General features: G+C 39.5%; 46 protein-coding genes and 6 pseudogenes (2 of these 52 only partly in view). 25 read left to right on the top strand and 27 right to left on the bottom strand.

Going from position 1 to position 57,671, the window contains the following annotated elements:
• The 10 genes and pseudogenes from IPK31_07880 to IPK31_07925 all read left to right on the top strand — a co-directional run.
• Positions 1-285, top strand: the 3' portion of a protein-coding gene (locus tag IPK31_07880; protein ID MBK8087859.1) for an aspartate aminotransferase family protein. The gene continues 858 nt to the left of window position 1, outside the view; 285 of the gene's 1,143 nt are visible here — the last part of the coding sequence; the start codon falls outside the window, past its left edge; the stop codon is at positions 283-285.
• Between the two features lie 64 nt (positions 286-349).
• A complete protein-coding gene (locus tag IPK31_07885) occupies positions 350-1,306 on the top strand; it encodes an N-acetylornithine carbamoyltransferase (GenBank protein ID MBK8087860.1) in 957 nt (318 codons plus the stop codon).
• Positions 1,299-2,093 carry an acetylglutamate kinase gene (gene argB / locus IPK31_07890; GenBank protein ID MBK8087861.1) on the top strand — a complete coding sequence of 265 codons (795 nt, stop codon included), beginning with the start codon at positions 1,299-1,301 and terminating at the stop codon, positions 2,091-2,093. Before IPK31_07885 ends, argB begins: the two co-directional genes overlap by 8 nt.
• Positions 2,090-3,160, top strand: a complete 1,071-nt coding sequence (locus IPK31_07895; protein ID MBK8087862.1) for a M20 family metallo-hydrolase — start codon at positions 2,090-2,092, stop codon at positions 3,158-3,160. The genes argB and IPK31_07895 overlap by 4 nt, the downstream gene beginning before the upstream one ends.
• Positions 3,157-4,458: an argininosuccinate lyase gene (gene argH / locus IPK31_07900; GenBank protein MBK8087863.1), complete on the top strand. Its 1,302-nt coding sequence runs from the start codon at positions 3,157-3,159 to the stop codon at positions 4,456-4,458. Before IPK31_07895 ends, argH begins: the two co-directional genes overlap by 4 nt.
• 435 nt (positions 4,459-4,893) lie before the next feature.
• The gene (locus IPK31_07905) at positions 4,894-5,343 is read left to right on the top strand and encodes an isoprenylcysteine carboxylmethyltransferase family protein (GenBank protein ID MBK8087864.1); all 450 of its coding nucleotides are present in this window, start codon (positions 4,894-4,896) and stop codon (positions 5,341-5,343) included.
• A gap of 43 nt (positions 5,344-5,386) precedes the next feature.
• Positions 5,387-5,983, top strand: a complete 597-nt coding sequence (locus IPK31_07910) for a hypothetical protein (GenBank protein ID MBK8087865.1) — start codon at positions 5,387-5,389, stop codon at positions 5,981-5,983.
• Between the two features lie 229 nt (positions 5,984-6,212).
• The gene (locus IPK31_07915; protein ID MBK8087866.1) at positions 6,213-7,088 is read left to right on the top strand and encodes an electron transfer flavoprotein subunit beta/FixA family protein; all 876 of its coding nucleotides are present in this window, start codon (positions 6,213-6,215) and stop codon (positions 7,086-7,088) included.
• A 27-nt stretch (positions 7,089-7,115) separates the two neighbouring features.
• Positions 7,116-8,135 (top strand): electron transfer flavoprotein subunit alpha/FixB family protein, encoded by a 1,020-nt coding sequence (locus IPK31_07920; GenBank protein MBK8087867.1) that lies wholly within the window; start codon positions 7,116-7,118, stop codon positions 8,133-8,135.
• A gap of 24 nt (positions 8,136-8,159) precedes the next feature.
• A pseudogene (locus tag IPK31_07925) lies at positions 8,160-9,861 on the top strand (acyl-CoA dehydrogenase family protein).
• A gap of 149 nt (positions 9,862-10,010) precedes the next feature.
• Here the strand turns inward: IPK31_07925 and hypE are convergent.
• From hypE to hypA, 8 genes and pseudogenes are all read right to left on the bottom strand, one after another.
• A pseudogene (hypE, locus tag IPK31_07930) lies at positions 10,011-10,813 on the bottom strand (hydrogenase expression/formation protein HypE).
• 901 nt (positions 10,814-11,714) lie between these two features.
• The gene (gene hypD, locus IPK31_07935; protein ID MBK8087868.1) at positions 11,715-12,827 is read right to left on the bottom strand and encodes a hydrogenase formation protein HypD; all 1,113 of its coding nucleotides are present in this window, start codon (positions 12,825-12,827) and stop codon (positions 11,715-11,717) included.
• 1 nt (position 12,828) lies between these two features.
• Positions 12,829-13,146: a HypC/HybG/HupF family hydrogenase formation chaperone gene (locus IPK31_07940; GenBank protein ID MBK8087869.1), complete on the bottom strand. Its 318-nt coding sequence runs from the start codon at positions 13,144-13,146 to the stop codon at positions 12,829-12,831.
• A 16-nt stretch (positions 13,147-13,162) separates the two neighbouring features.
• Positions 13,163-13,339: a hypothetical protein gene (locus IPK31_07945; GenBank protein MBK8087870.1), complete on the bottom strand. Its 177-nt coding sequence runs from the start codon at positions 13,337-13,339 to the stop codon at positions 13,163-13,165.
• Positions 13,317-13,814, bottom strand: a complete 498-nt coding sequence (locus IPK31_07950) for a hypothetical protein (GenBank protein MBK8087871.1) — start codon at positions 13,812-13,814, stop codon at positions 13,317-13,319. The genes IPK31_07945 and IPK31_07950 overlap by 23 nt, the downstream gene beginning before the upstream one ends.
• Positions 13,815-13,972: 158 nt before the next feature.
• A complete protein-coding gene (gene hypF, locus IPK31_07955) occupies positions 13,973-15,478 on the bottom strand; it encodes a carbamoyltransferase HypF (GenBank protein ID MBK8087872.1) in 1,506 nt (501 codons plus the stop codon).
• Positions 15,479-15,529: 51 nt separating this feature from the next.
• Positions 15,530-16,022, bottom strand: a pseudogene (locus IPK31_07960) (hypothetical protein).
• Positions 16,023-16,056: 34 nt separating this feature from the next.
• Positions 16,057-16,398, bottom strand: a complete 342-nt coding sequence (gene hypA / locus IPK31_07965) for a hydrogenase maturation nickel metallochaperone HypA (protein MBK8087873.1) — start codon at positions 16,396-16,398, stop codon at positions 16,057-16,059.
• 245 nt (positions 16,399-16,643) lie between these two features.
• Here hypA and IPK31_07970 point away from each other — a divergent pair, with 245 nt between their 5' ends.
• Genes IPK31_07970 through IPK31_07985 form a run of 4 tightly spaced genes read left to right on the top strand, consistent with a single transcriptional unit; the run spans position 16,644 to position 20,783 of the window.
• Positions 16,644-17,771: a hydrogenase small subunit gene (locus IPK31_07970; GenBank protein ID MBK8087874.1), complete on the top strand. Its 1,128-nt coding sequence runs from the start codon at positions 16,644-16,646 to the stop codon at positions 17,769-17,771.
• A gap of 24 nt (positions 17,772-17,795) precedes the next feature.
• Positions 17,796-19,520, top strand: a complete 1,725-nt coding sequence (locus IPK31_07975) for a nickel-dependent hydrogenase large subunit (protein MBK8087875.1) — start codon at positions 17,796-17,798, stop codon at positions 19,518-19,520.
• Between the two features lie 16 nt (positions 19,521-19,536).
• Positions 19,537-20,295: a Ni/Fe-hydrogenase, b-type cytochrome subunit gene (gene cybH, locus IPK31_07980; GenBank protein MBK8087876.1), complete on the top strand. Its 759-nt coding sequence runs from the start codon at positions 19,537-19,539 to the stop codon at positions 20,293-20,295.
• Complete coding sequence (locus tag IPK31_07985) at positions 20,292-20,783, top strand: hydrogenase maturation protease (protein MBK8087877.1); 492 nt, start codon at positions 20,292-20,294, stop codon at positions 20,781-20,783. The genes cybH and IPK31_07985 overlap by 4 nt, the downstream gene beginning before the upstream one ends.
• Positions 20,784-20,866: 83 nt before the next feature.
• Here IPK31_07985 and IPK31_07990 read toward each other — a convergent pair whose 3' ends face one another.
• Together IPK31_07990 and IPK31_07995 are read right to left on the bottom strand one after the other, a co-directional pair.
• On the bottom strand, positions 20,867-21,157 hold the full coding sequence (locus IPK31_07990) for a hypothetical protein (protein ID MBK8087878.1): 291 nt from the start codon (positions 21,155-21,157) through the stop codon (positions 20,867-20,869).
• Between the two features lie 97 nt (positions 21,158-21,254).
• A pseudogene (locus IPK31_07995) lies at positions 21,255-21,574 on the bottom strand (GNAT family N-acetyltransferase).
• A 283-nt stretch (positions 21,575-21,857) separates the two neighbouring features.
• Between IPK31_07995 and IPK31_08000 the strand changes: the two are divergent.
• From IPK31_08000 to IPK31_08015, 4 genes are all read left to right on the top strand, one after another.
• A complete protein-coding gene (locus tag IPK31_08000) occupies positions 21,858-23,087 on the top strand; it encodes a beta-mannosidase (protein MBK8087879.1) in 1,230 nt (409 codons plus the stop codon).
• Positions 23,088-23,183: 96 nt separating this feature from the next.
• Positions 23,184-23,804 (top strand): hypothetical protein, encoded by a 621-nt coding sequence (locus tag IPK31_08005; protein ID MBK8087880.1) that lies wholly within the window; start codon positions 23,184-23,186, stop codon positions 23,802-23,804.
• A 140-nt stretch (positions 23,805-23,944) separates the two neighbouring features.
• A complete protein-coding gene (locus tag IPK31_08010) occupies positions 23,945-24,502 on the top strand; it encodes a LemA family protein (protein MBK8087881.1) in 558 nt (185 codons plus the stop codon).
• A gap of 10 nt (positions 24,503-24,512) precedes the next feature.
• Entirely contained in the window at positions 24,513-26,228 is a 1,716-nt protein-coding gene (locus IPK31_08015) for a DUF2207 domain-containing protein (GenBank protein ID MBK8087882.1), read from the top strand.
• A gap of 126 nt (positions 26,229-26,354) precedes the next feature.
• On the opposite strand, the gene IPK31_08020 is transcribed toward IPK31_08015, so the two are convergent.
• From IPK31_08020 to mqnC, 5 genes and pseudogenes are all read right to left on the bottom strand, one after another.
• Entirely contained in the window at positions 26,355-27,053 is a 699-nt protein-coding gene (locus tag IPK31_08020; protein ID MBK8087883.1) for a DUF4397 domain-containing protein, read from the bottom strand.
• A gap of 325 nt (positions 27,054-27,378) precedes the next feature.
• Positions 27,379-28,782: a sialate O-acetylesterase gene (locus tag IPK31_08025; GenBank protein MBK8087884.1), complete on the bottom strand. Its 1,404-nt coding sequence runs from the start codon at positions 28,780-28,782 to the stop codon at positions 27,379-27,381.
• A 171-nt stretch (positions 28,783-28,953) separates the two neighbouring features.
• Complete coding sequence (locus IPK31_08030) at positions 28,954-29,463, bottom strand: DUF2004 domain-containing protein (GenBank protein ID MBK8087885.1); 510 nt, start codon at positions 29,461-29,463, stop codon at positions 28,954-28,956.
• Positions 29,464-29,686: 223 nt separating this feature from the next.
• Positions 29,687-30,058, bottom strand: coding sequence for a hypothetical protein (locus IPK31_08035; GenBank protein ID MBK8087886.1), 372 nt, complete (start codon positions 30,056-30,058; stop codon positions 29,687-29,689).
• A gap of 96 nt (positions 30,059-30,154) precedes the next feature.
• Positions 30,155-31,280: pseudogene (gene mqnC, locus IPK31_08040) on the bottom strand (dehypoxanthine futalosine cyclase).
• A gap of 253 nt (positions 31,281-31,533) precedes the next feature.
• Here mqnC and IPK31_08045 point away from each other — a divergent pair.
• The 5 genes and pseudogenes from IPK31_08045 (at position 31,534) to IPK31_08065 (ending at position 36,154) form a co-directional block, all read left to right on the top strand.
• Positions 31,534-32,674: pseudogene (locus IPK31_08045) on the top strand (aspartyl protease family protein).
• 63 nt (positions 32,675-32,737) lie between these two features.
• Positions 32,738-33,976, top strand: a complete 1,239-nt coding sequence (locus tag IPK31_08050; protein MBK8087887.1) for an insulinase family protein — start codon at positions 32,738-32,740, stop codon at positions 33,974-33,976.
• 4 nt (positions 33,977-33,980) lie between these two features.
• Positions 33,981-35,279: an insulinase family protein gene (locus tag IPK31_08055; GenBank protein ID MBK8087888.1), complete on the top strand. Its 1,299-nt coding sequence runs from the start codon at positions 33,981-33,983 to the stop codon at positions 35,277-35,279.
• Between the two features lie 72 nt (positions 35,280-35,351).
• Entirely contained in the window at positions 35,352-35,750 is a 399-nt protein-coding gene (locus tag IPK31_08060) for a GxxExxY protein (GenBank protein ID MBK8087889.1), read from the top strand.
• A gap of 41 nt (positions 35,751-35,791) precedes the next feature.
• Positions 35,792-36,154 carry a phage holin family protein gene (locus IPK31_08065; GenBank protein ID MBK8087890.1) on the top strand — a complete coding sequence of 121 codons (363 nt, stop codon included), beginning with the start codon at positions 35,792-35,794 and terminating at the stop codon, positions 36,152-36,154.
• Between the two features lie 2 nt (positions 36,155-36,156).
• Here the strand turns inward: IPK31_08065 and IPK31_08070 are convergent, their stop codons facing one another.
• On the bottom strand, positions 36,157-36,534 hold the full coding sequence (locus IPK31_08070; protein MBK8087891.1) for a T9SS type A sorting domain-containing protein: 378 nt from the start codon (positions 36,532-36,534) through the stop codon (positions 36,157-36,159).
• Positions 36,535-36,553: 19 nt separating this feature from the next.
• Between IPK31_08070 and IPK31_08075 the strand changes: the two genes are divergently transcribed.
• Together IPK31_08075 and IPK31_08080 are read left to right on the top strand one after the other, a co-directional pair.
• Positions 36,554-38,572, top strand: coding sequence for a dehydrogenase E1 component subunit alpha/beta (locus IPK31_08075; protein MBK8087892.1), 2,019 nt, complete (start codon positions 36,554-36,556; stop codon positions 38,570-38,572).
• 82 nt (positions 38,573-38,654) lie between these two features.
• Positions 38,655-39,122 (top strand): WG repeat-containing protein, encoded by a 468-nt coding sequence (locus tag IPK31_08080; protein MBK8087893.1) that lies wholly within the window; start codon positions 38,655-38,657, stop codon positions 39,120-39,122.
• A gap of 10 nt (positions 39,123-39,132) precedes the next feature.
• Here IPK31_08080 and IPK31_08085 read toward each other — a convergent pair whose 3' ends face one another.
• From IPK31_08085 to IPK31_08135, 11 genes are all read right to left on the bottom strand, one after another.
• Positions 39,133-41,319 (bottom strand): penicillin acylase family protein, encoded by a 2,187-nt coding sequence (locus IPK31_08085; GenBank protein MBK8087894.1) that lies wholly within the window; start codon positions 41,317-41,319, stop codon positions 39,133-39,135.
• 79 nt (positions 41,320-41,398) lie between these two features.
• The gene (locus IPK31_08090; protein MBK8087895.1) at positions 41,399-42,178 is read right to left on the bottom strand and encodes a DUF2490 domain-containing protein; all 780 of its coding nucleotides are present in this window, start codon (positions 42,176-42,178) and stop codon (positions 41,399-41,401) included.
• 176 nt (positions 42,179-42,354) lie between these two features.
• The gene (locus tag IPK31_08095; protein MBK8087896.1) at positions 42,355-43,680 is read right to left on the bottom strand and encodes a serine hydrolase; all 1,326 of its coding nucleotides are present in this window, start codon (positions 43,678-43,680) and stop codon (positions 42,355-42,357) included.
• A gap of 50 nt (positions 43,681-43,730) precedes the next feature.
• The gene (locus IPK31_08100) at positions 43,731-45,065 is read right to left on the bottom strand and encodes a DUF418 domain-containing protein (GenBank protein MBK8087897.1); all 1,335 of its coding nucleotides are present in this window, start codon (positions 45,063-45,065) and stop codon (positions 43,731-43,733) included.
• Between the two features lie 118 nt (positions 45,066-45,183).
• Positions 45,184-46,224, bottom strand: a complete 1,041-nt coding sequence (locus tag IPK31_08105; GenBank protein MBK8087898.1) for a response regulator — start codon at positions 46,222-46,224, stop codon at positions 45,184-45,186.
• Positions 46,224-46,598 carry a response regulator gene (locus tag IPK31_08110; protein MBK8087899.1) on the bottom strand — a complete coding sequence of 125 codons (375 nt, stop codon included), beginning with the start codon at positions 46,596-46,598 and terminating at the stop codon, positions 46,224-46,226. The genes IPK31_08105 and IPK31_08110 overlap by 1 nt, the downstream gene beginning before the upstream one ends.
• A 16-nt stretch (positions 46,599-46,614) precedes the next feature.
• The gene (locus IPK31_08115; protein ID MBK8087900.1) at positions 46,615-48,684 is read right to left on the bottom strand and encodes a hypothetical protein; all 2,070 of its coding nucleotides are present in this window, start codon (positions 48,682-48,684) and stop codon (positions 46,615-46,617) included.
• A 97-nt stretch (positions 48,685-48,781) separates the two neighbouring features.
• The gene (locus IPK31_08120) at positions 48,782-48,973 is read right to left on the bottom strand and encodes a hypothetical protein (protein ID MBK8087901.1); all 192 of its coding nucleotides are present in this window, start codon (positions 48,971-48,973) and stop codon (positions 48,782-48,784) included.
• Between the two features lie 46 nt (positions 48,974-49,019).
• A complete protein-coding gene (locus IPK31_08125) occupies positions 49,020-54,266 on the bottom strand; it encodes a nuclear transport factor 2 family protein (GenBank protein MBK8087902.1) in 5,247 nt (1,748 codons plus the stop codon).
• Positions 54,267-54,359: 93 nt separating this feature from the next.
• Positions 54,360-56,417 carry a S9 family peptidase gene (locus IPK31_08130; GenBank protein ID MBK8087903.1) on the bottom strand — a complete coding sequence of 686 codons (2,058 nt, stop codon included), beginning with the start codon at positions 56,415-56,417 and terminating at the stop codon, positions 54,360-54,362.
• Positions 56,418-56,634: 217 nt separating this feature from the next.
• On the bottom strand, positions 56,635-57,671 hold the 3' portion of the coding sequence (locus IPK31_08135) for a dipeptidase (GenBank protein MBK8087904.1). Its footprint extends 28 nt past the window's final position; the window shows 1,037 of its 1,065 coding nt (coding positions 29-1,065); its start codon lies beyond the right edge, outside the window — the gene reads right to left on this strand; it ends in the stop codon at positions 56,635-56,637.

Below are 57,671 nucleotides of genomic sequence, written 5' to 3' on the forward strand. Positions count from 1 at the left end.
GAAAAACTAATGGGCAATGCCGTGATGGTTGGAAAATACCTGAGAGAAGAGCTGGAAAAAATTGAAGAGCTGAAAAATGTAAGAGGAAAAGGATTGATGATTGGCTTTGATGTGCCCGAGGAGTTAAAAGACCTGAAGAAAAATTTACTGATCAACCAGAAAATATTTACAGGCGAAGCAAAACCAAATGTGATCCGTTTGCTGCCAAGCCTGGCATTGAAGAAAAGAGATGCAGAGCATTTCATTGAAGCCATTAAAGAAGAAATAGAAAAGTTGAAAGGATAATTCTTGTTATTAAAATTGAACTGCCTCGATCTTAAAATCGGGACAACTAAAATCAACATCGAAATTGAAACAGTTTATTTCCGTTCATGATGTAAAAGACATTAATGCTTTGGTTGAAAAAGCATTAGCGTATAAAGCAAACCCGTTAAAGGATCAGGAACTGGGTAAAGGCAAGCGCATGGGTTTGATTTTTTTAAACCCAAGTCTGCGTACAAGATTAAGCACGCAGATTGCTGCAGAGAATTTGGGCATGCATCCGATTGTGTTTAATGTGGGCAGCGAAGGCTGGAGCTGGGAATTTGAAGAAGAAGCCATCATGAGCGGTACATCCGTAGAACATGTAAAAGATGCAGCACCTATTCTGGGAAATTATTTTGATGTATTGGCGATCCGTACGTTTCCTTCTTTACAAAATAAGAAAGATGATTACAGTGAGTTATTCATCAAACAGTTTATTAAGTATGCAGGTGTTCCGGTTGTGAGCCTGGAAAGTGCAACACTTCATCCGCTCCAATCATTGACAGATATCATTACAATAAAGGAAACATTTACAGAAAAACGCAGACCTAAAATAGTTCTTACCTGGGCGCCACATATCAAACCCCTGCCGCAATGTGTGGCCAACAGTTTTGCACAATGGATCAACGCATGGGGAGAAGCAGACTTTGTGATTACACATCCCGAAGATTATGAACTGGATGAACAATTCACACAAGGAGCAACCATCACACATAACCAGGACGAAGCATTGAAGGATGCTGATTTTGTGTATGTAAAAAACTGGAGCACTTATACAGACTACGGAAGAATTTATTGTAACGACCCTGCGTGGATGCTGACAGAAGAAAAACTAAAAGCAACCAACGAAGCTAAAATTATGCATTGTCTTCCGGTAAGAAGAAATGTGGAACTGAGCGATGAAGTACTGGATAGTAAGAACAGTATAGTAACACAGGAAGCAAGTAACAGGGTGTGGGCTGCACAAACAGTTTTATCAGAAATTTTAAAAGCAAATGGATAAGCTGATAGTCATAAAGATTGGAGGAAACATTATTGATGATGAAACAAAACTCTCATCGTTCCTGCAGTCATTTGCTTCTGTTGAAGGAAAGAAAATTCTTGTACACGGTGGCGGCAAGGTTGCTACAAAGATTGGTGAAGGACTTGGGATAGAAAGTAAGTACGTTGATGGAAGAAGAATAACTGATGCTGCTACCATTGATCTTGTAACAATGGTCTATGCAGGACTCATCAATAAAAAACTGATTGCACAGCTTCAATCACTTAACTGTAATGCAATTGGTGTTACTGGTGCTGATGGGAATTTAATTCCTGCAAATAAGCGCCCTATAAAAGAAATTGATTATGGATTTGTGGGCGATGTACTGTCAGAAAAAATTACAACAGACAGCTGGAAGCATCTGTTAAACAATGGATTTATTCCGGTAGTGGCGCCAATTACACATGATGGCAAAGGACAATTATTAAATACCAATGCAGATACTATTGCACAAGAAGTGGCAAAAGCGATGAGCAGCCTGTACGAAGTGCAACTGGTATATTCATTTGAAAAAAGCGGAGTGTTGCTCGATGCAGATGATGACTCAACAGTTATTGCTCAGATCAACCCATCAGCTTATCAGCGTTTAAAAAGTGAAGGAAAAATATTTGCAGGCATGATCCCCAAACTGGATAATGCATTTGCAGCATTGAACAGCGGAGTTAAAAAAGTTATCATCGGTAAAGCCGAAGAATTAAACGGGTTAATAGAGGGAACAAAAGGAACAACCATTAATAATCAGTTATGAGCGAACAAATAAACATATTACAGCAGCAGGCTATTGAGTTATTAAAAGAATTGATTGCCACTCCTTCTTTCAGTAAAGAAGAAGAAGAAACAGCAGCAATCATCGGCAAATTTTTTGCACTCAAAGGGATACCTGCAAACAGGGTTGGCAATAATATTTATGCATTGAATAAAAATTATGATGTAGCCAAACCTTCTATTCTGCTGAACTCACATCATGATACGGTAAAGCCCAACAAAGGATATACACAGGATCCGTTTACGCCTATTGAAAAAGAGGGAAAGCTGTTTGGTCTTGGCAGCAATGATGCCGGCGGTTGTCTTGTTTCACTTATAGCTACGTTTTTGCATTTTTATAAAAAGGAAAACCTCTCACACAATATTGTATTTGCTGCTAGTGCAGAGGAAGAGATAAGTGGTGTAAATGGAATTGAGCTTGTTCTTCCTTATCTCGGCAATATCAACTTTGGTATTGTTGGTGAGCCAACTAAAATGGAAATGGCCGTTGCTGAAAGGGGGCTGATGGTGATTGACTGTGTTGCTAATGGCAAAGCTGGTCATGCTGCAAGAAACGAAGGGGTGAATGCTTTGTATATTGCCATTGAGGATATTGACTGGATCCGTAATTGTAAGTTTGATAAAGTAAGTCCGCTGTTAGGCGAATCAAGAATGACTGTAACAATCATTGGTACAGACAACCAGCAGCACAATGTGGTTCCACCGCAATGTAAATTTGTGATTGATGCCCGGGTAAATGAACTGTATACATTTGATGAAATACTGGATTCACTGAAACAAAACCTGAAGAGCCAGTTCAAACCACGTACAACAAGAATGAAATCAACTTCAATACCAATGGATCATCCGTTGATCAAAGCAGGTATTGAATTGGGCAGGGGGTATTATGGTTCACCTACAACAAGTGATAAAGCTTTGATGCCTTTTCCAGCTTTAAAGATGGGTCCCGGTGACAGTGCAAGAAGTCATACTGCAGATGAATTTATATATATAGACGAAATAAAAGAAGGGATAGAATTATACATCAAACTCTTAAACGCCATTCTATGAAGCTTTGGAGCAAAGAAAACAGCAGCACATCTGCATTGGTAGAACAGTTTACCGTTGGCCGTGATAAAGAATTCGATCTGCTTTTGGCGAAGTATGATGTGCAGGGCTCCATTGCCCATGTGACAATGCTGGGTGAAGTGGGTTTGATGACAAAGAAAGAAACATCTATTGCAATCAATGGACTGGAAGAAATTCTGTCAACTATTGAGTTGGGTTCTTTCGTTATTGAAGAAGGAATTGAAGATGTACACTCACAGGTTGAATATCTTCTTACACAAAAAATTGGTGATACAGGAAAGAAAATTCACAGCGGCAGAAGCAGGAACGACCAGGTGGCTGTTGATATCAAACTTTATCTCCGTGCAGAAATCATCAGCATCAAAAATGAAGTAAAAAACCTGTTTGATTTGCTGGTTGTACAAAGTGAGAAAAACAAAAACGGTTTATTACCCGGCTATACGCATTTACAAATTGCCATGCCATCTTCTGTTGGTTTGTGGTTAGGTGCATATGCAGAAAGTTTAGTGGATGATATGGAACTGCTTGCAGCTGCTTATCATGTTGCCAATAAAAACCCATTGGGAAGTGGTGCCGGTTACGGTTCTTCTTTTCCACTCAACAGAAAAAGAACAACAGCTCTGCTGCAGTTTGAAACATTGAACTGGAACAGTGTGTATGCACAAATGAGCCGTGGTAAAACAGAAAAATTTGCAGCTATTGGTTTAAGCGGATTTGCAGCATCGCTCAGCAAACTGTCGATGGATTGCTGTTTATATATGAATCAGAACTTTGCATTTATTTCTTTCCCTGATGAATTAACAACAGGCAGCAGCATAATGCCGCACAAGAAAAATCCGGATGTTTTTGAACTGATTCGTGCAAAATGCAACCGTATTCAATCTATTCCAAACGAACTTACTTTGCTCATCAATAATCTTCCTTCAGGTTATCACAGGGATCTGCAGCTCACGAAAGAAATTTTATTTCCCGCTATTGAAGAATTGAAAGCCTGTCTTCAACTGATGCAGCTCATGCTCAGTAATATGCAAGTGAGGGAGAATATTCTTGTGGATGAGAAGTATAAATATCTCTTCAGTGTTGAAGCGGTGAACGAACTGGTGAACAAAGGGGTTCCATTCCGGGAAGCTTACCAGCAGGTGGGCAATGCTATTAATAAAGGAGAGTTTGAATTTGATCTGCAGCAACTCCATCATACACATGAAGGCAGTATCGGCAATTTATGTACATCAGAAATTATCCAGGAAATGGATAGTGTTCTCTCTGAGTTCAGGGCATAAAAAAAAGCCATACACCAGTGAGCGAATGGCTTTCGACGGGCAGCAGTCTATCTAATCTTATTCCGAAACGAAATTTTTCAATCTTCTGAACTGACGTGTTTGTGGTGACTCAAACGACTCAACCAGCAAATGAACAATTTGTTTGATTGACTGTAAAACAGACGAACCCTTGCGTACGGTTTGGTTTTTTGACATTGCCATTGGATTTAATACCATAAAATTAGCAATCTTTATGCCACATGGCAAGAGTACAAATGATATTTTTTTGCATGTGAAAAATACGGTCTGCCGCTATACAGAACTCATTATATTAGCAGGATGGAACTGCTTATTTTAGCTTGGGGTATTTACTTTTTCCTTCATAGTTTCATGGCAAATGAAGCGGTGAAACAGCAGGCGGGTAAAATTACGGGGCTGTCAAACAGGTGATACCGGATCGTTTATAACCTCTTTAATTTTGCCGCACTCGCCTTCCTTCTCCTCTATTTATACAGAACACCATCGGCTGTTTTCTATCAAACAACTGCTTTCTTTATTGCAATTGGCACACTGGTATCAATAGCCGGTTCAATCATTATGTTTTTTTCTGTGAAGAATTATGATCTCAATGCCTTCTTTGGTTTCAGGGAAGAAACAATGATGCCTTTACAAATCAGGGGGCTCAATAAATATGTACGGCATCCGCTTTACAGCGGAACGATTATTCTGGCACTTGGGTTTTGCATTGCACTCCCTTACACCAAATGCTGGTTATTGCTTGCCCTGATGATCATTTACATTTTAATTGGAATGCAGTTTGAAGAAAAAAAGCTGGTGAAATGTTATGGAGATGCATACAGGAATTATCAAAAAAAAGTAAAACGGCTGATACCCTACGTACTTTAATTGATAAATTAGTTTTCCTATATTGCAGTACAAATCTGTATCCATGAACCGAAATCTACTGCTTCTTACGGCATGTTTATTTTCTGTAATTATTCTCTCTGCCCAAATCAAAAGCCCGTTTACATCCATCAGGCCACAGCTTGAAAAAGTGATCAACGATTATCCTAACCAGTTTTCTTCTATTAAAGGAACCAGGAACCAGGGCGATCCCAACACTATTCAATATGCATCAACAGTTGAAATGAAAGGAGCTGTTGAAACCAAAGTGATTGGCTATCCAACCAAAACAAAAATCAACTGGTTGTGGGAAGCGAAACTATTTGTTACAGATGATATGGCCGAACTGAAAAAGCAATACAAGTCCTACTATAATGATATTGCAGGTAAATCTTTCATGAGTAAAGGTGCTAATAACAGTATCAATGCAACCGGCCCTTATAACGCTCCTTCTGAAGAGCTGCGCTTATGGACCAACCAGTTTCGGATGAATGATGTAACGGGTGAATTCGGAAACCTGGTGATTGATCTTGTTGCAGAGTACGCCAATTTTGAATGGATCGTTTATGTACGTATTTATGATAAAGAAAAGGATGAAGACATGAAACCTACAAAAGACAAAAACGATAAATACAGGTATTAACAGATAAATAGCCACTGTTGGCCTGTTAATAATTTACTGTCAGACCTTCACCAAAGGGGCCTTCATCTTTCAATACTGCATTTCCTTAGTGAGAAGTGCAGTAATTCAGCATTCATTTCTTCATTCCGTTTTTTCATGATATAAATCAGGTCATCCATCATGATACAGTCATGTTTTCACAGGAATTTAATCTTGATATTTGGCAGCAATAAACTCAAAAACTTGCCAGATGAAAGAGTTCCAGATTGTTGTGCTTGCCAAACAAGTGCCTGATACAAGGAATATTGGTAAAGATGCCATGAAAGCCGACGGCACCGTTAACAGATCAGTTTTACCCGCCATTTTTAATCCCGAAGATTTGCATGCGCTTGAGCAGGCCTTACTGATCAAAGATCAGTTTCCCGGTTCAACAATTACCCTGCTTACAATGGGTCCGCCACGTGCAGTAGAAATTCTCCGTGAGGGTTTTTATCGTGGTGCTGATGATGGCATCCTGCTTACCGATAGAGCTTTTGCCGGTTCGGATACATTAGCAACATCGTATGCCATTTCCTGCGCCATCCGTAAAATAAAGAATGTAGATATTATTGTTTGCGGTCGCCAGGCGATTGATGGCGACACGGCGCAGGTTGGTCCGCAGGTTGCAGAAAAATTAGGTATTCCGCAAATCACTTATGCAGAAGAAATCGTGTCGCTGAAAGAAAATACAATTCAGGTGAAACGCAGACTTGAAAGAGGAATAGAAATTGTTGAATGTGTATTGCCGGTACTCATTACCGTAAACAGCTCTGCTCCACGTTGCCGTCCGAGAAATGCAAAACGGTTGATGAAATATAAACATGCAACCACAATCAGCAACCACCAGGAAAGCAATGAAGATTACCTGGCTACAGCAACAGCAAATACGCATCTTACCATCAAAGAATGGAGTGTAAATAATATTGACGCAGACCCTATACAGCTTGGCCTTGGGGGTTCTCCAACAAAAGTAAAAAAGGTGGATAATATCGTTTTTCAATCAAAAGAATCCAGAACACTCGATGACTTTGATGAAGATATTGACGGGTTAATGAATGAACTGATTGAAGCACATATTATTGGTTAGAAACTTCCATTCTCAAAACTTTATTTCATGAATAATATTATCGTTTATTGCGAACTCGATGAAGGCAGGATTGCAGATGTAAGTCTGGAGCTTTTAACAAAGGGCCGCAGCCTCGCCAACCAGCTGAACTGTAAACTGGAAGCGCTTTTGATTGGTGAGAATCTGACAGGATTTGAAAAGGAAATTTTTCCTTATGGTGTTGATACGGTTTACCTGGCTGATGATATAAGACTTTCGCCTTATTCCACATTACCACATACATCCATCGTTGTTAATCTTTTCAGAGAACAGCAACCACAGATTGCTTTAATGGGTGCTACAACTATTGGCCGTGATCTCGGTCCACGTGTTTCATCTGCATTAAAAAGCGGGCTCACTGCAGATTGCACCGAACTGGAAATTGGCGAACACGAAGACAAAAAGCTCGGCAAGGTTTATAAGAATTTACTGTACCAGATTCGCCCAGCATTTGGCGGAAATATTATTGCTACCATTATTAACCCTGACTGCCGTCCGCAAATGGCAACTGTAAGAGAAGGTGTAATGAAGAAAGAAATTGTTGATCCCGGTTACAAAGGAGAAACAGTTAATCTTGATGTAGAAAAATATGTTGACGATACAGCCTTTGTAGTAAAAGTGATCGAACGTCATATGGAAACATCAAAAGTGAACATCAAAAATTCACCGGTGATTATTTCAGGTGGTTTCGGTGTAGGCTCTGCAGAAAACTTCAAACTCTTACACAATCTGGCAACCTTACTTGGTGGTGAAGTAGGTGCATCAAGAGCTGCTGTTGATGCAGGATATGCAGGTCACGAACGCCAGGTGGGACAGACCGGTGTTACGGTACGTCCGAAATTATATATCGCCTGCGGTATCTCAGGGCAAATTCAGCACCTCGCAGGAATGATGGAGTCAAGCATTATTATTTCAATCAATAATGATCCCAATGCACCCATCAATAAAATCGCCAACTATGTAATAACAGGAAGAGTGGAGAATGTAATTCCTAAAATGATTAAGTATTATAAAGAGCATACAAAATAATTTGTAAAATTCAATTCACCTTTTATGGCAAATTTTTTTACTGATAACCCCGATCTGCAGTTTCATCTTTCACATCCGTTGATGCAGAAAAATAGTGGCACTAAGGGAAAATAACTTTCATGATAAAGATGCGTTTGATTTTGCTCCTAAAGATTATGAAGATGCAATGGATAGCTATGCACAGGTACTGGAAGTTGTAGGTGAAATCAGTGGCGATATTGTTGCACCAAATGCTGAAGCTGTTGATCATGAAGGACCAACACTGGAAAACGGAAGAGTAACGTATGCAAAGGGAACCCAGGAAAACCTTGATGCTATCAAACAGGCCGGACTGATGGGCATTACATTGCCCCGTGAGTTTGGTGGACTTCATTTTCCTATCGTGCCTTACATTATGGCGGCAGATATTGTTTCCCGTGCTGATGCAGGATTTGTAAACATCTGGGGATTGCAGGACTGTGCCGAAACGATCAATGAATTTGGCTCTTATGAACAGCGTGAAAAATATCTTTCAAGAGTTTCACATGGCGAAACAATGGCGATGGCACTGACTGAACCAGATGCCGGTTCTGATTTGCAGGCAGTAATGCTGAAAGCACATTTTGATGAAGAAAAAAACACATGGCTGCTGAATGGAGTGAAGCGGTTCATAACAAATGGCGATGGTGATATTTCGCTTGTGCTTGCCCGTACAGAAGAACGAACACAGGATGGCCGTGGGCTCTCCATGTTTATTCATGATAAAAAAAGTGGCGGAATTACAGTAAGAAGAATAGAACATAAATTAGGGATCAAAGGTTCTCCTACCTGCGAACTGGTGTACAAAAATGCTCCGGCAGAACTTTGCGGACAACGGAAATTCGGTTTAATCAAATATGTAATGTCGCTGATGAATGGTGCAAGACTTGGAATCGTTGCACAATCGGTTGGTATCAGTGAAGCCGCTTACCGTGAAGCATTGACGTATGCACAAAAAAGAATACAGTTTGGTAAACCCATTATTAAGTTTCCGGCGATTTATGAAATGCTTGCTGTGATGCATGCAAAGCTGGCTGCATCCCGTTCATTACTTTATGAAACCGCACGTTTTGTTGACATCTATAAAACGTACAACCATATTTCTGCTGAAAGAGAATTAACAAAAGAAGAAAAAGAAGAGCAGAAAAAATACCAGAAACTTGCCGATGTATTTACACCGCTGGCAAAAGGAATTACTTCCGAATTCTGTAATGAAATTGCTTATGATGCGTTGCAGATCCACGGTGGTTCAGGGTTTATGAAAGATTACCCCATCGAAAGGATTTACCGTGATGCCCGCATCACAACTATTTACGAAGGAACTACACAACTGCAGGTTGTGGCCGCTACGAAAGGAGTTACTACCGGGGCCTATCTTGCACAGATGCAGGAGTATGAAAAAGCTACGATTAAACCCGAAACAGAATCGTACAGGTCACAGCTTATCACCATGGGATTTGATTACGAAGAGGCTGAAGCAAGAGTAACGTTTCATAACAATCCTGAGTTTATAGAGTTTCATGCACGCAGGTTAGTTGAGATGGCAGGAAACATTATTATGGGTTACCTGTTGCTCAATGATATGCAGCGTGATCATGATTACTGGAAAACGCTGGAAGTGTTTCTGCGTTATGCACGTGCAAAAAACCATGCACATGCAGCATTCCTGGGTCATTCATCAGTTAATGATATGGGGAAATATAAATAGCAGCAGAAAAAAAGATTGATTCGTTTGGTAATTGGTCAAGCGACCACAAACAGTATAATTTTAAGAAGTTAAAGAAAATACCTGTCAGATGTGGATGAATATTTTCTTTGTGCTTCTTTCAGCCTTCGTGCCTTTGTGGCGAATCAATCTCAGCAAATCCTCGGCAATTGTTCACCAGTTAAATAATTCACCACACGTCTTCCGCCAATACGACTCTTCATCAACACTTTACCGTGATGTTCATCAACTACTTCACCAATAATAGCGGCTGAAGTAAAATCCTTCTCTTTTTTCAGCTGATATAAAAAACTTTCGGCAATTAATGGATTTACAATTGCAATAAAAATTCCTTCATTAGCGACATATAATGGATCAAGCCCAAGCATTTCACAGGCACCTTCCACCTGTTCATCAACGGGAATTTGTTTTTGATCGAGCAGGTAACCTAACTGTGTCATCCCCGCCACTTCATTTAACACAGAAGCAACACCACCACGTGTAGGATCACGCATGAAATGAATATTGGCTCCAAATAAATCGAATAGCTGCTGGGTAATATGATTCAGGTTTCTTGTATCGCTTTCAATGGTTGTTTCAAATTCCAATCCTTTACGTAAGCTCATGATGGCAATACCATGTGCAGCCATTGGTCCGCTGATGATGATCTTGTCACCGGGTTTGATGCGGTTGTGATGAATATTTGCTTTGGGATGAACAAGACCAATGCCGCTTGTATTCACAAAGATCTTATCGCCTTTCCTTTCTCCACCACTTTCGTATCACCTGTAACAATCTTCCACCTGCTTTTAAAGCAGCTTTTTTATCTTACTAATATTTCCCAGAATTCAATGATGGGTAAACCTTCTTCCATATAAAAGCCAGCGAATAATTTCGGTTCTTGCTCAACACATGTCAAGATCTTTACTGTTCCATTAATTGCCAGTTCACCAATATTTCCACCAGAAAAACCTTCAAGAGAGAATGGATAACATAACCGCCAGTATCATTTCGCAGGCACCTTCCCCTGTTCAATTCAAAACAGCAACTTGTTGTTGATCAAGCAGATCACTTTTCAACACATCAAATACGCCACTTTTTAACAACCGTTAGAAACAATCCACCACCACGAGTAAGATCTAATATAAAATCGAATTTTGATCCAAATAAATCGAGTAACTGTTTTTTAATTTTAAATTCAGGTTTCTTGTATCGCTCACAATAGGTTATTCCAGAATTCGAATCCTTTCAGTGAACTTATTCTAGTCATACCGTATGTGCAGCCATTTGGTCCTTTAACTAATGATCTTGTCGAGGGGACCATTTTCGGTTGTGGTGAAAATTTGCTTAGAAGATTTGAACAAGACCAATTGCACTTAGTAATTCACAAAATTTTATCCACCTCTCCTTTTTCTCCACGACTTTTGCGTATCGCCTTTAAACCAATCTCTGCGCCAGCTTCAGGTGCTAAATAACTGTTGATGCTTATTAATATTTCCCAATTTTATTGTATGGTTGGAAACCTTATTAATTATAAAAGCAAGTGAATTCAACTATTTCGCCTTTGTAACCACCTGTGCCAAAATCCATTATATCTCGTTCCATTAACTGCCAGTTCACCAAAATTTCCACCTGGAAAAAAAACTAGGAGAAAAAGAGTCCATTTGTCGGTTCTCATTTTTAGCAATTTTTCCATTTAATTTTAAAATCCATCACCGTCATGCTAGTGATCAAGCCTATCATTTTTTTACCTTCAAAACCCACTTTGTAACAATCTTTTTGTTAACAAACCACGGCTTCCATGACCAATGTAAAAATAAAAATCGAATTGGGGTATAAATAGTTTTCACTTAATCTCATACTGCTTCTGTTAATTCTTCTTCTTCTACTCCCTGGTAATGATAATAAGCTGCACATGCACCTTCACTGCTTACCATTGGCGCACCCAATGGATGTTCGGGATTACATTTTTTTCCAAAGTGCGGACATTGAAAAGGCTTCTTCAATCCTTTCATAATTTCTCCACTGATGCATTCATTCGTTCCGTCAACTGCTGTTTCACCAAGATCAAATTTAATACGTGCATTGAATCGTTTGTATTCATCATTCAGCTCATATCCGCTGTTGGGAATTTGTCCGATACCACGCCAGCTTCTGTCGGCAATATCAAACACTTCATGAATGGTTTCCTGTGCAATCAAATTTCCTTCACGCTGTACAGCACGCACATATTGATTCTCTACTTCAAACATTCCCTTTTCAAGCTGATGAACAGCCATCAATACTCCCTGCAATAAATCAACTGGTTCAAAACCTGTTACAACAATCGGCGTTTGATATTTTTCAGCAACCGGGTAATATTCTTCCATGCCCATGATACTGCACACATGACCGGCGGCAAGAAAGGCATCAATTTTATTTTCAGGATCACCAAGTATTGCTTCCATTGCCGGTGGCACCAGTACATGCGATGCAAGGATACTGTAGTTATGTACATTCATTTTAGCAGCATGCACAACACTCAGTGCATTTGCCGGAGCAGTTGTTTCAAAACCTACTGCAAAAAATACCACTTCTTTATCTGGATTTTGTTGAGCAAGTGTTACAGCTTCCAATGGTGAATAAAGAATCCGTACATCAGCACCTTCTGCTTTTGCTTCAAGCAAACTTTTTTTGTTGCCGGGTACACGCAGCATATCACCAAATGAACAAAGGATCACATTTGTCATTTCACTTAGCAGAATGGCTTCATCAATAATTCCAATGGGTGTAACACAAACCGGACAGCCCGGTCCGTGTACCATGGTAATTTCTTTGGGCAGCATTTCAAGAATGCCATTCTTCACCAGGCTATGTGTTTGCCCGCCGCAAATTTCCATAATGGTCCATGGTTTTGTAGTAATGCGGTGCAGCTCTTCTGCAAACTGGTGCACCAACTCAGGGTCACGATATTCTGATAAATATTTCATATTACAGATGTGCTTTCAGTGGTTTTAAAACAGCTTCTGTTGAATGCAGTTTTTCAACTTCGTTCAATTCTTTATCCTTCAGTTCCTCTAACTCTCCTATCTGTTTTAAGTATTCAAAAGTTTTGTGTGCCTCTTCTTCATCTACTTTACTGATGGCAACACCCACATGAACCAGCACATAATCATTTACTTCTGCTTCGGGTACCATGCAGAGATTGATTTCTTTCATGATACCGCCGAATGAAACTTTTCCCATGCGGAAGGTTTCATAGAGCTGAGCAGTGATAGAAATAATTTTTCCCGGAATTGCTAAACACATAAGTTTCGTTTTTAATTTAATTCGTTACTGCCTGCAGCAGGTTCCTGTTATTTTTTACTGATGAAAAATGTACAAAGGCCAACTGACCAAATGAAATACATTCATCGTTAGGTGATAACTGCTGATGAAAAAATAATTCATAGTTTTCTTTTAACCGGTCAGTGAGCAAATCAACCAGCAAAGCATTTTGCATTACACCGCCACTGAATGCAATCTTTTTTCACGTTGGCATTCATCGCCATCTGTTCAACCAGGTACGCCAGTGAAAGATGAACCTTATACGCAATGTTTTCTTTTGGCACCTGTTGTTTTAAATCACTCATTAACTGCCCTGTCATTTTTTGCCACTCAATTTTATTTCCTGACAGAGAGAATTCATAAGTCTCTGTTCCCGGATGTTTGCATTGAAGTGCCAATGCTTCCAGTTTCATAGCGGCCTCACCTTCATAACGTACGGTATCAGCTATTCCAAGCAAAGAAGCAATTCCATCAAGGAAACGCCCCATACTTGATGTATAAACAGGTTGCAGATTAATATGCAGTTGATTTCTGAAATGACTCCATTCGGCTGATGTAAATTTTTCTCTGAGGAGATTAACTGCGTCATTATCCGAATCAAAAAGAGAAAGTGCAGATAAACGTGGTTCTCTTGCCATTTTATCTCCCATCAAGATACTGAAATAGTTCAGCTGCGCAAAGTGCTTCATCCGGTTATTAACGTATGTGAAAAACTCACTGCCCCAGATATTTCCATCCGAACCATAACCGGTGCCATCCCAAATAACTCCCAGTACCGTTTCTTCAGTTTCCAGTAAATTATTTTCCGCTAATACAGCTGCAAAATGTGCCTCATGGTGCTGTACTTCAACAAGAGGAATTGCATTTTCAGCTGCATAATTTTTCCCGTTTCTGTTATGGAGTAGCCGCGATGCTTATCAACAATGCAGGCATCTGCTTCAAAACGGAGCAACCTGCTTATATGATTAAGTGTATGCTTATAGCTTAACTGTGCATCATAACTTCCCTGGTCGCCCAGGTACTGACTGATATAACAACGGTTATTTTGAAAGAGAGCAAAACTGCTTTTCAATTCTGCACCCATCGCAATGATTTGTGTCTCGTTATCAGAAAATGGAACAGGATAAAAATTCGGTGCCAATCCTCTTGAACGGCGCAGAATAATTTTTTGCTGATGAACAGGTGTAAACTGCATCACGCTGTCATCCTGCGGTACAACAATTTCCCGTTCGTAGGTTAAAACAAAATCTGCAACCTCTCCAAGATATTCAAGCGCTTCATCATCGTTATAAATAATTGGCGAACCGCTGATATTGCCGCTTGTTGCAATCAATGGTTTATTAAACTGTTCTGCAATTAAAGCCAGCAATGGTGAATAGGGAAGCATTACTCCAATTTTATGCAGACCCGGAGCAATTATATCTGCACAGATACCAGAAGTTGGTTTTTCTTTTAGCTGACATAATACGATGGGAGCCACAATACTTTGCAATGCTTCTTTTTCTTTTTCATTCACCAACACATCTTTTTCAACCGATTGAATGGAAGGGTATAAAACCGCCAGGGGTTTTGAAGGCCGCTGTTTCCGTTCACGCAGGGTATTGATGGCAAAATAATTGGCAGCATCGGCCATAAGCAGGTAACCACCAATTCCTTTTACTGCAATGGTATGTCCGTTTTGTAATGCATCTTTCAGCATTACAAAAATGCAATCATAATCGTTGCACACATTTTCACCGTCATTGTTATATAAGTGCATGGGAATGCCGCACTCTTCACAGGAATTTGTTTGACTGTAATACCGACGGTGTAGAGGATTATGATATTCTTCCCTGCATTGCCAGCATTGTTCATACTCTTCCATTGTTGTATTGGGCCGGTCGTATGGCAAGGAAGTAATAATGGAATAGCGTGGGCCGCATTTAGTACAGGTGATAAAGGGGTAATGATAGCGACGGTTTTTTTGATCAAACAATTCGCTTCTGCATTCTTCGCACAAACCAAAATCGGGAGTGATCATTAATTCAGGATGCTGATGTTCTTCACTTTCACGGATGCTGAATTCATTGAACTGCTGCAAAGCAATTAAACCAGCATCATGATGCGTAATGATGGCATTGGCAGGAGGATGATCAATAAGAGTTTTATAAAATTCTTTAAGCAGAGGTTCTTCCGCCGTAGCGGTAATATGTACACCGTTTGTTGAATTCGATACAGTTCCTTTCAGCTTCAGTTCTTCAGCAAGACGGTACACATATGGACGAAAGCCCAAACCCTGTACCATTCCACTGATATGAATATGCCAAGACTGCATTTGTATAAATTTTCAACACTGAATGTTGTTCTTTGTTTTTCAATAAGCAGATTAGACCAGGGCTGTCTGTTCAACTTTTTGTTTCAGCCAGTTGTACCAAACAGTTAATCCATCTCCTTTATAAGCACTCACTTCAATAAATACAAGAGAAGGGTTTATTTTTTTTGCATTTTCTTTAAAAGCTTCCACACTGAAGGGAACATAAGGTAAGAGATCGGTTTTGTTGATGATGCAAACATGTGAACTGTAAAACATATCCGGATACTTCAGTGGTTTATCATCACCTTCTGTAACTGAAGCAAAGCAGGGTTGTTTTACCAGAACCGGGGGAGCTGACAAGGTTGAGAGCGAGAATATTCTTTGCTTCAAAGTAACCACGGTTGCGCTGTGCCAGCAGGTTGTTTTGATGCAGTACATCCTGTTCCACATCCACCACTTTTTTATGATGAGTATGATCATGGGGATGCCCGTGATCATGTGCATGATCGCTTACATCATGCATAGTAACATTTCCGTTTGAATCACAACCGCAGGTAGCACACATGTTTTAAATATTTAAGTTATACGTATAATAACAATCAGGTAACGACCAGCGACTTTACCCTTAATTCTTTTCCTTTTTGTACGGAGATGAAATGTTTGCCGCAAACAGGGCAGGGATCGTACAACTGATGAACGGGGAATGCGGCATCACATTCCATACACAAACCTTCGCCGGGTATTTTATTAATTACCCTTTCTGCATTGTTGAGTACCGTATCTTTTACTGCCTGCTGCCAGGCAAAATCAAAAGCCTGTTCTTCAATGCCACTCAGTTCGCCAATATCCAGTTCAATTTCATCTACTGAAACAGCATTTGCTTTTTTAGCCTGCTGTTCAGCAATATCAATGATGCTCATCACAATGGAGAGCTCATGCATTACTGCTGTTTTTGCTTTTTAGCATCATGTATTTCCTTGCTTCTTCCAAGGAAGAAAATCACAACAGCCATCGCAAGAAACAAAAACACCAGGTGACTTGGGCTGATGGATTAAGCGAGATCAATTTTAGACGAACCTTGAAAAAGAGGCAATGACTACAGTCACCGCATGTGCTAACGAGTGTCATTACAAGAGAAAAATGAGATTTTCATCTTTAAGAATCTTTCCATCTTCAAACTCTAATTATGCCAACGATTGCCGAAAAACAAATGCCCACCTATTACGAAGAGGTGGTGCGAAAAGGGTATTCCCGAAGAGATTTTGCAAAATTCTGTGCTATGATGAGTGCCTATATGGGCTTAAGTCAGGCAGGTCTGGGGCAGGTTACCGAAGCATTGAAAACCAAGCCCCGTCTTCCTGTTGTATGGTTGCATTTCCAGGAATGTACCTGTTGCAGCGAAAGTTTTATCCGTTCCTCTCACCCAATGGTGGCTGATATTTTACTGGATAAGATTTCACTCGATTATACAGAAACCTTAATGGCAGCATCCGGCTTCCAGGCAGAAGAAGCATTAAAAAACACAATGACCAAATACAAAGGTCAATATATCTTATGTGTAGAAGGAAGTGTTCCAGTAGCTGCCGATGGTGTGTATTGTATGATTGGCGGAAAAACTTCTATGCAGATTCTGGAGGAAGCTGCAGAAGGTGCTGCTGCAATTATTGCATGGGGCAGTTGCGCAAGCAATGGCTGTGTGCAGTCAGCAAAACCAAATCCAACATCTGCAACTCCTATTCATAAACTGGTAAAAGGGAAGCCGATCATTAAAGTGCCCGGCTGTCCTCCGATTGGTGAAGTGATGGCAGGAGTAATTGTTCATTACTTAACCTTTGGAACAATTCCTGAATTAGACAGAATGGGAAGACCCAAAGCATTTTACAGCAAACGTGTTCATGATTCATGTTACCGTCGCCCGTATTATGATGCCGGTTTGTTTGTTGAAACATTTGATGACGAAAATTCCAAAAAAGGATATTGCTTATATAAAGTTGGTTGTAAAGGACCTTCCACCTACAATGCCTGCGGTGTAATGAAATGGAATAACGGAACAAGTTTCCCGATTCAATCAGGTCATCCCTGTATTGGTTGCAGCGAAGAAAATTTCTGGGATAACGGAAGATTGTACGATCGTGGCTCTTCGTTCCCCGGATTTGGTATTGAAGCCAATACTGACACATTAGGTAAAGTAGCATTAGGTGTAACTGCTGCTGCCATTGTCGGTCATGCTATCGCAACCAATGTGAGTAAGTATAAACTCATTCACAAGCTTGAAGAAGAAGGAAAAGAAAGCGAGCATGAATTAAAATCATAATTATTCCAACTTATAATCATTTATATGAGCAAAAGAATTGTTGTTGATCCAATTACAAGAATTGAAGGTCACTTACGTGTTGAAGTAGATATCGAAAACGGAAAGATAACTGATGCATACAGCAGTGGCACCATGGTTCGGTTGCTGGAAGAAATACTGAAAGGCCGTGACCCAAGAGATGCATGGGCTTTTGTTGGCCGTGTTTGCGGCGTATGTACATCCACACACTCTTTAACTTCTGTTCGTACGGTAGAAGATGCATTGAATATTACTGTTCCGCCGAATGCAGAACTGGTGCGTAATATTATGCATTGTGTATTATATATGCATGATCATGTTGTTCACTTCTATCATCTGCATGCAATGGACTGGGTGGATGTGGTGAATGCATTGAAAGCGGATCCAAAGAAAACCTCAGAGCTGGCACAAAGTATTTCTCATTGGCCAAAAAGTTCACCCGGTTATTTCAGTGATATTCAAACAAGGATTAAAAAGTTTGTTGAAAGCGGGCAACTGGGAATTTTTGCCAATGGTTATTGGGGGCATCCTGCTTATAAACTTCCTGCCGAAGTAAACCTCATTGGTCTAGCTCACTATCTCGAAGCATTGGAATGGCAGAAAGAAATTGTAAAAGTGCAGGCCATCTTTGGTGGTAAAAATCCACACCCGAATTATTTAGTGGGCGGTATGGCATGCGCTATTGGTTTGGATGATGTGAGTGGTATCAATGCAGAACGATTGGCTTATGTACAGCAACTCATTCAACAGGGGAAAGAATTTATTGAGCAGGTGTATATTCCCGATCTGATGGCTGTTGCATCTTTCTATAAAGACTGGGGAGCAATTGGTGGCGGCCTTGGAAACTATATGGTATATGGCGATCTGCCAACAAATGGCATCAGGGATACTGCAAGTTATAAATTTCCTGCAGGAGCAATCTTAAATAAAGACATCAGTAAAGTGTATGATGTTGATTTGAAAAAAGATGATGAAGTACAGGAATTCATTACACACTCCTGGTACGATTATAAAGAAGGAAAAAATAAAGGATTGCATCCTTGGAAAGGTGAAAGTAAAATTAATTATACCGGTCCAAAGCCCCCATTTGAACATTTAGATACATCAAAAGAATACAGCTATCTCAAAACTCCTAGATGGAAAGGCAATGCAATGGAAGTTGGTCCGCTTGCGAGAGTATTGGTTGGTTATGCAAGAGGAAAAGAAGAATACAAAGCAGTTGTTGATAAAACACTGAAAGATCTGGATGTTCCAATTACTGCATTGTTCTCCACCTTAGGCAGAACAGCTGCACGTGGACTGGAAGCAGTACTTGCTGCAGGATGGGTACAGGAATTTTATGATCAGTTAATCACCAATATTAAGAATGGCGATACACGTATGGCTGAGATGACAAATTTTGATCCGAAGACATGGCCAAAATCAGCAATGGGTGTAGGACATTCAGAAGCACCTCGTGGAGCACTGGCACACTGGATCAATATTGAAAATGAAAAAATTGCCAATTACCAGTTAGTGGTTCCTACAACATGGAATGCATCGCCAAGAGATCACAAGGGACAAATGTCGGCGTATGAAGCTGCATTGATTGATACACCGGTTGCAATAGAAAATCAACCGCTGGAAATTATCAGAACCATTCACAGCTTTGATCCCTGCATGGCCTGCAGTGTGCACCTGTATGATGAGGAAGGAAAAACCATCAGCAGGGTAAGTGTATTAGGCGATTAATTTATAAACCAATTTTATGGCCAACAAATTATTATATATCAGAAGGCTTCGCAGAGTATATGTATGGGAACTGCCGGTGAGGGTGTATCACTGGATCAATGCACTGGTATTACTTGCCTTAATTGTTACCGGTTTTTATATCGCTGATCCGCTTGCATTGTTGAGCAAACAGGAGGCGAACTCAAAATACACAATGGGTTGGTTCCGCTATATTCATTTTGCAGCAGCGTATTTATTTTTCTTCAATTTTATTTTCAGGTTATACTGGGGTTTTGTTGGAAACAAATATGCCAACTGGAAACAGTTTATACCCACTTCAAAAAGGTTCTTTAAAGAAATGTGGACTGTTTTTAAAATTGACATTTTAATGTTGCGGAAAAACGGCAAACAACAGGAGCATTTAAGTGTAGGACATAATGCATTGGCAGGTTTTATTTACTTCCTAACCTTTATTGCATTTTTGGTACAGTGCTTAACAGGCTTTGGGTTATATGCATCAATGGCCAGCTGGTGGTTTCCGCAAATGTTTGCATGGGTGCCAGCAATGCTGGGTGGAGATATACTAACCCGTCAGCTGCATCATGCAGCCATGTGGTTTTTTATCATCTTTGTTGTTATACATGTATACCTTGTTTTCTATCATGATTATATTGAAGGTCGTGGCGAAATAAGCAGTATGGGTGGTGGATGGAAATTTATTGAAGAAGAAGTATTTGAAGAAGACAAACATCAAACACCCAATCCTGAAAAAGCAGAAGTAAAACCAAAAGCATGAGTGAACCGAAATCAATACTTATTCTTGGAATTGGAAATTATTTAATGGGCGATGAAGGCATTGGTGTACATCTTGCTGAACAGTTAACAAAGGAAGAATTACCGCCAAATGTTTCAGTGCTTGATGGAGGTACCGGTGGCTTTCATTTACTGGAGTATTTTGAAAAGCATGATATTGTTATCCTCGCCGATGCAACACTCGATGGAAATATTCCCGGCACCATCCGATTAATTAAACCAAAATTTGCAAAAGATTTTCCGCAGGCAATGAGTACACATGATATCGGTTTAAAAGACATGGTGAGTGCTTTGCAATTATTAGGCACCATGCCTGAAATACATTTATTTGTTGTGAGTATAGAAAGTATACAGCAGCAGGGAATAGAATTAACTGACGATGTCAGAAAAATACTTCCTCAACTGAAAAACCAAATAAGAGAACTGGTTGAAAGACTCAACAAAAGGCAGCCGGTTGTAATGGAAGTATAGTACGTTACCCTTGTAATAACATAAAAGAAGCGCCCCAGTTGTAGTGGGCGCTTCTTTGTTTTTTATAATTTCCCGGCAGAAAGTTAAACTGTTTTAATAACGGCAGAATTATTTTTCTTGGCAGTAAAATAATTCCATGCCCACATCAGCGTAAAGCTGGGAATGAAATCAAGACCTGGCATCAGTTCTTCCACAAAGTTGAAGACAGAACCAAAAGCACCTTTTACGCCTCCAAATGTTTTATAAAAAACAAAAGCAGAGATGGGAGCCCAAACGATATCTCCAAACTCACCCAGCAACGGAACCGCATAAGTGGCATAGCCAAGTGCATCCATCAAAAGGCAAAACAGAAGAGAGGTTTGTTGTTTGTTCATTTTTCGTTGTTGTTTTTAACAGCTAAAGAGATTGCAAAAGCAATACCAACGTTGCATGCGGACAAAATGCCGTCTGTTAAAATTCCCGGCAGACAGATCAAATTTCTTTTTTCATACACACACTGTTGTCAATACCGGCATATTGTCCGTAGTTGGGAATGATGTTATACGGTGCTGCGGCTGCACAAACATCCGTTTGATTTCAACAACAGCTGTTTCATAATCTTTGAATGCACCACAACCAATTGCTTCATCATTCTCATATGCCACAATCACGTGACGGATGTGGTTGGTTTTGTTGAACTGTGCATAGAACGCATGATCATCACCATCACGGATGGCAAGATCCCTGTCGAGCAGTGCAACAAGTTTTGTGAAATCAGGGTTATCTGAATTGGTTCTGATGAGGTTGATCATGTATGAAGTTTCTGAAATAGAAAGATAACAAAAAGAATAAAGCCCACGGGGTTTTCAAGTCTCAGCAGTAACAATAAATCGCTTTACAAAATTCCGGAGAGTTGTATAAAACAGTGAAATGATGCTAAAATTGTATCACTAGTTAAAATTGGCTGAAACAGCCTGTTAGTAGAAGGTTTCATGATACAATTTTATCATTTTCTATTCAAATTGCTTAAAAAGTATCATGTAGAAATAAAAGGAATTAATTTACATGTTACAAACGAAAGCGAAATAAGTACATATGAAAAAGAAACTGTTTTTTATCATCAGTTTGATCCTGATATTGACCGGATGTTCAAAAAAACCAGACCCCACTCCAACGCCAACACCGCCACCTGTTATACCTCCGGCAACAGATACATTTACCAAGCTTACTGCAAAGAAGTATATGGTTGATTCAAATGCAACCAAAGAAACCATTGCATTGTTTTATAATTTAAAAATATTATCGAAGACAGGTTTTGCCGTTGGACAGCAGGATGCATTTTCAGGATTCTATAATAATGCAGGCGGCATGTCTGATATAAAAAAGACAACAGGAAACGATCCTGCTTTATTAGGATCAGATTTTATGTTTATAACGGATAAAAGCAACGATGGCCAGGCAAGCAACTGGTTTTATCAGCAGGAAGTAAGCATCATCAACAATGTAAAGAAGGCATACGGACTGGGCATGATCAATATTTTTTGCTGGCACCTGCGTGAACCTTACAATGAAAATTCATTTTATGTAAGTGATATGACAGCTGCTGAGAAAGCAAATGCATTCAAAAGTATTTTACCCGGAGGAGCAAATCACAACTGGTATAAACTGAAATTAGATAAAGTGGCTTCTGTGTTTAATAATCTGAAAGGAACCAGCGGAGAATTAATTCCTGTCATCTTCCGTCCTTTTCATGAATTTGATGGAAGCTGGTTCTGGTGGGGAGCAAGTTTTTGTACAGAAGAAGAATTTAAAACAGCCTTTAAATTTACGGTTGAATATTTAAGAGATACCAAAGGAGTGCGTAATGTATTGTATTCATTCGGGCCGGATAACAGTTACGACACACAGGCAAAATATTTAAGCCGTTATCCCGGTGATGCTTATGTTGATGTACTGGGAATTGATAATTACGGGGATCTGCGCAATGGTGCCGGACAGGCTGGTGCAACACTCGCCAACACCAAAATGAAAGTGGTTTCTGATTTAGCGAAAACAAAAGTAAAAATTGCTGCCATGACAGAAACCGGTTACCAGGTTACACCAACAACAGCACCGGTAACAGGATGGTTTTCGAATTACTTATATTCTGCTTTAACTGATAATGGAACTGAAGTTGCGTTTGTAATGTTCTGGAACAACGGAGGAACCGGTTATTATACGCCGCCACCATCGGGCACAAATGTTACCGACTTTATTGACTTTACCAATAAGCCCAAAGCGTTGTTACAAAACGAAATACCGAAGATGTATGTGATGCCGAATTAATAAGAGGAGTGATTAAAACCTCCGGGGTTTTTGAAGACTCTGAGTTTTTTATCAGGCAGGTATATAAAACCCCGGAGGTTTTTTGTAATATTCGGAATGCCTGATTATCAAACACTGTTACATCCCGATCATTATTATCACATGTTTAATCATGCTGTAGGAAATGAAAATCTTTTCCGCAATGATGAAAACTATTCCTTCTTTTTAAGAAAAGTAAAAGAATACCTTACTCCCGTAACTGATATTTTCAGTTACAATCTGTTACCCAATCATTATCATCTCTTTTTGAAAGTAAAGACAGAAGATGAGTTAATAATTGCATACAAATCGATCTATCCGGTTAAACATAAAGAACTGACAAATGAAGAAATGCCAGCGTTTGTATTACAGCAAGTCAGTAATTTTCAGAATTCTTATTCAAAATCTTTTAATAAAGTATTTGGCCGAAAAGGAAGATTATTCCTTGAATCAGTGAAACGAAGTGAGATTGTTACGGAGGAGTATTATTCCAAAATAGTTCATTATGTGCATGCCAATGCTGTTCATCACGGTTTTTGTAAACGGATTGAAGATTGGCCGCATTCCTCCTATCACGCATTAATCAGTAATGCTCCAACATTATTGAAGCGGACCGAACTGCTTAATTGGTTTGGTGGAGCGGAAGCCTTTATTCGATTTCATAAACAACCAGTTGAACTAAAATTAAAGGAAGAGTAAAAACCTCCGGGGTTTTTCCAGAGTTTCCGATTATAAGCAGGCAGGTTTATAAAACCCCGGAGGTTTATATAACTTTTGCTTTAAATTGCATCAGCGAAAAACATTCACCCGCTCTTTTCTTACAATTAAAACCTTAAGCTATGGCACTCTTGATTATTCTTGGCGTAATCGCTTTACTTTTATTATGGATCGTTGGCATGTACAACGGAATGGTAAAAGCAAAAATAAAAATTGATAATGCCTGGAGCGATATCAGCGTTTTCCTCAAAAAGCGTTTCGATCTTATTCCCAACCTTGTTAATACAGTAAAAGGATATGCAGCACATGAAAGCCAGACGCTGGAAAAAGTAGTGCAGGCACGCAATGCAGCAGTATCAGTAGCTCCCGGCGATGTGGCAGGCATGGCTGCAGCTAATCAGCAACTGGGTGGAGCTTTAAGAGGATTGCTGGCAATTGCAGAAAGTTATCCTGATCTGAAAGCAAATGCACAGTTGCTCGAACTGCAAACTGCATTGCAGAATATTGAAGGCGACTTGGGTAATTCACGCCGTTATTATAATGCGACGGTAAGGGATTTCAATACATCCATTCAGCAGTTCCCCGGTGTACTGGTTGCCAATGTTTTTTCTTTTAAAGCACGTGAATTCTTTGAACTGGAAAACAAAGAAGAAGCCAAAAACGTGGAAGTAAAGTTTTAAATAACAAGCTGTGAAAAAAATAGTCCTTTCACTGCTGTTATCATTTTGTGCTGCACTGTATGTACATGCACAGGGTGGTTACACCATTCAGCAGTATCATGTGGATGTGACCGTTAACAAAGATGCATCGCTCGATATTACCGAAACCATCCAGGTAAATTTTACTGAAAGCCGTCATGGTATTATACGAATGATTCCTTATAAATATGCACTGGCTCCTTTACCAGCTGGTACGCAAAAAGCAGAACGGCAGCTTGAATCAAACGGCTACGCACAAATTTTCATTGAAAATATCGGGGTAAGGGATCAGCAGTTTACAGTACGGAACAGCGGAAATTATAAAGAAATAAAAATCGGTTCAAAAGACATCTATGTTGATGGAGTGCAGCAATACATCATTCATTACCGGATGTTGAATGCTATCAATTTCTTTAAAGATCATTCTGAACTGTACCTGAATATTATCGGTGATCAGTGGGATACCAGCATTGACTCTGCCAGTTTTTCCATTCAACTGTATAATGCGTTACCGGCAACACCATCTTATTTTGTGGCAACAGGTGCAACAGGTTCGCAGGAAAATAATTCTGTTTCTGCATGGACAGGCAATCAAACTTTTTCTGGTAGTACAACTGTTCCATTGCAGGCCAACCAGGGATTAACTGTTGGCATTGCTTTTCCTGATCAGTTTTTGACGAAACAAAATTATATGCTGCGTGATATGCCATGGCTGTTTTTGCCTGTGCTTGTTTTTTTCCTGATGTTCCGGATCTGGAGAAGAAGAGGTAAGGATGAAAGTCTTACCATCACTACACAATATTATCCACCCGATAATATCAGTCCCAGTGTTGCAGGATATGTAATTGATAATGCATTGAACAGAAGAGACCTCACTGCACTGATCCCTTATTGGGGTGCCGGAGGATATTTACAGGTAAAGGAAACAGAAAAGAAATCGCTGCTGGGATTAATCAAAACTTCTGAATACGAGTTCATCAAATTAAAAGAACTTCCGGCAACTGCTCTCACTTTTGAACGCACACTGTTCAATGGAATTTTTGCCAGCGGCAGTACAGTTGCACTCGACAGTTTGAAAGATGTACTGTACAAAACCATGAACAAAGCAAAAACAGAACTGGAAGGCGAAGTGGACAGGGATGCATACTATGTAAAATACTCAAGAGGTCTTGTTTATTTATTTTTGATTCTGGGCCTGGCATCGTTGGGGATTGGCATTTTTCAGTTTCTCACTAACTGGGGAAATCCGTATTGGTTTCCCGTTGCATTAATCATCAGCGGTATAATCATTGCAGGTTTTGGAATTTTTATGGTGAAGAAAACAGCTAAAGGAAATGAACTGTACCAGCAGCTGGCAGGCTTTAAAGAATTCATCCAAAAGGTAGACAAGGACCGGCTGGTACTTTTCTTAAAAGAAGACGAACATTATTTTGACAAAGTATTACCCTTTGCCATTGTATTTAATATGGCCGATACCTGGAAAGATAAACTGCAGGGCCTTGATGTACCGCCACCCAACTGGTACGTGGGCAATTATAACGGGTTTAACACGTACATGTTCTTAAACAGTCTCGATCATTCCATGAATGAAATGTCGAAAAGCTTTTACAGTCAACCAGGCAGCAGCGGCAGCAGTGGTGGAAGCTTTGGTGGTGGTGGAGGTTTTTCCGGTGGTGGATTTGGAGGAGGAGGAGGAGGAAGTTGGTAAAAGACAAAGAGTATCTGATTCTGAGAAGGTTTTTCTTTATTCACTCGTCTCCGAAAGGGGGAATCATGTATTAATAAAAGAGATCCTTGTTGTTTCAAGGATCTCTTTTATTAAAGCAGAATAAAATTAATTATGAAGTATAATTTTTGCACCCAGGGCCGGAGTACCACCAACAATGCCATTTGCAAAAACAGTATAAATCTTTCCTGCCTGCAACGTGATATTGTTAAGTGTTAAAACAGAAGTTGATGTTCCTGCAACACGTACATCAAATTTGTATGTACCGGCATCAACAGGAGCAAAAGCCTGATTAGAAGTTGCTGAAGACTGAGTTTCAAATGTTCTGTTTACGAATACAGGTATAAATGTTTCTCCACTTAAAACACCTACTGTAACTGCCGGGGCTCCCGGACTTAAATGAAAAAAGCGGATATGCGCCTTACCTGAAGCCGGTGTGGCTAGATTGTCTTCTACCAGGATAGCACTAATAGAAGCTAAGCGGTTGAAAGCGAACAGTGAGTAATTCTTGTCTTTGGAAAAAGGAATATCCGCATTGATTACTGTTGTACTTGTACCCGCTGCATTCACTTTTATATTCCTTGTTCCCGCAGTTACAGTTAAATAACCGGTATAGTTGGGGAATGTAAGCGGCGATGAATTCACTTTTAAATTGTCTACTAAAAGATCAACACCGGGAGCATCAGGTGAAGCATGTACAACATTCACATTTGACGTGTCTTTCACTTTGTCTTTTTTACAGGAAATAAGTACTGTTGAAAATAGCAGCACCAAAGCTGCTGAAAGGAGAAAAGAAGTTTGTTTCATAAATTTTTGTTTAGCCTTATAAAACAGTCTTTTAAACAAAATGTTCTTTTAATCTTTCTCTTAATGGAATTTTAACAGACGTTTATTTTTTAAAGCAAATTGTTACAAAAGGTTAATCAGAAAATGAACAAAATTGTTTGCTTTAATGGAAGTATTTAGGGGTTCTGGATTCTCAGGCGATGTCTCCGCCCTGGATTTTGTTTTTTTGGCAGCAGTACTCCCGTTAATGATAGATTAGTTTCCAGAAAGCAAAACCTCCGGGGTTTTTCACAGCCTCTGATATGAGCAAACAGATTTATAAAGCCCAGGTGGTTTTTGCAACTCATTATTTTTCACTTCTGTTTAATTCCCAATTATCTGTTCTGAATGGATTTACCGGCAAGCCTTCTTTGCTGAAGAGGTTCGGCATAGCCGTGCTGCTGTAACCAAAACGTACTGCAACAGGCTGCTTTACCATTTTACTGAAAACAACCAGCCGGTTATTTTCAATCGTTGAAGAAGCAGGATAAAAAACTTTATCAACTCCGGCAATGTATAATTCTGTAATGACTTTTTCTTTTACAGTTAACCCGGTTGGCGCATTTGCAAAGCTGATAATAATGTTCTCCTTTTTTATTTCCGTGCTTTGAAAAACCGGGTTCTTATAAGTAATGCCGGTTTGATGATAGGTTTCTGCCAGTGCCCAAGCTGCAAGCCGGTAGCCAACATCATGTTTATTTTTTGGATGAATGTCTTTGATATTATCAACAAGATCTGTTATTACAACCATACCAACGTTGGGAACTGCCATTGCTTTGGTTTGCTGCTCACGTACAATAGCAGAAGTAAACTTATTATCGTAAGCGAACGGAGCTATCTGAACATAATAAAACGGAAAGTCTTTCTTCCATGCTTTTCGCCACGAACCAATTAATGCAGTTAAAAGTTTTGCATATGAATCGGGTGCCGCAGTGTTACTTTCTCCCTGGTACCAGAGAGCGCCTGCAATCGTATAATTTGTAACCGGAGCAATCATGGCGTTAAACGAAGCGCCGGGTGTATATGGCCACCAGTCGAATGGCTGTAGTTTTGCAGCGGCCTCTTTTAATACTGCATCATTTGTAACAGCAGTTTCTTCTGCCCACACTTCTGCCGGTGTACCACCCCAGTTGGCACTGATTAAACCAACAGGAACATTTAAGCTGCTGTTGATTTTTTTTCCAAAGAAGTAGCCAACCGCACTAAAGCTTTTCAATGTGTTTGAATCGCAGCTCACCCAGCTGCCATCGCAATTATCCTGTGGATATATTGAAGTTGACTTTGGAACTGAAAAGAAACGGATATTGCTGTTGCTGCATGTTGATAATTCTTCTTTAACATCGGGTAAGCCCCAGTTATAATTCATTTCCATGTTCGACTGACCGGAGCAAATCCATACTTCACCAATCAGTACGTTATTTAATAAAATTGTATTCCTTCCTTTTAATGTAATTGTATAAGGTCCGCCGGCTTTGGGTGTTTGTATACTCATTTCCCACTTTGCTCCTCTTGAAGCTATTGCAGAATCTGTTTGATTATTCCATGATGTTGTTACAAAAATTTTTTCAGCAGGATCGGCCCAACCCCAGATTTTTACAGTTGCTTTTTGCTGAAGTACCATATTGCTGCTTACAAGATTGGGCAAACGGATATCGGCATTTACAGTTAAAAGAGAATGGGCAAAGAACGCAATAGCAAGAATCTTTTTCATGTTTGTCCGGAGTTAATATTGAAGAAGCCTAAGGTAGGAATTGTTCTGATGTTGAAAGGGAAATTCTCAGCATTCTCTGCTCAGGATTTGTGTTGATGACAGAAGGATTGGCCGTTGAAAGCACTCAGCCTTCATATTGCCAAACCGATTTAGCTGTTTTTATTTCTCTCATCAACTTTCCCAGGTTATATGGTCTAAGTCACCCGTTACAGTTGTGTTAACAACTAAAAGCTGGTTACACGGTTCTCCGTCAATTTCTATTGAATAGTCAAAAACACCATAATAGTTTGCACCAAATTTTCCGTCTGGATAAAGTCCAACTCTAATCAATTTAAGTTTATCAAGAAGCTGATGCTTGGGTGATCTTTGTTTGTCATTGTAGTCTATGATGTTGGATAGTTCTTCTTCGTCTAATTCATCAACATAGAAATTTATGTAGTCTGCCGTTTCTCCTTCTTCCATAAAATCCTTGTCAATAGCTGATTTATTCTGTATTTCAAAGTTGCCAATGTTGTCAAGGAAGGCTTTAATATTTTTTGCTTGCTCTTCGCCTATTTGTTTGTTTTCAAAATTTAAATCAAGCCATAGAATACTTCCTTTCCATTCAGTTTTAACAGAATAACACCCCTCTGACTGAGTTAAGTCAATTTGCCCAAAATACGGCAATTCAATGTTTGTCATTTCTTGTCTTTTATTTTTTGGCGTCGGTGAAAATCACAGCTAACGCATTCATCTGCCTTACTCTTCTTTTCACACCGGTTTTTTTGAATAAACCTATGTTAGTAATTGTTCTGTTGTTGAAAGTAAGATTCTCAGGCGAGTCTCTGCTCTGGATTTGTGTTGTTGGCAGCAGGACTCGCAGGCGAAGATACCTATCTGACACTGCGCCTAAGAACGTTTTTGTTTATTCATTCATCAGCGAAAGAAAATCAAGCTCCCCTTTTGTTATTGACTTTGAATATTGTCTTGATTTGTTTTCTTTATCAATGAAACTGATAACAGCGCCATCAGTTCCTTTAGTATATAAAAGCCCAAATGAACCTTGCCTGACTGATATATTAGCAAGATAAGAAGAAGGAGTCAATTGCCACCCACTCTCATTATTATTAAACCATTCGATAAGTTTTGAATATTTGTGTGAATTAACCTTAATATCAGTCTGAGTTACTTTTGTTAAATCTGTTATTTTATCTGTAGAGTTAAGGGTTAGAATAAACGATGAATTTTTATCAATGTAATTGTTGATATTAATTTTCGAGCTACAACTTGCCAACATACAAGTCATTGCGACTAATAAAACGAAATTAATTTGCTTTGTCAATATGAAAAGGCGATTGATAACATGAGAGGTAAATCATACAAAACAATCATCCTAATAATCCACCACCTGCTCTTCAATCAGCTGCGGCAATTCTCTCCACTCATATTGCTGGTTACGCAACTGCGGTTCAAAGCCTGCTTCTTTAATAGCTTCCTGGATGGATTTGTAGGTAAAGCGATGTGGAGCACCGGCAGCACTCACTACATTTTCTTCCAACATGATACTTCCAAAATCATTGGCACCGCCATGCAAACAAAGCTGTGCAGTTTCTTTACCAACTGTTAGCCAGCTGGCCTGTATATTTTTTACGTTAGGTAACATGATGCGGCTGATAGCGATCATACGCACATATTCATCGGCAGTAGTTAAATTATGTACACCACGGATCTTTGCAAGTAAGGTATCTGCATCCTGGAAGGTCCATGGAATAAAGGCTAAAAAATCCTTTTGCTTCTGCAGGCTTTTGACTCTGCACGTCACGGATCTTCACCAAATGTTCAAAACGTTCACGGATGGTTTCCACATGACCAAACATCATGGTTGCTGATGTAGTAATGTTGAGCATATGTGCTTCATGCATAATATCAAGCCATTCCTGTGCGCCGCATTTTCCTTTGCTGATCAAGCGGCGTACACGGTCAATCAGTATTTCAGCACCAGCACCGGGTAATGAATCCATCCCTGCGTCTTTCAATGCAGTAAGCACTTCTTTATGTGTGCTTTTTGCAAGCTTCGTAATATGTGCTACTTCGGGTGGCCCGAGTGTGTGTAATTTAATGTTGGGATAAAGTGACTTCAACTGTTTGAACAGGGTTGTATAAAATTCAAGTCCCAGTTCAGGATGATGACCACCCTGCAACAGCAACTGATCGCCGCCCCATTTAATGGTTTGATCGATCTTTACTTTATAGGTTTCAATATCGGTGATATAAGCTTCTGCATGTCCGGGTATACGGAAGAAGTTGCAGAACTTACAATTGGCAATACATACATTGGTGGTATTCACATTCCGGTCGATCTGCCAGGTAACTTTTCGGTGAGGCACCTGCTGTTTGCGTAATTCATCAGCCACATACATTAACTCAGTGAGCGGTGCATGTTCAAAAAGATACATACCTTCTTCAATGGTTAAGAATTCAAAGTTGGATGCCTTTTTATAAAGTTCGTTCAGATTCATTTTGATCGTTTTCAGGAAAGAAAATTGTTGCCACGAACCTGCCTGGCGGCAGACAGGGGCACAAAGACAGAAAGACTGAAGTAACAATGGTTCCCTTTAGAGCCTTTGAATCTTTGTGGCCACAAAAGTACAGCCAGATTCTGTAAGTACAGCGAAGCGTTTATCCTATTTCTCTTGTCTAACTCATAACTTTAATTAATATTGAACCGTGAAGCTGCTTAAAACGATATGCCTGCTCCTGATCTGCTCCAGAATGAGTGCACAGGAAAGAGACTTTCCCCCGGCTAAACTGCTCACCAGCTTTAAGTTTGAGCAGTTAACAGGAGGCATTGTTATACTGAGGGCAACACTTGATCATTTCCCCGACACACTCAATTTTATATTAGATACCGGAAGCGGCGGAATTTCGCTTGATACACTTACTGCACTCTATTATAAGTTACCCATTGAAAACAGCGATCGTACCGTTCGTGGAATTGGCGGCGTAAAACCACTTCAGTATTATAAAGGAGGCACTTTGCATTTTAAAGGGCTGGATGTTGAAAAGCTCGACTTTCATATTAACGATTATGAAATTTTGAGTGAAGTATATGGTTTACGGGTTGATGGAATTATCGGCTTCTCTTTACTAAGAAGGTTTATTGTTGCCCTTGATTATGATACCCAGATGATTTCTATTTACACACCCGGTAAATATAAGTATCCCAGAAATGGAACATATCTGGAACCCAAATTTGCCTCTATTCCCATTACACAACACCATGTATCTGATGAAAAAAATTACTTACTGAATTTTTATTTTGATACCGGTGCAGGGATGTGTTTGCTTTTTACGGATCGGTTTATGGAGGATAGTGTACTGATCAGCAAAAAAAGAAAAATAGTAAGCACACAGGTAGAAGGGCTGATGGGTAAGATAGGCATGCGGCTTTCAACGGTGAAACGGGTAAAAATAGGTCCATATAAATTTAACAGAGTACCGATTCATATTTATGATGATTCGATGAATGTGCTGGCTTACCCTGATATTTCCGGTTTAATTGGAAGTGATTTACTGCGGAGGTTTAACCTGGTGATCAATTACCCCGAGCGGATTATTCACCTTTCGCCCAATACGCATTTAAAAGATCCGTTTGATTATTCTTATACCGGGATGAGTTATTATTTTATTGATGGTAAAGTAACCATCACAGAAGTACAACAGGGATCGCCTGCTGAAAAGGCGGGGTTTTTACCCGGCGATGTAATTTTTGGAGTTGGAGAATAATTTTACAAATAATATTCAGCAATACAAAGCCCTGATGCAAACAGCAGGAGAAAAATTAAGAATATTGATCTTCCGCAACACTCAACCCCGGCTGATTGAGTTAAAAGTGGGCAGTATTTTGAAGTAATACCCTTCAGCAAATCTTTTTTACCGAATTTTACAGTCGTTTTCTAAAACTTACAAAAGAGACATGATCAATTTTGAACGCTTTGTTCTTTCGAACGGATTAAAAGTACTGGTACATAAAGATATGGCTACACCCATGGCAGTAGTAAATGTGCTGTATGATGTGGGTGCAAGGGATGAGGATGAAAACCGCACAGGCTTTGCTCATTTATTTGAACACCTCATGTTTGGCGGATCAATTAATATTCCTGATTACGATGAACCGCTGCAGCAGGCAGGTGGCGAAAACAATGCGTATACCACCAACGATCTTACCAATTATTACTGTCAGCTCCCTGCTGAAAATATTGAAACAGCATTTTGGTTAGAAAGTGACCGCATGCTGAGTCTTGCTTTTGATGAAAAAAGTTTAGATGTGCAGCGCAAAGTGGTGAGTGAAGAATTTAAAGAACATTATCTCAACAAACCTTATGGCGATGTATGGAATAAGATACGGGAGATGGCGTATAAAAAACATCCGTATAAATGGATGACGATAGGTAAAGAATTAAAACATATTGAAGAAGCACAGCTGCAGGATGTAAAAAACTTTTTCTTTAAACACTACACTCCTTCCAATGCTATTTTAGTTGTTGCAGGAAATGTGGATACAGAAAATGTAATGCGTTTGGCAGAGAAATGGTTTGGTCCAATTCCGGCTGGCGAAAAGTATGTACGTCAGTTACCACAGGAGCCTAGGCAAACAGAAGCACGAAGACTGGAAATTACAGCGGATGTTCCGCTGGATGCTTTTTATAAAGTATGGCATATGGCATCAAGACTCGAACGTGGATATTATGTTACAGATTTGATCACAGATATTTTAGGCGGAGGTGCCAGCAGCCGTTTGTTTCAATCGCTGGTGAAAGAAAAGAAACTCTTCAGCAGTATTGATTGTTCTCATTTCGGAAGTACAGATACGGGTTTACTGAGTATTGAAGGAAAATTAGTGAAGGGCGTAAAGATCGAAGAAGCAGAAAAAGCAGTGAATGAAGAAGTGGAAAAAATGAAAACACAACTGGTGGATGAAAAAGAACTGCAAAAAGTGATCAACAAAACAGAGAGCACTATTTTATTTGAAGATATGAGTGTGATGAGCCGTGCCAACAGTCTTGCCTATTATGAACTGCTGGGCGATGCACAACTGATGAACGATGAATTACAGAAATATGAAAGCGTAACAGCACAGGAACTGATGGATGAAAGCATCCGCATCTTTGATGAGCGAAACAGCAATACATTGTATTATTTAGCCAAGAATTAATGACATGAGTGTACTCACAGAACAATTAAACAGAACAACAGCACCTTTATATAAAGACGCAACAGAGTTTGACTTAAAACTCAAACCTTACGAAAAATATATACTGGATAACGGGGTGGAAGTTTATGCAGTAAATGCAGGAACGCAGGAAGTGATGAGCCTGGAGCTGGTTTTCAAAGCCGGTAACTGGTACGAACAGCAGAACAATGTTGCAGCTGCCACCAACTTTCTGATCAAGAACGGCACAAAGAATAAAAACGCATTTGAACTGACGGAACATTTTGATTACTATGGTTCGCACCTGAGCCGTGGCTGTTACAATGAAACCTCAACCATTATTCTGCATTGTATCGACAGGCATTTTACCAAACACTTACCGGTGATTGCTGAAATGATCACTGATTCCATTTATCCGCAGCATGAACTTGATATCTACAAACAAAACATGCAGCAGCGCTTAACTGTGAGTTTGAAGAAATGTGATTTTGTTGCAACACGTTTGATTGAAGAATATTTATTTGGCCGCAATCATCCTTATGGTGTGTACAGTAACAAAGAAGATTATGATGCATTGCAGCAACAGCAGTTGCAGGATTATTATAAACAGTATTATACCAATGGCCACTGTACCATTTTTGCAGCAGGTTTACTGCCTGCTGATTTTATACAGCATTTGAATGCAACAATTGGTCAGCTGCCACTGAATCAAAAAGAAATACCAACTATTGTTCACCCGGTAACGCCGGCTGATGAAAAGAAATACCGTATTGCCAATGATGTAAACGGTGTGCAGGGTGCTATCCGAATTGCAAGGGAATTTCCCAACCGCCATCATCCCGATTTTCAACCCGTGCAGGTATTGAACTCATTGTTCGGTGGATTTTTTGGTTCAAGGCTTATGAGTAATATCCGTGAAGACAAAGGATATACCTACGGCATTCACAGTTATATTCTCAATCATATTTCAACAACTGCATGGATGGTGAGCACTGAAGCCGGGAAAGAAGTTTGCGAGGCAACCATTAAAGAAGTGTACCATGAAATGGAAGACCTGCGCAATGAACTGGTGGATGCCGAAGAACTGCAACTGGTGAAGAATTATCTTATCGGTACCGTTCTTGGTGACCTGGACGGTCCCTTCCATATTATTGGCCGCTGGAAAAATTTAATTTTAAATGGGCTGGATGAGAACTATTTTTATTCATCCGTTGATACCATTAAACATATTACAGCAAAGCAGGTACAGGAACTGGCAAATAAATATTTACAACCGGAAGATTTTTATGAATTAGTGGTGGTTTAAGAGTTCAACACAGAGGAGTGGAGGTACAGAGGAGCACAGAGAGATAAGGAGTTAAAAAGAGAAAACACTTATATGTCTTTGGCGGAGTATAGTAAAATTACTGAGCAGGTAATTAAGTGTGCAATAGAAGTACACAAGGAACTCGGCCCTGGATTAATGGAATCGGTTTATGAAGTTTGCCTTATGAAGCTGTTGAGAGAGGAAGGTCTTCATGTAAAAAGGCAGGTAGCTGTTCCGGTTCATTTTAAAGGCGAAAGACTTGATAAAGAATTTATCATTGATATACTTGTTGAAGACAAAGTAGTTCTTGAATTGAAATCACTGGAATTTATATTACCGGTTCATGAGGCACAGTTGGTTACTTATCTTAAACTGGCTGATAAACGGATCGGATTGTTGATCAACTTTAATGTTGTCTTATTGAAAGATGGCATCAGAAGAAGAATAAACGGTAACCCGGATCTGGAATAACCTCTGTGTTACTCCATTTCTCTAAAACTCTGTGTTTAAAAATGAAGTTTATTTTAAAAGTCCTTATAACAGCCGTCAATGCTTTTGTACTGGCGTATTTATTACCCGGCATCAGCATCAATCATTTCTTTACAGCCATTGCGGTTGCATTTGTGCTGGCACTGCTTGACGCAATTGTAAAACCTATTCTCGTTCTGTTTACATTACCAGCCACTATTTTCACATTGGGGCTGTTCCTGTTTGTGATCAATGCCTGTATTATTTTACTGGATGCTTATTTTGTAAAAGGCTTTGTGGTAGATGGCTTCTGGTATGCACTGCTCTTCAGCATTTGTCTGTCCATCATCAATTCATTCGTACACAAAATGGTATTGAAAGAAGAGGATAAGAATAAAGCAAACTGATCTTATTGCAGCAAAACCTTCTTTACAAACCGCTGGGTACGGTTTTCAATTACACACTGGTAAATTCCTTTGGGCAGGCCATTAAGTGAAACGGAAATGGATTCAATTCCTTCATCAATCATTACTGCTTTCATTACTGCACCATTGGTATTAATGATCTTTAATGCAGAGCGGAAAGCTGTTTTTGGAAAAGACAGTTGCAGCTCAGTTCCTCTTTGTTTGATCTTTAATTCTTCAGAAGTATAAGATTTAACAGATGCTGAAGGTTCACTCTTTACTGTTTGTGCAAATACAGTTGCAGGCATTTGCCAGCAAAGGATTGCAAGGAATAAAAGAAATTCCTTTTTTAATTGACTTGAAAGCAGAACTTTGTTTCTCACCGAATGTAGTTTATAAAAAATGCTGTTTGATCGCAAAAACCTTACCAATTCTGAACTGACCGGTATTTATCAATCATTGCTCTATCCCAGATTAATCGAAGAAAAGATGCTTTTATTGCTTCGCCAGGGAAAAATTAGCAAATGGTTTAGTGGAATTGGACAGGAAGCAATTGCCGTGGGAGCCACGCTGGCACTGCAACAGGACGAATGGATCATGCCTCTTCACCGCAACCTTGGTGTGTTCACCACCCGTAATATGCCGCTGCATAAATTATTTATGCAATGGCAGGGAAATAAGGAAGGATACAGTAAAGGAAGGGAGCGCAGTTTTCATTTCGGCAGCCGTGAACATCATGTTTGCGGAATGATTTCACATCTTGGTCCGCAGATGGCTATTGCCGATGGTGTAGCATTAGCATACAAACTCAGGGAAGAAAAGAAGGTGTCACTTGCTTTTACAGGTGAGGGCGGAACAAGCGAAGGTGATTTTCATGAAGCATTGAATGTGGCAGCAGTATGGGATTTGCCCGTAATCTTTATCATTGAAAATAACGGGTATGGATTAAGTACTCCCACCAATGAACAATATAAATGCGAAAGCCTGATTGAACGAGCAAGAGGATATGGAATAGAGGGAATCAAGATTGATGGCAACAATATTCTTTCTGTACTGGACACCATTAAAGGTGTTCGTGATTTTTGTATTGAATACCAGAAGCCTTATTTAATTGAATGTACAACCTTCCGCATGCGTGGACATGAAGAGGCAAGCGGTACGAAATATGTTCCCAAACATTTATTTGAGATTTGGGAGAAAAAAGATCCCATTAAAAATTTTGAAACTTACCTGTTGAGTGAAGCGGTATTAACAGAAACGGGAATTGAAGCAATCAGAACTGAATTAAAACAGAAGATTGAAGCTGAATTGCAATTGGCCAATACTGCAAAACCAATGGTTGTTGATACGGAGGAAGAACTGGAAGATGTGTTTGCTGAGCCTTCAGTAGTGAATCGTCAGTCGACAGTCAGAGTGATTGATAATTCGGCAATCTCTCACGCTTCACGCCTCACGCTTCACGATAAACGTTTTGTCGATGCAATCAAAGAAGGCCTTCATCAATCCATGCAAAAACATCCCAACCTTATTTTAATGGGTCAGGATATTGCAGAGTATGGTGGTGCATTCAAGATCACCGAAGGATTTGTTGAAGAGTTTGGAAAAGACAGAGTAAGAAATACACCTATTTGTGAAAGTGCAATAGTTGGCGCAGCATTAGGGTTGAGTTTAGAAGGATACAAAGGTTTGATGGAAATGCAGTTTGCCGATTTTGCAACGGTTGGCTTTAACCAGATCGTTAATAACCTGGCAAAGATTCATTACCGTTGGGGGCAGCATGCTGATGTTGTGATCCGTATGCCAACAGGTGGCGGTGTTGGTGCCGGGCCGTTTCATTCACAAAGCAATGAAGCATGGTTTACAAAAGTTCCGGGATTGAAAGTTGTTTATCCATCTTCACCAATGGATGCAAAAGGCTTGCTGATTGCTGCCATCAATGATCCTAACCCGGTTTTATATTTTGAACATAAAGCATTGTACCGTTCTGTAAGTGGAGATGTACCAGAAGAATATTATGAAATTGAAATCGGCAAAGCCCGTCATGTAAGAAGCGGTGATGAGGTCTCGATTATTACTTATGGCGCAGGAGTACATTGGGCTGAAGATTATGCATCTGAATATCCGGAAATCTCCATTGATATTTTAGATTTAAGAACACTTGCTCCATTGGATTATCATGCTATCCGTGAAGCAGTAAAAAGAACGGGAAGAGTATTGCTGCTGCATGAAGACACATTGATTGGCGGCATTGGCGGAGAAATAGCTGCCTGGATCGGCGAACATTGCTTCTCCCTGCTTGATGCACCGGTGATGCGTTGCGGAAGTTTGGAAACCCCTATTCCTTTCAATATAGAACTGGAACAGAATTTTATGGGGAAAGCAAGACTGGGTGAGTATGTGGAGAAGCTGATGAAATATTAATGTGATGAAATAGAATACCATCCGCAGGGTAGCAAATCTTTTTCTATCTGAACTACTTTGCAGTGAATTATATTCAGTGCGTATGAAAAAATTATTTATTCTATTCCTGTTTGCAGCTGTTTGTTTTATTCAGTCCAATGCGCAAACCTTAAAACCATTTGAAGGTAGCAATGGTTTGTATGGTTATAAAGATGATAATGGAAAAGTTGTTATTGCTCCTAAGTATGTAACTGCTACTTATTTTTTTGAAGGAGTAGACAAAGCATGGGTGTACCTTGATTCAAAATTTGCACTGATCAGTAAAAAAGAAGAAATGATCATTCCTTTTAAGTACAGCTATGTTAATTTTTTTCAGGAAGGAATGGCGGTAGTTGCTGTTGATACAAAATTTATGGAAGCAGGTGGTAAGTACGGCTATGTTGATAAAAACGGAAAAGAAGTAATTCCGCTGATATATGAATATGCAGAAGAATTTACCAATGGGAAAGCCAAAGTAAAAAAAGATGGCAAAGAATTCTTTATTGATAAAACAGGAAAGCGGTTGAATTAGACAGATATTGTCATTCTCCCGGATGATAACTTCTTTCTGCATGCTTCATCACATCCTCTTTATAAAACAGCACATCTTTAAACTGTCCTTTGGTATACATTTCTAATTGATCTTTGAAGTGGGGTGAATTTGGGTTGCCACTGTTACCACCTGCTAGCAATGATTTGGCTTTGATCTTTTTTCCAAACTCAACAGCACAGATAAAGCTGTTACCACTTACACCATAACGTTTAGCTGTTCCGGGAAAAATGCGGCTGTTATAAGAAGGAAGCATTCCCCATAAAGCCGATACAAAAGGAACAGGATAGCTGAGCTGGTTGTCATCATACTTCTGATTGAGATCATTGCTGACCCGTTGATAACGATTGATACTTCCCCATTCAATTTGCCAGCTGCCATAATTCTTTTGCAGGGTATTGATAACAGTCAGTAATGGTGTAAGTAATTGTTCGGCTGTTGCTGTTGCAGCAAAACGTTTGGTTGTAGAAACCTGGTCGTCTTCTCCTTCTTCAATATAAATTTTCCGGATAGATGCATTGAGCAGCTGTGCCCATTCAACAGCTAAGGTTGTTGCAACAGAATTTGAAGCAGCATTATTATCCCAGCTTTTTAAAACCTCAATGGGCTCTTTCAGTTGGAGGTATAATGAATCTGCAGGCTGTACATTTTTTTCAAATGCGTTGATCAAAGATGGAATCAATACTTCAAAAGCTGTTAAGTACCGGTCGTAACCGGCAGCAATTGTTTTATCAATGGTGAATTTTTTTTCCCTGCTTAAAACTCTTGCTGCATTAATACCACGAAAATTTTCACCATCAGGCGCCATGTACGACGGATAATTTGATTTCACGGGGCTGCTGCTTCCGCTAACAGTGTAGGGGGTGGAGTTACAATTCTGGATCCATCCTGTTGCAGGATTATATATATGCACGAGTTCATTCACAGAATGCAATCCCTTCCATTCAGTAGCTGCTGTTGTTCCATCAACAGCTTTGCCCCAGTTGAATTTCGGATCTCTCTTTGGAACAAAGTTGCCATGCCAGTAAGCGATGTTTCCTTTGTTATCTGCAAACACGGTATTATTAGATGTGTTGGCTTTTAAATCCATTACCTTTTTATAATCTTCCAGTCCTTTTGCTTTGGTACGTTGCCAGCTTTGTATTAGGCCATTCATAGTTCGGTTGCTTGACCGAACGCTGATATACTGATCATTCCGTTTTGCCATTACGGGACCATGGTGTGTAAAATAAGTAGTGAATGTTTTTGATTGCAGTTCGTTTTCATTGATAAAACGAATCGTAATCTTCTTTTCTTTTACTTTTCTTTTTTCATTGTTGTATTCATACACCAGGCCTGTTGATCCCTGACTGATCTTTTCTGTATACATATCTGCTACATCTACATTGCTGCTGGTATGCATCCAGCCACAGTATTCATTAAAACCCTGGTAAATAAAAAACTGTCCCCAGGTAACTGCACCGTAAACATTTAAACCTTCCTTACTTGCCATCTGTACCTCAGGGCGGAAATAAAATGTTACATGCGGGTTAATATAAAGAATAGCATGTCCGTTTTCTGTTCTGGACGGAGCAATCGCAAATCCGTTTGATCCTGTTGAGATTTCTTCAAATAGTTTTGGTGTAACAGAAGTTGTTGCATTTGTTTCGCCATAGAGATTTTTTACATCCATTTCTGAAATATCACCTGTACTGATGGCGCCAATACTTCCATCGGTCCATAACAACGGATACCAGGGTTTGAAACGGGTAAGCAGTAATGGTTTTACTTCGGGATGTTTATGGAGGTAATAATTAATGCCATCTGCATAAGCATTTAATAGTTTCTTTAACCATACCGGGGCTTTATTATAGTCTGCAACTGCTTCTGCACTGTCAATGATCAAACGTACATAGAGGTCGCTGAAGATTTCAGCTTTACCAAACACTTCAGCTTTGCGGCCAAGCTTTTCAATATAATTTATTTCCACCCGTTTGAAATCATCTTCACATTGTACATACAGTAAACCAAACACAGCATCTGCATCGGTTTTTCCATACACATGCGGAATGCCCCAGTTATCACGGACGATGCTGACATTTTTTGCCTGTTGCTGCCATCTGGAAATTTCGGTTTTGCTGAATGGCTGTGCAAAAAGCTGAAATGGTAATACAATAAAAGGAAGAATGAATTTTCTCATGCGTCAACGAATAAAGAAGTGATCTTTAAATGTACAGTAAAGCTTCTTTATTCAGAAAAAACGTGGAAGAACGGTATAATCAGTCTGTTTCAGGCATTTGAAAAGCTGTAGCCTGTGGGTGAGTCTTGTGTTTTTTTCTCAAATCCGGTTTCCAGTAAAAAAACCAACGGAGTGTATTTGCTCTTGTGTATTGATAGCCGCTTAACTTTTGCTGGTACACAAGCATGTATCCAAGATCAAATGAAAGTGAAGGAATGATTTGTTGTTTAATGCCTGTAAAAAAACGGTTCTGATCAAATGGATTGTAGATAATGTCTTTGCCCATTTGCAGCTGCAGCTCATCTGCAAAAACAAGTGAAGGAATGTATTTGTTTTTGCTTACAGGTACATTCATAGAAAACATATATCTGAACCTTGTGGTATAACGGTATGCGTCAGTCAGCTGATTATTTACAATTTTCTGAGACCATCTTTCTTCAATACGCAACCTGTTTAGCGTTGATATTTTTCCAATACTACCGCTTACCTGGAATTGCTGGTACACACGGTTTTCATTGGTGAACAATTCTGTTAACTGCGTTTTATTTGCCAGCCACATATGGCCTGCACCGGCAGCAACTGAAAAACTTTTATTTACATTGTATAAAGCTCCCAGCCTTACAAAATAAAAACTGTTGCTCGCCATAAAGTTTGTTCTGCGGATATGAACATCAGCAATTACACTCCATTTATTACTTACCTGTGCAGTTGTATTTACACTCCACCAAAAATGACTTTGCTGCTGAACCGATTTTGTCTGCTGTGCATTTGCTGACTGAACAAACAGGAGAACAAATAAAATAAATACGGCTGATTTCAATGCTGTTTAATTTGAATGAAGCTGCAAAGCTAACCTGTTCAGGTAAAAGGCATGGTGAGTTTGGTCACAGCTTTTGCTGATTATTATTTGAAAATGACGAAAGGAAGTAATCCCTTTTTGTCTGTAGAAAGGCTTCAGTCAGGCATTGGTTGCAAATAAGTGAATCATCTTTTTTTTTACTCCAGTTTTTTCATTTCAATTTTTTCCCCGTTTCCGATAAACCAGGATTTGGTCACTTTGCCTGTTTGATCTACTTCAAATTCAATAAAACGACCGGAATCATCTGCATAAAAAAACCTTGTTTTAGATTCAGGTTTCAGCTCAATATCATGAGCACCTTCCCGGTGACGGTATAGTTTGTTGTCTTTTTTTATTAATTCAATGGGCCCGGTTGCGATATACTTTCCAATATACTTGTCTAAAATTGCAGCATCAATTTTTACTTCTTTTGGTGTGTAGGGTATTTGAACAGGAAGATCAAACATGATTGAAGAGAGTGCTGTACCAAGAGCTGTAGAATTTGATCCGTTATTCGAAATAACTGCAACACAAAGATCATCAGCCGGGTAATAGGCGAGGTAAGAGGCGAAACCGGGAATGCCCCCGTTATGCGATACACGTTTATGTGTTTTCAAACTGTCAATACCAATACCGTAACCATAGTTATCCATAAAGGGCGTCATCATTTTTTGTGTACTTGCAGCTGAAAGCACCTGGTTATTATGAAGCGCTTTTGACCAGAGGTATAAATCTTCAACTGTTGATACCATGGCTCCTGCGCTGTAAGGTCCTTCCATTGAAATAAACATGGCCTGCTGCCAAACACCCTGTCTGTTTTTGTCGTAACCTTTTGCCCGAAAGACTAAAACAGAATCAAGACGATCCATACCTGTATTTTTTAAACCTGCTTTCTGAATAATGTTTTCTTCAAGATATGCAGTGAATTTTTTTCCTGAAACTTTTTCAACAATCACACCCAACAGAAAATAACCGGAGTTACTGTAGTTCCATTTTGTACCCGGTGCAAAATCAAGCGGTTTGTTTTTAAAAAGCGCAATCATTGAATCAGTTGAAAGGGGCAGGATGGCTTTGGGCCAGAAGTCAGGAAGATCAGTATAGTTTTTTATTCCTGATGTATGGTTAAGCAGCATATGTATGGTTATGCTGTCGCCTTTTGGATAATCAGGAATGTATTTGCTTAATTGATCATCAACACTCAATTTTCCCTGTTCTGCCAATAACAGAATACAGGCTGCTGTAAACTGTTTGGTAACAGAACCGATGCGGAACTTTGTATCTGCTGTATTGGGTATATTCCATTCCCGATCTGCCATTCCGAATGATTTTTTGTAGATGGCCTTTCCCTTTTGCATCACAAGGATAGTTCCATTGAATTCTTTTACTTTATATTCTGCCTGGGTATAATTATCTATCTCTTTTGAATAATTTTTTTGTGCAGTAATTGCAAGAGGCAGCAGGAGCAGGACGATTAGTTTTTTCATATTATAAAGTGTGTTTTAATGTAAGAGAAAAAGTTGCCATTTTTATTTTGTCAGAGTGCCGCTTCAATCATTGTATGCTTTCGTAATGGTTGCCATTTCCAGTACGTTAAACTGCGCCATATCCATTCAAGCGGTCCGATACGAAAGTAATATAACCATATATAACTGAAAAGAATATTGACTAACCATACACAGCCAACTACATAATACAGTTGATAACGCTGCAGTTCGTTGAACAGGTTAAATCCATGACCATGAAATAAAATACCGCAGGTGATATTTTGTAACAGGTAATTACTGAAAGCCATTTGCCCAACCTTTCCCCATGCATTGAACAGAAACCTGAACCAGCCAAGTTTGTAAAAAAACATGATTAATCCAAGATGACCGATGGTTAATCCAAAACGCCTGATTTCATAAGTAGCAAATGGAGTTTGTTCCAGCATTTTTATGATATCGAATTTTGTACTGACGGCCATGTGCAGTTTCCAGTAAGCAAGAGGGAAAGCAATTACATAACCCAATAGAGCGAGAATAAGATAAAACTGTTTACTCCGTTCGCCGGTAAGAATTTTCAGCTTGAAAAAAGCAATACCAATGAGCATAAAGATGATACAATCGAGAAAACCATTGTGATAAAAATCTGTTGTCTGCAGTATGAAGTTGATATCTGCATAATACGAGAACAGTGTTGCGTAAGAACCTTTTGTTTTTCGAAGTTCATTTACTGTTTCTTTTTGTTTGTTCTCTAACTTTTGCTTTTCCTGGAAGCCAGTCCATTTCTCCATCACTTCTTTCTGATCATCGTTGAGTTTTATTTTCGTCGTGTCAAGTTTCTGAATAATGGCTGCTTCCTTTTTCAACCTCAATGGTTCTTTATCCATCCAGGTTGATTTAACTGTGAACAGAACCAGCAGTATTGCAGCAACAAGGAAAAGATACTTCGGTTTCATGCTGCGGAAGGGAAACAGGAACAAACCACAGAGGGCATAAGAATATAAAATATCACCGGGCCACAGAATCAGGAATGCATCAATCAACCCAAAGAGCAGCATCCAGATCATACGGCGGTAATAAATTTCAGCAGCACTGTCAATATGCGCTTTATTGGAAAGTCTTGTTGTAAGTAATACCATACTGGCGCCAAACATGATGGAGAATAAACCACGCATGGATCCTTCAAAGAGTAAACTTACAATCCACCATGTATAATAATTCGGGCCGCTGTATTCATTCCTGATGTTTAAAGCAACAGCTGCTTCAAATGGCAATCCAAAAAAAGGAATATTCATCAGCAAGATGCCCAGCAATGCAAAGCCACGGGCTGAATCCAAAACATGAATGCGTTCATTGGGATCAATGGAACGCAGGGAAACTGTGCTCATAGCAGTGAAGAATTGGTTGGTTATTGAAAAAGCCGTTCTACAAGTAACGACTTGCAAAAGGTAGAAAGAAGAATCGAGCTTTGCAATACCGGAACATATTTCTTCTTCAGCAAATTTATCAATCAAGAACCTCGTAAATATTTACAGGGTTTGTTTTGTTTTTTAAAACAGCTTCTCCAACTTTCCGGCAACTGAACGATTGATTTACTTTTTCGTAAGATGCTTCGTTAATGATGATTTGACCCGGACCGGCAACAGATTGTAAACGCTGAGCGGTATTAACCGTGTCACCAATCACTGTATAATCCAAACGGCGCAGAGTGGCAGAACCAATATTGCCCGAAATCATTTCACCTGTATTAATACCAATGGATACTTTTGGAATAAAAGAAACTGTATCTGACAAAGATGGCAGCTTCTCAATTTGTGATCTTACTGCAAGGCACGCATCAATGGCTCTGTCTAAATGAAAATTTCCACGAAAGACAGCCATGATGGCATCACCGATAAACTTATCAATATAGCCGCCCTGCGCAATAATTTCTTTCACCATTACATCGAAATAACTGTTCAATAATTTTACAACTGTATCAGGGCTTTCATTTTCACTGATGGAAGTAAAACTGCAGATGTCGATAAATGCTACAGAAGCTTCAACAGTTTCATTCTGCATTAAAGATGTTTCAAATTCACGGCTGCCCATAAAACTCAGCACGTTCTCATCCACATACATTTTTAAAATATTATTCTCTTTAATGGCTTTGAGTGTTTCTCTCATCAGCTTTACATGCTGAATGGTTTTTTCCATCGTTTTTTCAAGATCATCAAAGTTTACCGGCTTGGTAACAAAATCAAAAGCGCCCCTGTTCATGGCAGTGCGTATATTATCCATATCACCATAAGCCGATACCATCACTGCTTTTACCATGGGAGAGGCTTCGCCGAGTTTTGTGAGTAAGGTCAGCCCATCCATCTCCGGCATATTGATATCGCTCAATACAATATCCACATCCGGGTGCTGCAGCATTTTAGCCAGTGCATCATTACCATTAATGGCAAACACAAATTCATAGTGCTGATCCCTGATCTTCTGCCTGAATTTCTGCCTTATGAGAACTTCGAGATCTGCTTCATCATCCGCTACCAAAATTTTTGTCATCAATTGATATTTTTGAGTTTTTCTTTTAATGCTGTGAAATCAACCGGCTTGGTTAAAAAATCATCAGCACCTAACTGGTTGGCAATTTTAAAATTCTCGGCATCACCATATGCTGTAATCATCATTACCACCGGTGGAGGCTTGTGATATTTTTGTTTGATATGCTCCAGTAATTCCAGCCCGCTCATTCCCGGCATATTAATGTCGGATAAAATAAGAACGGCTTCCTGTTCATGCTGGTTAAGATAGGCCAATGCATCTTCACCTGAAAAGGCAAAATCAAACATCATTTCGCCACTTTTTATTTCTTTCCTGAACCGTTGTTCAAAAAGCGTTTGAACATCTTTTTCATCATCAACAACTAAAATTTTCATCAGATAAGTGTAAAGTTTATAGTGGTAATGTAATAATAAATTCTGCGTATTCGCCTTCTTTCGTGTTTACTTTCAATTCGCCGTTATGCCCCTTGGAAATAATATCATAACTCATACTTAAACCAAGTCCTGTGCCTTCGCCGGTGGGTTTGGTGGTAAAGAAGGGCTGGAATATTTTATCAATTACTTTTTGCGGAATACCATTGCCATTATCCCTTACGGTAATTTTTACCCGGTTTCCTTCTTTACTGGTGCTGGCTGTAACAACCGGCTGATAGCTTTCTTCCAGCTCTTTTTTCTTCTGCATCACCGAATAAAATGCATTGGTAAACAGGTTGAGAAATACACGGCCTATTTCCTGTGAAACAATATTGACGGGACCAAGGCTGCCATCGAACGAAGTATCTGTTTTTGCATTAAACGATTTATCCTTTGCCCGCATGCCATGAAAACTTAAACGGAGACATTCGTCCAGCAAATTGTTGATATCAGTGGCTTCTTTCTGTCCGCTGCCGCTGCGGCTGTGCTGCAGCATCCCTTTTACAATTGAGTCGGCACGCTTGCCATGAAAAGTAATCTTTTCATTGTTCTGTTTAATATCTTCGGCAAGGCTGATGGCATCTTCCGTTTTACCAGCTTTCAATTCCTCTTTCATTTCATCGATTAGCTCAGTATTTACTTCACTGAAATTATTAACGAAGTTTAACGGGTTTTGAATTTCATGGGCAATACCGGCGGTAAGTTCTCCGAGCGAAGCCATTTTTTCTGACTGGATCAATTGTTTTTGTGTATTCTTTAATTCGCCTAGTGTTGTTTCTATTTCCTGCTTTTGTGATTGCAGTACTGTATTTGCTTTTTGTTTTTGTTTGTTGTTTCGGTATAAAACAACAGCCAGTATCAAAAACCCGGTTATGATACTGATAAGCCCGTACATTTTTATTTTGGTTTCATATTGCTGCTGTGCTTCTTTACTTTGCTGCTCTAACTGCTGGTGGCGCACTGACTCATTAAAACCAAGTGTTTGAAATTGTCTTACCTTATCTGAATTGTAAAGACTGTCTTTTATTGTAACAGAAAGGCGCAGGTATTTATATGCACTATCCATCTGGCCATTTGCTTTATATAATTCAGCAAGCAACGGACTGATCTCTGCAACATAGCTGTCATTATTTTCACCCCATGCCCTCACTTCTGCTTTATTCGTCTGAAAATAAGTTAAAGATTGCCTTGCGTAAATTAAGGCAGAATCTAAGCGACCTGTTTTCTGAAATAACCTGGCCATGCCTGCCTGTATATATGCGATGGACTGTGACGCCCTGTTTGCTGAAGCAATCGGTAATGTTTTGCGGTAATATGCAAATGCGGAATCAATACTTCCATTGGCGGAGTAGATATCAGCAAGAAGTTCGTTTCCAATGATAATATAGCCCGGCCAACTGTTAGCTATTTGAACCGCCTTCATTTTTCTGGCATAATATAAAGCAGAATCAGGTCTGTTAAGTTTATAATAAGCATCCGCTATAATGTTATTTGCGGTCCAGGAGGCCCATGGATATCCCTGTTGAGTTTTATCAATGTATTTTACAATGGAGTCTATACGTTTTCCATAGAGTAAAACATTACCATAATCTTTCATGGAAGAATAATCAACAGTGATACTCTTCATGGTTGCGATTAAAGCGAATTTATCTTTTTCTTTTTCTGCCAGTTTTAAATTTTCAAAACGTAACTCCAGTGATTTTGAAAAATTCCCCAATGAATGTAAAAGCGATGCAATGACTTCCTGCAGGCTCATTAATTGATAATTGAAACTGCTTTGGCTCTGTTGTTTACTTTGAACCGTTGCTTTCATTTTCTCCTGAATTCGTAATGCTTCCTGAGCATAAAAAAATGCTGAATCGGCATTATAAAATTCCGGGTAGAATGCATACATATTTGCCACTGCGGTCATGATACTTACCTTATTGCTGTCTGCCTGTTCTGATGTGAGAGCAATTTTTTTGTCGGTAATTACTTCATCACGCCAGCAAACCACAGAATCGGTAAACACGGTATCCCTGGTGATGGTTACAATACGATCGGGCACTTCCTCAGCGTTATATTGTTTCTCTACGGTAAGCCAGCTTCCCCGGTGAAATTTATAACGGAGTTCTCCTGCAGGTACAGTTAATACGATTGTTTTTTTATTTTTTTCCGTAAGGCTGCAGTAAATAATTCTTATTGGAGGTAGAGTCCCAGTTGCTGAACGTACCTGTTACATACATACTATCATGATGAATAGCTGTATTCTCCTTCAGGATGAACCGCACTTTGTATTGTGCCCGCACAGTTACAAATATACCCAGGCAAAAAAACAGGAACCATACTTTTTTCATGCAATAAAAATTACTGATATAAGATAGCAAACATTATTTAATAACTCTAAACAACTGCAAGCTGAATAATAAACTCACTCCCTTCTCCTTCTTTTGTTTCAACCTTTAGCTCACCACCATGTGCTTTTACAATATCATAACTCAAACTCAATCCCAACCCAGTACCCTGCCCGGTGGGCTTGGTGGTAAAGAAGGGTTGAAATATTTTATCTAATACTTTTTGCGGAATACCATTGCCATTGTCTTTTACCGAAATCAAAACTTTATCGCCTACTTTTTTTGTGTTAACAGAAACTATTGGTTCATAGTTTTCAACTCCTGATTTCTTCTTTTCGTCCACCACGTAAAAAGCGTTGGTAATTAAATTCAAAATCACTCTTCCAATATCCTGTGGTATGATGTTGATGTTACCAATGCTTTCATCAAACTCCGTTTTCATGGCAGCGTTGAACGATTTGTCTTTTGCCCGTAACCCATGATAAGCCAATCGTAAATATTCATCTGCCAGTGCATTAATATCAGTTGGTTCTTTATTACCACTGCCGCTGCTGCTGTGTTGCAACATTCCTTTTACAATACCATCGGCTCTTTTACCATGATGGTTTATTTTTTCTAAATTCTGAATCACATCATTCATAATTTCTTTTGCTTCTTCTGTATCACCTTTCTCTATAGCTTCTTTCATTTCATCCAGCAACTCTTTACTTACTTCGCTAAAGTTGTTGACAAAGTTTAACGGGTTTTGAATTTCATGGGCAATACCTGCGGTAAGTTCTCCAAGGCTGGCCATTTTTTCACTTTGTATCAATTGTTTTTGGGTAGACTGCAACTCTGTTAATGCCTCTTCTGCTTTTTGCTTGGCTTCTTTAATGGCTATTAAATCCTGCTCTGCCTGCAGGGCATGTGCTTCGGCTATTTTTAAATCATTGAATCGGGTAAAAGTCAAATTGAACACTGCTGCAAACCGTTCGAGCAATTGCAATGATTCTGCCGGTTGCTCATCGGGCGAAGCCATACCAATAAACCCTTTGCTGAAATAAGCAAGATGCTGTACTCTGCGAGTTTGCTCTAATCCTCCTTTAAAAGGAACATTCCTGCTTTGGAGGTAATGAAAATAGTTTTGCAATTCTTCCCCCTGCATATCAATCACTAAATGTTTCAATTGTTTTTTCCAGCCTTCATACATTTTTTTGAAGGTGCTGTTTTCCTCGAGATGCGCAGAGTAAGCATCTGTCAACTTACTGCCATCTTCATTTGTGATCCAGAAATCGGCTTCATCGCTTTCGGCATGGATGATGGTGATGTATAAACGATTGGGCTCTATACCCAGTGCAATTAATTGCTGAAACAATACCGATGCTGTTTCTGCCAGCTCATCACTTTTTTGCATGGCCAGTGTTCTGCTTCGAACCTTTTCCAGCGCCGTTTCTATTTGCGCCTCTCTTGCTTGTGCTTCAGCTTTTAGCAGGTCGAGATAACGACGATAGGTTTGACCAAACACATTTACAAAGCGGATAAAAATAGAAGCTGCATCTGTTGTAAATGTCTGTTGTGAGAATACATACAAGCAACCTTCTTTAAAAAAGAAATCGGTATGCACTATTTTTTCTTGTGATGAATAATAGTCTTTTCTGATTTTGTAGTTCGTCTGGTTGCGCATGGCTTCATAGTACTTCAGCTTATCTTCGCCTTCCAGAATGTATTGATAGGTTTCTTTTTTATCGAGCCAGTTTTGGTACACATTTTTAAGTAGTATATGTTGCTTCATATCCAAATGGCCAATGGTCAGTTCTGTTTTTCCTGTTGCTTTTTCTGCTGTCCATAATTCCATCATCTCATTGGGTTGCATAATGCCGATGCCACAACGGTCGTGAGCAGTAAGCACTCCGAGTGCTGAAAGTTCATCAAATAATGCAGCCACACTTTCGCCCACATCCTTGCTGTTGTGCATGGCCATAGTTTTGGAGCGAACTCTTTCCAATGCTGTTTCTATCAGAGCCTCTCTTGCCTGCGCCTCTGCTTTTTGTAAATCAAGAAAACGGGTATAGGTCTGCTCAAAAACTTTTGCAAAACGTTTGAAAACATCGTGCATTTCCGGGAAATGCTCATAAGTAATAAAGATGAGGTTGCCATAGGCAAAGTTGACAACATGATCGATTTGAAATGCGGGAAACTCAAAGCCGGCATCCAGCATACTTTGAAGTACATCCCCAACTCCGGGTAGTGAAAGCATATATTGGTAATGGCCCCTTTGCATTTCACCTTCTTTTTCATAAGTAAAAAGTTCATCGCCCCGCTTTCTTGATTCATCAAAACCCTGAAATACCGGATGTTCAGTAAGCGGTATTTTGCAGGGTGATTGAGTTATAATACCATCAGGTGTACCTGGATAAAAGATGAATTCTTTATCGCCGATTTCCCAGATATTAAATCCGCAATTCCATTGCGGTACACCCAGCGCTTTCACTTGTTGGAATAAGATGGTGGCAACATCCAGCAATTCATCACTACCCCTCATCGCCATCGTTCTTGAACGAACTCTTTCCAATGCCGCTTCAATTTGTGCTTCTCTTGCCTGTGCTTCTGCTTTTTGCAAATCGAGGAAACGGGTATAGGTCTGTTGAAACACTTTCGCAAAGCGTAACATAATATCCGTTTGCTCCACGGATAATTTTATTCCACCTACTATCAATATATACCCTTCTTTAAAATAGAAATTATGCAGGAATAATTTCGCTGGCGAAATGGCAATCAGCTGTGCTGCAGTTATTGGAAAATTGGTGCTTCGTTCTGCAATAAAAGTCTGGTGTTGGATGGTTTCCTCTTCATCCATTTCTACCATAAAAAAAGAATTGCCTTTCTTCCAGTTTTCAACCACCTGTTGCATATGAATGGTTTCATTATGCGGAATGATAACAGGCAGTGGCATGATTTTTTTTGTGAATGGATCAGGTGTGTAATTCAACCCGTTTTTTTCTTCCTTATCCATTAAAACATAACCGGCTGTTAAGCTATCGATACCGAGTTTTTGCATTTCTACAAAAATTATTTCACTGGCTTCAAGCAACTCTTTGCTTTTGTGCATGGCCATGCTTCTGCTCCTCACTCTTTCCAATGCTGCTTCTATCTTTGCTTCCCTTGCCTGTGCCTCTGCTTTTTGTAAGTCAAGAAAACGGGTATAGGTTTGTTGAAATACTTTTCCAAAACGCATCAGCGTAGTATTCTCCTCATCGGTATAAGGAATGCCTGAAAAATTTTCAATATACAGGCCAACATTTTCTAACAATACAGTTGATGCTGCAAGTCCGGGGCAGTTTAAATAAAATTCTTTTGATGTTTCCGGTAACCCTGGAACATATGATAAAATCTCATTGTAAAATTTATTCTTTTCTTCAAAATTCAAATGAGTGGCAAAGAAGTCTGTGTCTTTTTCTTTTGCTTCATTAAATTGATTTGCCCAAACAGAGTCAAAATAAGGATGCGTTATTTTAGAGGGAATGTCCTGTTCATCAGCAATCCAAAAATGCCAATCGCCTTTCGGTGTATAGTCAACAACAAAACCTGCGTGGTCGAGTTGAATATTTAAATGCCTGAGTTGCCGGTAAACAATTTTTATTACTTCCTGTAGCTCTTCACTTTTTTGCATACCCATGGAACGGCTTCGAACTCTTTCTAATGCAGTTTCTATCTGTGCTTCTCTTGCCTGTGCTTCTGCTTTTTGTAAGTCGAGGAAACGGGTATAGGTTTGGTCGAATACTTTTCCAAATCGTTTGAAGATGTCATGAGCATCGGGAACGGGCTCATAGGTGATAAACAACAGAAACCCTTTAGAGAAATAGGCATGATGCATGATCTGGAAAGTGGGCAATGGATGACCTGCTGCAATAATCGAATCTAAAATATCACCCATTAAAGGAAGCGTACGCATATACCCGTAGTGCTTCACCAATTGATCGCCGCCCATTTCCACTACATGAAATGTTTTTCCATCTTCCTGACCCTTTCGCATTTGAATAAATAATTCATCTTCTGTTGTGGGTGCTGTGAAAGCTGGTTGCAATACTCCTTCACTGCTCATCCATAAGGTAACGGCTGATTTGTCATCATTCCAGGTACAATAACCGGCACTCCATGCCGGCATGCCTAATGATTGCACTTGCTGAAATAAAATAGTAGCAGCATCAGGCAATTCGTTGCTGTGTTGCATGGCCATTGTTCTTGCACGTACTCTTTCCAATGCTAATTCTATTTGTGCTTCTTTTGCCTGTGCTTCTGCCTGCGCCACATCTGCATATCTGCGGTAAGCAAAATCAAAAACATTTCTGAAACGCTTTAATACATTTAGTTGTTCTTCTGTAATGGGACTAAATGTGGAAATACCAATCGCACCCACAGCAATAGAATAAAAATAATAGTATAATGCAGGTATATTGTTGAGACGGGGATCTTCATATTCACCACTATCACGCCGCCGTTGTTTCCAGCTTTCTAATTCGCTCCTGGTTACTACCAGTTCAGCAAATGCATCTTCTGAGTTCTTGATCGTTTTTTGAAATTGCTCAAATACAGGGTGGCTGCTGTAAGAAAGGTTAGCCTTATTGCCTCCTGTATCGTTTGAATAATCATAATCAATTAAGGAACTGCTTTCATCATCCCAAAAATTAATCAGTGTATTTCTTAATTCGGAGAAACCGAGTGATTGCAATTCTGTAAACATCACTTTACAGATTGCAAGAATATCATCCGGTTTTTTCATACCCATCGCTTCAGTCCGCACTCTCTCTAATGCCGTTTCAATTTCCAGTTCAATTGTGCGGCTTTTAACTGCTGCCTGCAGCCGGGCATTTTCCGCTTTCAATACGTCAAATGAAAACGCCTCTCCCTCCATTGCTTTCATGTCGGGGTAGGAGCCATGCTGATGTAAGGCAATCCATCCGGCATCTGTCTTTTCCAGTAAGGAAGACATTCGAAAAGGACCATAAAGAGCCCATTTTCCTTCGATTTTTACATAGAGATCAGTGAATTCGTTCACCATCATATATTCGCCATAGGGGATCAGTTCAACTTCACGGTTACGAATATCAACCGCCCCCAGCATTTGGTTCATAATGCTTTTGGTATAATCTATAATTTCCTGTTTGCTGTTCCATATCTCCTCTTTAGTACCGCCTATATTTCGATAATCATCACTTATAAAAGTAACCCATGTGTCAATATCACCATTGAGATAGGTGGTCCAATAGGTATCAAGCCATTGTGTCAATTCAATTTTTAGTGTTGGGGTTACTTCCATCAGTTATTTGTATTTGTTGGTAGTTGAATAGTAAACTCTATACCCATATTTCTTTATTCTCCATCAATCCTCTTTACTAAAGAAGACAATCTGTTATTTCTTCCTCAGTTGTTTTTCCAGGAACTCAAAAGTGGCCTGGTATGCATTCTTCCAGTTGCGATACAATAAAAAACTATGCACTTCATCAGGAAAAACCAACTGTTCAAAATATACATTTCGCTGACGAAGCAGTTCAACAATATGAACCGTTTCACTGAACGGCACATTGCGGTCATCATCACCATGAATAAATAACACAGGGCTCTTCCATCCGTTAATATAATTAACAGGGGATGATTCGTAACCCAATTTTCCTATCTGTGCATACTTTGTTGAATCATACCAGGGAGCAAAGGTTGGTTCCTCATCGTTCCAGTTATGTACGCCATGAATATCAACACCGGCAGCAAACAGGTCACTTCGTCTTGCTAATCCATGTGCTGTTAAGTAACCACCGTAACTGCCGCCCCATAAACCAACCACGCTTACGTCTTTCCTGTTTTTTAAATATTCACCTGCGCCAATTACATCATTTACTTCACTGGCACCACCCATACCATAGTTCAATGCTTCACGGAATTCCAAACCATAACCAATACCGCTGCGGTAGTTTAAAGAAATAACAATATAACCCTGCGATGCAAAATACTGATGCAGTGCATAGGCATTGCTGTAATACTGTCCGTAGTTAAAACCCAGTAACATTTGCCGGCGACTGCCACCATGCATAAAAATTACAGCAGGATATTTTTCACCTTCTTTATAGTTGCGTGGAAGAAATAACTGGGCAGGTGCTTCCATTCCATCTGTTGCTTTGATTGAAATCTGCTGCGGTGTAACAAGCTGGTTTGGAAATTCTTTGCCGAAAAAATCTTTTGCAATATCACTCACTGTTCCTTTATTATAAACAGCAGGCCATGCCGGTCTTGTTGCGGATGAACGAAGCATTGCAAAGCCTTTGGATGTTACCACGGGACTCCATTCAATATGGTCACCACCTGTGAGTAATTCGGCTTTTGCATCAGCAATGGATGTTTTCCAGATATGACGGCGATTGATATCGCCGATATTACAGGTATAATAAACTGTTTTTTTATCAGGCGATAGTGTAATATTCTCCACTTCACCATCACCGGGAGTTAACAGCTTTGTTATTTTCTTTTCAACATCCAATGCATACAGATGAACCCATCCATCTTTTTCCCACGGAAAGATGAGTTGATTATTGGCAGCCCATAATAATTTATTATCCGCAACCGGTAAATCATCAACATATACAGAACCTTTGCCTTCGTCAGCTTTCCAGATTTCTGTCACTCCACCTGTTTTTATATTCAGTAAACGGATACTCCAGGGATGAGATTCTCGGCGGGCAGTAAACGGAACATCGACCCTAATGTTTCCACGACGGACCCAGGCGATCCATTTTCCATCAACACTCCACACAGGATCACTGTCAACATCAGCCGAAGGATCAGGGAAAGAAATTTGTTTACTTACAGCATTATAAATACCAATAAAAGAATGATCGCCACGGCCACTTACAAAAACCAGTTTTGTTCCATCAGGGCTCCAGCGGAGTGAACTCTGGGCTCCTCTTGATTGAAACAGCTTTTGCGGTTTAATGTTTGTATCATTTAATGAAGCAGTCCAAACCTGCCCGCCAAAAAGGTAAGCAACTGTTTTTCCATCGGGTGAAATTTTCGGATAATAGCCGGGAGCAATTTTATGCAGATTGCTTCCATTTTTATTCACTGCAAAGATGATACGTTCTGTTGATGTTTGCAGCTGTGCCGGGTTCGCAGGTTCTCCCCGCCCATTTGTTCCATTACCTCTTACAAATACAAGTTGATCTCCATCAGGAGTAAACGAAAGACTGCCCATATCTATTCCATCATCGCCGGAATAATTCGTAATTTTCGTTGCGTTGCTGCCTGTTGCATTGGCAACAAATACATTACGGCTTCCTTTATAATTAAATACCCATGCAATATTTTTACCATCAGCAGTTGCTGTTAAATTAGTTGGAAAGGCCGGTGATAAAAAATTGTCAATGGTTTGTGCGTTGCAGTTGGTTGCAGCAATAACTAGTAACAGGAAAATTTTTCTCATGCAGTTGGTTTTTTAACACAGAGTAAAGGAGAAACAGAGTTACACAGAGAGGAATAAACCTCTGTGCTTCTCCAAATCTCAGCATCTCTGTGTTTATTTGTTTGAATTGGCTTTGAACACCCGTATAAAATTTCCACCTAAAATTTTACGAATATCTTTTTGCTGTATCCTCTTTCCAGCAATGCTTTTGTAACCAGCGGATAATCTTCCACACCGTTTAATTCAAGCGGGGAGCTTCAATGCCATCAAAATCACTGCACATACCAACATGATCAATGCCCACAAGTTTAACAATGTAATCGAGATGATTGAGAAGCAGAGATAATGGCGGACGTAAAGCATCCATTTCGCTTTTATATTTTTCTGATACCATCATCAAGGCATAATCTTTTTGTTTGCCTTCCTGAATGAGTTGGTTAATTTCAGTTTGATGCTGTTGTATAAACGAATTGCGTTTTAATTCGTAAGTACTGTCAATAAATCCTGCATAGAAATTTAAAAATACAACCCCACCGGTTTTAGCAATGGCTTTGATCTGATCATCTTTTAAATTGCGGCGATGCGGGCAAAGATTCCAAACGCAGCTATGCGATGCAATGATTGGTTTGGTTGAAACTTTTATAATGTCCCAAAATGATTGTTCGCCGAGGTGACTTACATCAACCATGATGCCCAATTCATTCATGCGTTTAATAACAGAGATCCCAAACTCAGTAAGACCGATTTTTCTGTTTGTGTCTGAAGCCCCTCCTTTGGAGGGATTTAGGGAGGCCTCATACGCTGCACTCGTAGCCCAATCAGTAGAATTATTCCAGGTAATGGTCATGTAGCGCATGCCTCTTTTATAAAGTACATCCAGTTTGTTTAAATCGTTTTCAATCATATGTCCACCTTCTACTCCCAGCATCGTTGCCATTTTTTTTTCTTTGATGGCTTTTTTCAGATCGGCAGGAGTATATACCATCATCATCTTCGATGGATTTCGCCGCACCCATTCATGTACACTGTCTATTTCCCTGTTGGCATAGTTATAAGGATCTTTTTGTTCTCCATCGCAGAAAACAGAAAACATCTGTACATCTAATCCTCCTTCAATCATCCTGTTAAGATCAGAATGAGTTTTTCCTTTTAAGTTACTGTCAAACACAACTTTTTTTTCAATAGCAGAAGAGGGAATGTCATTGTGCGTATCAACCAGAACAGATGCTGCATGAATTTTTTTATACTTCTGTGCAAAAAGGAAAGAAGGCAGCA

The organism is Chitinophagaceae bacterium (genome assembly GCA_016713085.1).
GTDB lineage: Bacteria > Bacteroidota > Bacteroidia > Chitinophagales > Chitinophagaceae > Lacibacter.

Excerpts from the sequence above, each read along its gene's own strand:
- argB (MBK8087861.1), top strand. The coding sequence starts at position 1,299 with ATGGATAAGCTGATAGTCATAAAGATTGGAGGAAACATTATTGATGAT.
- IPK31_07895 (MBK8087862.1), top strand. The coding sequence starts at position 2,090 with ATGAGCGAACAAATAAACATATTACAGCAGCAGGCTATTGAGTTATTA.
- argH (MBK8087863.1), top strand. The coding sequence starts at position 3,157 with ATGAAGCTTTGGAGCAAAGAAAACAGCAGCACATCTGCATTGGTAGAA.
- IPK31_07910 (MBK8087865.1), top strand. The coding sequence starts at position 5,387 with ATGAACCGAAATCTACTGCTTCTTACGGCATGTTTATTTTCTGTAATT.
- IPK31_07915 (MBK8087866.1), top strand. The coding sequence starts at position 6,213 with ATGAAAGAGTTCCAGATTGTTGTGCTTGCCAAACAAGTGCCTGATACA.
- IPK31_07920 (MBK8087867.1), top strand. The coding sequence starts at position 7,116 with ATGAATAATATTATCGTTTATTGCGAACTCGATGAAGGCAGGATTGCA.
- hypD (MBK8087868.1), bottom strand. The coding sequence starts at position 12,827 with ATGAAATATTTATCAGAATATCGTGACCCTGAGTTGGTGCACCAGTTT.
- IPK31_07940 (MBK8087869.1), bottom strand. The coding sequence starts at position 13,146 with ATGTGTTTAGCAATTCCGGGAAAAATTATTTCTATCACTGCTCAGCTC.
- IPK31_07945 (MBK8087870.1), bottom strand. The coding sequence starts at position 13,339 with ATGCAAAATGCTTTGCTGGTTGATTTGCTCACTGACCGGTTAAAAGAA.
- IPK31_07950 (MBK8087871.1), bottom strand. The coding sequence starts at position 13,814 with ATGGGAGATAAAATGGCAAGAGAACCACGTTTATCTGCACTTTCTCTT.
- hypF (MBK8087872.1), bottom strand. The coding sequence starts at position 15,478 with ATGCAGTCTTGGCATATTCATATCAGTGGAATGGTACAGGGTTTGGGC.
- hypA (MBK8087873.1), bottom strand. The coding sequence starts at position 16,398 with ATGCATGAGCTCTCCATTGTGATGAGCATCATTGATATTGCTGAACAG.
- IPK31_07970 (MBK8087874.1), top strand. The coding sequence starts at position 16,644 with ATGCCAACGATTGCCGAAAAACAAATGCCCACCTATTACGAAGAGGTG.
- IPK31_07975 (MBK8087875.1), top strand. The coding sequence starts at position 17,796 with ATGAGCAAAAGAATTGTTGTTGATCCAATTACAAGAATTGAAGGTCAC.
- cybH (MBK8087876.1), top strand. The coding sequence starts at position 19,537 with ATGGCCAACAAATTATTATATATCAGAAGGCTTCGCAGAGTATATGTA.
- IPK31_07985 (MBK8087877.1), top strand. The coding sequence starts at position 20,292 with ATGAGTGAACCGAAATCAATACTTATTCTTGGAATTGGAAATTATTTA.
- IPK31_07990 (MBK8087878.1), bottom strand. The coding sequence starts at position 21,157 with ATGAACAAACAACAAACCTCTCTTCTGTTTTGCCTTTTGATGGATGCA.
- IPK31_08000 (MBK8087879.1), top strand. The coding sequence starts at position 21,858 with ATGAAAAAGAAACTGTTTTTTATCATCAGTTTGATCCTGATATTGACC.
- IPK31_08005 (MBK8087880.1), top strand. The coding sequence starts at position 23,184 with ATGCCTGATTATCAAACACTGTTACATCCCGATCATTATTATCACATG.
- IPK31_08010 (MBK8087881.1), top strand. The coding sequence starts at position 23,945 with ATGGCACTCTTGATTATTCTTGGCGTAATCGCTTTACTTTTATTATGG.
- IPK31_08020 (MBK8087883.1), bottom strand. The coding sequence starts at position 27,053 with ATGAAACAAACTTCTTTTCTCCTTTCAGCAGCTTTGGTGCTGCTATTT.
- IPK31_08025 (MBK8087884.1), bottom strand. The coding sequence starts at position 28,782 with ATGAAAAAGATTCTTGCTATTGCGTTCTTTGCCCATTCTCTTTTAACT.
- IPK31_08030 (MBK8087885.1), bottom strand. The coding sequence starts at position 29,463 with ATGACAAACATTGAATTGCCGTATTTTGGGCAAATTGACTTAACTCAG.
- IPK31_08035 (MBK8087886.1), bottom strand. The coding sequence starts at position 30,058 with ATGTTGGCAAGTTGTAGCTCGAAAATTAATATCAACAATTACATTGAT.
- IPK31_08050 (MBK8087887.1), top strand. The coding sequence starts at position 32,738 with ATGATCAATTTTGAACGCTTTGTTCTTTCGAACGGATTAAAAGTACTG.
- IPK31_08055 (MBK8087888.1), top strand. The coding sequence starts at position 33,981 with ATGAGTGTACTCACAGAACAATTAAACAGAACAACAGCACCTTTATAT.
- IPK31_08060 (MBK8087889.1), top strand. The coding sequence starts at position 35,352 with ATGTCTTTGGCGGAGTATAGTAAAATTACTGAGCAGGTAATTAAGTGT.
- IPK31_08065 (MBK8087890.1), top strand. The coding sequence starts at position 35,792 with ATGAAGTTTATTTTAAAAGTCCTTATAACAGCCGTCAATGCTTTTGTA.
- IPK31_08075 (MBK8087892.1), top strand. The coding sequence starts at position 36,554 with ATGCTGTTTGATCGCAAAAACCTTACCAATTCTGAACTGACCGGTATT.
- IPK31_08080 (MBK8087893.1), top strand. The coding sequence starts at position 38,655 with ATGAAAAAATTATTTATTCTATTCCTGTTTGCAGCTGTTTGTTTTATT.
- IPK31_08085 (MBK8087894.1), bottom strand. The coding sequence starts at position 41,319 with ATGAGAAAATTCATTCTTCCTTTTATTGTATTACCATTTCAGCTTTTT.
- IPK31_08095 (MBK8087896.1), bottom strand. The coding sequence starts at position 43,680 with ATGAAAAAACTAATCGTCCTGCTCCTGCTGCCTCTTGCAATTACTGCA.
- IPK31_08100 (MBK8087897.1), bottom strand. The coding sequence starts at position 45,065 with ATGAGCACAGTTTCCCTGCGTTCCATTGATCCCAATGAACGCATTCAT.
- IPK31_08105 (MBK8087898.1), bottom strand. The coding sequence starts at position 46,224 with ATGACAAAAATTTTGGTAGCGGATGATGAAGCAGATCTCGAAGTTCTC.
- IPK31_08110 (MBK8087899.1), bottom strand. The coding sequence starts at position 46,598 with ATGAAAATTTTAGTTGTTGATGATGAAAAAGATGTTCAAACGCTTTTT.
- IPK31_08120 (MBK8087901.1), bottom strand. The coding sequence starts at position 48,973 with ATGAAAAAAGTATGGTTCCTGTTTTTTTGCCTGGGTATATTTGTAACT.
- IPK31_08125 (MBK8087902.1), bottom strand. The coding sequence starts at position 54,266 with ATGGAAGTAACCCCAACACTAAAAATTGAATTGACACAATGGCTTGAT.
- IPK31_08130 (MBK8087903.1), bottom strand. The coding sequence starts at position 56,417 with ATGAGAAAAATTTTCCTGTTACTAGTTATTGCTGCAACCAACTGCAAC.